The organism is Pseudomonas zeae (assembly GCF_014268485.2).
Taxonomy (GTDB): Bacteria; Pseudomonadota; Gammaproteobacteria; order Pseudomonadales; family Pseudomonadaceae; genus Aquipseudomonas; species Aquipseudomonas neuropathica.
In genome coordinates, this window is the sequence record NZ_CP077090.1 from 6,172,501 (window position 1) to 6,230,171 (window position 57,671).

52 protein-coding genes (2 of these 52 only partly in view) are annotated in these 57,671 nt (G+C 59.0%); 27 read left to right on the forward strand and 25 right to left on the reverse strand.

The features are described from left to right. Nucleotides 1–21: the 5' end (the start) of a tyrosine--tRNA ligase gene (gene tyrS, locus HU754_RS27255; RefSeq protein ID WP_186619848.1), read on the reverse strand. Its footprint begins 1,179 nt before the window's first position; only the first 21 of its 1,200 coding nucleotides appear in the window; it begins with the start codon at nucleotides 19–21; the stop codon falls past the left edge of the window. 212 nt (nucleotides 22–233) lie between these two features. Between tyrS and HU754_RS27260 the strand changes: the two genes are divergently transcribed. After that, nucleotides 234–1,652 (forward strand): peptidoglycan DD-metalloendopeptidase family protein, encoded by a 1,419-nt coding sequence (locus tag HU754_RS27260; protein WP_116254397.1) that lies wholly within the window; start codon nucleotides 234–236, stop codon nucleotides 1,650–1,652. 3 nt (nucleotides 1,653–1,655) lie between these two features. Further along, nucleotides 1,656–2,747, forward strand: coding sequence for an anhydro-N-acetylmuramic acid kinase (locus tag HU754_RS27265; protein ID WP_186619850.1), 1,092 nt, complete (start codon nucleotides 1,656–1,658; stop codon nucleotides 2,745–2,747). Nucleotides 2,748–2,818: 71 nt separating this feature from the next. On the opposite strand, the gene erpA is transcribed toward HU754_RS27265, so the two are convergent. Continuing rightward, nucleotides 2,819–3,169 carry an iron-sulfur cluster insertion protein ErpA gene (gene erpA / locus HU754_RS27270; RefSeq protein ID WP_008077999.1) on the reverse strand — a complete coding sequence of 117 codons (351 nt, stop codon included), beginning with the start codon at nucleotides 3,167–3,169 and terminating at the stop codon, nucleotides 2,819–2,821. Between the two features lie 168 nt (nucleotides 3,170–3,337). Then, nucleotides 3,338–4,372, reverse strand: a complete 1,035-nt coding sequence (gene argC, locus HU754_RS27275; RefSeq protein WP_034155112.1) for an N-acetyl-gamma-glutamyl-phosphate reductase — start codon at nucleotides 4,370–4,372, stop codon at nucleotides 3,338–3,340. Nucleotides 4,373–4,505: 133 nt separating this feature from the next. Between argC and hemJ the strand changes: the two genes are divergently transcribed. The 6 genes from hemJ (at nucleotide 4,506) to coq7 (ending at nucleotide 9,055) form a co-directional block, all read left to right on the forward strand. Then, the gene (gene hemJ / locus HU754_RS27280; RefSeq protein ID WP_034155111.1) at nucleotides 4,506–4,934 is read left to right on the forward strand and encodes a protoporphyrinogen oxidase HemJ; all 429 of its coding nucleotides are present in this window, start codon (nucleotides 4,506–4,508) and stop codon (nucleotides 4,932–4,934) included. 33 nt (nucleotides 4,935–4,967) lie between these two features. Beyond that, nucleotides 4,968–5,939, forward strand: coding sequence for an NAD(P)H-dependent flavin oxidoreductase (locus HU754_RS27285; protein ID WP_099757314.1), 972 nt, complete (start codon nucleotides 4,968–4,970; stop codon nucleotides 5,937–5,939). Nucleotides 5,940–6,014: 75 nt separating this feature from the next. After that, nucleotides 6,015–6,965 (forward strand): DUF805 domain-containing protein, encoded by a 951-nt coding sequence (locus HU754_RS27290; protein WP_093441849.1) that lies wholly within the window; start codon nucleotides 6,015–6,017, stop codon nucleotides 6,963–6,965. Nucleotides 6,966–7,026: 61 nt separating this feature from the next. After that, complete coding sequence (locus HU754_RS27295) at nucleotides 7,027–7,815, forward strand: SDR family NAD(P)-dependent oxidoreductase (RefSeq protein WP_186619851.1); 789 nt, start codon at nucleotides 7,027–7,029, stop codon at nucleotides 7,813–7,815. A 57-nt stretch (nucleotides 7,816–7,872) separates the two neighbouring features. Continuing rightward, entirely contained in the window at nucleotides 7,873–8,211 is a 339-nt protein-coding gene (locus HU754_RS27300) for a histidine triad nucleotide-binding protein (protein WP_003228789.1), read from the forward strand. 196 nt (nucleotides 8,212–8,407) lie between these two features. Then, nucleotides 8,408–9,055 carry a 2-polyprenyl-3-methyl-6-methoxy-1,4-benzoquinone monooxygenase gene (coq7, locus tag HU754_RS27305; protein ID WP_186619853.1) on the forward strand — a complete coding sequence of 216 codons (648 nt, stop codon included), beginning with the start codon at nucleotides 8,408–8,410 and terminating at the stop codon, nucleotides 9,053–9,055. Nucleotides 9,056–9,173: 118 nt separating this feature from the next. Here coq7 and speD read toward each other — a convergent pair whose 3' ends face one another. Further along, a complete protein-coding gene (gene speD / locus HU754_RS27310) occupies nucleotides 9,174–9,968 on the reverse strand; it encodes an adenosylmethionine decarboxylase (protein ID WP_093441859.1) in 795 nt (264 codons plus the stop codon). Nucleotides 9,969–10,205: 237 nt separating this feature from the next. Continuing rightward, the gene (locus HU754_RS27315) at nucleotides 10,206–10,628 is read right to left on the reverse strand and encodes an OsmC family protein (protein WP_016772921.1); all 423 of its coding nucleotides are present in this window, start codon (nucleotides 10,626–10,628) and stop codon (nucleotides 10,206–10,208) included. Nucleotides 10,629–10,866: 238 nt separating this feature from the next. Between HU754_RS27315 and crp the strand changes: the two genes are divergently transcribed. Next, the gene (gene crp / locus HU754_RS27320) at nucleotides 10,867–11,511 is read left to right on the forward strand and encodes a cAMP-activated global transcriptional regulator CRP (RefSeq protein ID WP_093441863.1); all 645 of its coding nucleotides are present in this window, start codon (nucleotides 10,867–10,869) and stop codon (nucleotides 11,509–11,511) included. 9 nt (nucleotides 11,512–11,520) lie between these two features. Here the strand turns inward: crp and HU754_RS27325 are convergent, their stop codons facing one another. From HU754_RS27325 to HU754_RS27340, 4 genes are all read right to left on the reverse strand, one after another. Then, nucleotides 11,521–12,222: a lipoate--protein ligase family protein gene (locus HU754_RS27325; protein WP_186619854.1), complete on the reverse strand. Its 702-nt coding sequence runs from the start codon at nucleotides 12,220–12,222 to the stop codon at nucleotides 11,521–11,523. 135 nt (nucleotides 12,223–12,357) lie between these two features. Next, nucleotides 12,358–13,194, reverse strand: coding sequence for an indole-3-glycerol phosphate synthase TrpC (trpC, locus tag HU754_RS27330; RefSeq protein ID WP_186619855.1), 837 nt, complete (start codon nucleotides 13,192–13,194; stop codon nucleotides 12,358–12,360). Next, nucleotides 13,191–14,240, reverse strand: a complete 1,050-nt coding sequence (gene trpD / locus HU754_RS27335; RefSeq protein ID WP_095050325.1) for an anthranilate phosphoribosyltransferase — start codon at nucleotides 14,238–14,240, stop codon at nucleotides 13,191–13,193. The genes trpC and trpD overlap by 4 nt, the downstream gene beginning before the upstream one ends. Nucleotides 14,241–14,249: 9 nt before the next feature. Next, on the reverse strand, nucleotides 14,250–14,843 hold the full coding sequence (locus HU754_RS27340) for an aminodeoxychorismate/anthranilate synthase component II (RefSeq protein WP_186619856.1): 594 nt from the start codon (nucleotides 14,841–14,843) through the stop codon (nucleotides 14,250–14,252). Nucleotides 14,844–15,251: 408 nt separating this feature from the next. Between HU754_RS27340 and estP the strand changes: the two genes are divergently transcribed. Continuing rightward, nucleotides 15,252–17,159 (forward strand): esterase EstP, encoded by a 1,908-nt coding sequence (estP, locus tag HU754_RS27345; RefSeq protein WP_186619858.1) that lies wholly within the window; start codon nucleotides 15,252–15,254, stop codon nucleotides 17,157–17,159. A 173-nt stretch (nucleotides 17,160–17,332) separates the two neighbouring features. On the opposite strand, the gene trpE is transcribed toward estP, so the two are convergent. The 10 genes from trpE to HU754_RS27395 form a co-directional block, all read right to left on the reverse strand. After that, a complete protein-coding gene (gene trpE, locus HU754_RS27350) occupies nucleotides 17,333–18,814 on the reverse strand; it encodes an anthranilate synthase component I (RefSeq protein ID WP_186619861.1) in 1,482 nt (493 codons plus the stop codon). A gap of 71 nt (nucleotides 18,815–18,885) precedes the next feature. Further along, a complete protein-coding gene (locus HU754_RS27355) occupies nucleotides 18,886–19,704 on the reverse strand; it encodes a phosphoglycolate phosphatase (protein WP_186619862.1) in 819 nt (272 codons plus the stop codon). After that, nucleotides 19,701–20,375 (reverse strand): ribulose-phosphate 3-epimerase, encoded by a 675-nt coding sequence (rpe, locus tag HU754_RS27360; protein ID WP_007918813.1) that lies wholly within the window; start codon nucleotides 20,373–20,375, stop codon nucleotides 19,701–19,703. The genes HU754_RS27355 and rpe overlap by 4 nt, the downstream gene beginning before the upstream one ends. A gap of 114 nt (nucleotides 20,376–20,489) precedes the next feature. Beyond that, entirely contained in the window at nucleotides 20,490–21,638 is a 1,149-nt protein-coding gene (locus HU754_RS27365) for an iron-containing alcohol dehydrogenase (RefSeq protein WP_186619863.1), read from the reverse strand. Between the two features lie 173 nt (nucleotides 21,639–21,811). Continuing rightward, nucleotides 21,812–22,636: an ABC transporter permease gene (locus HU754_RS27370; RefSeq protein WP_008084123.1), complete on the reverse strand. Its 825-nt coding sequence runs from the start codon at nucleotides 22,634–22,636 to the stop codon at nucleotides 21,812–21,814. 12 nt (nucleotides 22,637–22,648) lie between these two features. Continuing rightward, complete coding sequence (locus tag HU754_RS27375) at nucleotides 22,649–23,896, reverse strand: ABC transporter permease (protein WP_116254388.1); 1,248 nt, start codon at nucleotides 23,894–23,896, stop codon at nucleotides 22,649–22,651. Nucleotides 23,897–24,090: 194 nt separating this feature from the next. Continuing rightward, the gene (locus HU754_RS27380) at nucleotides 24,091–25,134 is read right to left on the reverse strand and encodes an ABC transporter substrate-binding protein (RefSeq protein ID WP_008085222.1); all 1,044 of its coding nucleotides are present in this window, start codon (nucleotides 25,132–25,134) and stop codon (nucleotides 24,091–24,093) included. A gap of 48 nt (nucleotides 25,135–25,182) precedes the next feature. After that, nucleotides 25,183–26,307, reverse strand: a complete 1,125-nt coding sequence (locus HU754_RS27385) for an ABC transporter ATP-binding protein (protein ID WP_016983608.1) — start codon at nucleotides 26,305–26,307, stop codon at nucleotides 25,183–25,185. A 348-nt stretch (nucleotides 26,308–26,655) separates the two neighbouring features. Next, entirely contained in the window at nucleotides 26,656–27,285 is a 630-nt protein-coding gene (locus HU754_RS27390; protein ID WP_093441901.1) for a response regulator, read from the reverse strand. 85 nt (nucleotides 27,286–27,370) lie between these two features. Then, nucleotides 27,371–29,767: a PAS domain-containing sensor histidine kinase gene (locus HU754_RS27395; protein ID WP_186619864.1), complete on the reverse strand. Its 2,397-nt coding sequence runs from the start codon at nucleotides 29,765–29,767 to the stop codon at nucleotides 27,371–27,373. Between the two features lie 73 nt (nucleotides 29,768–29,840). On the opposite strand from HU754_RS27395, the gene HU754_RS27400 reads away from it, so the two are divergent. Then, nucleotides 29,841–30,824 (forward strand): alpha/beta hydrolase family protein, encoded by a 984-nt coding sequence (locus HU754_RS27400; RefSeq protein WP_186619865.1) that lies wholly within the window; start codon nucleotides 29,841–29,843, stop codon nucleotides 30,822–30,824. Between the two features lie 123 nt (nucleotides 30,825–30,947). On the opposite strand, the gene HU754_RS27405 is transcribed toward HU754_RS27400, so the two are convergent. From HU754_RS27405 to HU754_RS27415, 3 genes are read right to left on the reverse strand one after another with little or no spacing between them, the layout of a single operon-like run. Continuing rightward, nucleotides 30,948–31,715: a TerB family tellurite resistance protein gene (locus HU754_RS27405; protein WP_186619869.1), complete on the reverse strand. Its 768-nt coding sequence runs from the start codon at nucleotides 31,713–31,715 to the stop codon at nucleotides 30,948–30,950. Between the two features lies 1 nt (nucleotide 31,716). After that, on the reverse strand, nucleotides 31,717–32,388 hold the full coding sequence (murU, locus tag HU754_RS27410) for an N-acetylmuramate alpha-1-phosphate uridylyltransferase MurU (RefSeq protein WP_186619870.1): 672 nt from the start codon (nucleotides 32,386–32,388) through the stop codon (nucleotides 31,717–31,719). After that, nucleotides 32,385–33,404 carry an aminoglycoside phosphotransferase family protein gene (locus HU754_RS27415; RefSeq protein WP_186619874.1) on the reverse strand — a complete coding sequence of 340 codons (1,020 nt, stop codon included), beginning with the start codon at nucleotides 33,402–33,404 and terminating at the stop codon, nucleotides 32,385–32,387. The genes murU and HU754_RS27415 overlap by 4 nt, the downstream gene beginning before the upstream one ends. Nucleotides 33,405–33,534: 130 nt before the next feature. Here HU754_RS27415 and HU754_RS27420 point away from each other — a divergent pair, with 130 nt between their 5' ends. From HU754_RS27420 to HU754_RS27470, 11 genes are all read left to right on the forward strand, one after another. Further along, nucleotides 33,535–36,351: an LPS-assembly protein LptD gene (locus HU754_RS27420; protein ID WP_186619875.1), complete on the forward strand. Its 2,817-nt coding sequence runs from the start codon at nucleotides 33,535–33,537 to the stop codon at nucleotides 36,349–36,351. Next, nucleotides 36,326–37,648, forward strand: coding sequence for a peptidylprolyl isomerase SurA (surA, locus tag HU754_RS27425; protein WP_186619877.1), 1,323 nt, complete (start codon nucleotides 36,326–36,328; stop codon nucleotides 37,646–37,648). The genes HU754_RS27420 and surA overlap by 26 nt, the downstream gene beginning before the upstream one ends. Continuing rightward, nucleotides 37,645–38,634, forward strand: a complete 990-nt coding sequence (gene pdxA, locus HU754_RS27430; RefSeq protein ID WP_093441935.1) for a 4-hydroxythreonine-4-phosphate dehydrogenase PdxA — start codon at nucleotides 37,645–37,647, stop codon at nucleotides 38,632–38,634. Before surA ends, pdxA begins: the two co-directional genes overlap by 4 nt. Then, nucleotides 38,631–39,449 (forward strand): 16S rRNA (adenine(1518)-N(6)/adenine(1519)-N(6))-dimethyltransferase RsmA, encoded by an 819-nt coding sequence (gene rsmA / locus HU754_RS27435; protein ID WP_093441939.1) that lies wholly within the window; start codon nucleotides 38,631–38,633, stop codon nucleotides 39,447–39,449. Before pdxA ends, rsmA begins: the two co-directional genes overlap by 4 nt. 113 nt (nucleotides 39,450–39,562) lie before the next feature. Continuing rightward, nucleotides 39,563–39,943, forward strand: coding sequence for a Co2+/Mg2+ efflux facilitator ApaG/CorD (apaG, locus tag HU754_RS27440; protein ID WP_186619883.1), 381 nt, complete (start codon nucleotides 39,563–39,565; stop codon nucleotides 39,941–39,943). Beyond that, the gene (locus HU754_RS27445) at nucleotides 39,943–40,824 is read left to right on the forward strand and encodes a symmetrical bis(5'-nucleosyl)-tetraphosphatase (protein WP_186619884.1); all 882 of its coding nucleotides are present in this window, start codon (nucleotides 39,943–39,945) and stop codon (nucleotides 40,822–40,824) included. Before apaG ends, HU754_RS27445 begins: the two co-directional genes overlap by 1 nt. A gap of 33 nt (nucleotides 40,825–40,857) precedes the next feature. Then, nucleotides 40,858–41,187, forward strand: coding sequence for a thiosulfate sulfurtransferase GlpE (glpE, locus tag HU754_RS27450; RefSeq protein WP_150793318.1), 330 nt, complete (start codon nucleotides 40,858–40,860; stop codon nucleotides 41,185–41,187). 297 nt (nucleotides 41,188–41,484) lie between these two features. Next, nucleotides 41,485–43,407: a PrkA family serine protein kinase gene (locus HU754_RS27455; protein ID WP_007910115.1), complete on the forward strand. Its 1,923-nt coding sequence runs from the start codon at nucleotides 41,485–41,487 to the stop codon at nucleotides 43,405–43,407. Nucleotides 43,408–43,528: 121 nt separating this feature from the next. Further along, a complete protein-coding gene (locus tag HU754_RS27460; RefSeq protein ID WP_007910114.1) occupies nucleotides 43,529–44,800 on the forward strand; it encodes a YeaH/YhbH family protein in 1,272 nt (423 codons plus the stop codon). After that, nucleotides 44,797–46,359: a SpoVR family protein gene (locus tag HU754_RS27465; RefSeq protein ID WP_093441957.1), complete on the forward strand. Its 1,563-nt coding sequence runs from the start codon at nucleotides 44,797–44,799 to the stop codon at nucleotides 46,357–46,359. Before HU754_RS27460 ends, HU754_RS27465 begins: the two co-directional genes overlap by 4 nt. A 63-nt stretch (nucleotides 46,360–46,422) precedes the next feature. After that, entirely contained in the window at nucleotides 46,423–47,652 is a 1,230-nt protein-coding gene (locus HU754_RS27470; protein ID WP_186619889.1) for a multifunctional CCA addition/repair protein, read from the forward strand. Between the two features lie 98 nt (nucleotides 47,653–47,750). Here HU754_RS27470 and folK read toward each other — a convergent pair whose 3' ends face one another. Further along, a complete protein-coding gene (gene folK, locus HU754_RS27475) occupies nucleotides 47,751–48,269 on the reverse strand; it encodes a 2-amino-4-hydroxy-6-hydroxymethyldihydropteridine diphosphokinase (RefSeq protein ID WP_186619891.1) in 519 nt (172 codons plus the stop codon). After that, the gene (folB, locus tag HU754_RS27480; protein WP_064390789.1) at nucleotides 48,260–48,616 is read right to left on the reverse strand and encodes a dihydroneopterin aldolase; all 357 of its coding nucleotides are present in this window, start codon (nucleotides 48,614–48,616) and stop codon (nucleotides 48,260–48,262) included. The genes folK and folB overlap by 10 nt, the downstream gene beginning before the upstream one ends. A 74-nt stretch (nucleotides 48,617–48,690) precedes the next feature. On the opposite strand from folB, the gene plsY reads away from it, so the two are divergent. Then, nucleotides 48,691–49,260, forward strand: coding sequence for a glycerol-3-phosphate 1-O-acyltransferase PlsY (plsY, locus tag HU754_RS27485; RefSeq protein ID WP_093441972.1), 570 nt, complete (start codon nucleotides 48,691–48,693; stop codon nucleotides 49,258–49,260). 23 nt (nucleotides 49,261–49,283) lie between these two features. On the opposite strand, the gene tsaD is transcribed toward plsY, so the two are convergent. Beyond that, complete coding sequence (gene tsaD, locus HU754_RS27490) at nucleotides 49,284–50,309, reverse strand: tRNA (adenosine(37)-N6)-threonylcarbamoyltransferase complex transferase subunit TsaD (protein WP_186619899.1); 1,026 nt, start codon at nucleotides 50,307–50,309, stop codon at nucleotides 49,284–49,286. 199 nt (nucleotides 50,310–50,508) lie between these two features. Between tsaD and rpsU the strand changes: the two genes are divergently transcribed. From rpsU to HU754_RS27510, 4 genes are all read left to right on the forward strand, one after another. Continuing rightward, nucleotides 50,509–50,724, forward strand: a complete 216-nt coding sequence (gene rpsU / locus HU754_RS27495; RefSeq protein WP_002551877.1) for a 30S ribosomal protein S21 — start codon at nucleotides 50,509–50,511, stop codon at nucleotides 50,722–50,724. 485 nt (nucleotides 50,725–51,209) lie between these two features. Further along, entirely contained in the window at nucleotides 51,210–53,174 is a 1,965-nt protein-coding gene (gene dnaG / locus HU754_RS27500; RefSeq protein WP_093441982.1) for a DNA primase, read from the forward strand. Nucleotides 53,175–53,241: 67 nt separating this feature from the next. Beyond that, on the forward strand, nucleotides 53,242–55,086 hold the full coding sequence (gene rpoD, locus HU754_RS27505) for an RNA polymerase sigma factor RpoD (RefSeq protein ID WP_093441990.1): 1,845 nt from the start codon (nucleotides 53,242–53,244) through the stop codon (nucleotides 55,084–55,086). A gap of 126 nt (nucleotides 55,087–55,212) precedes the next feature. Continuing rightward, a protein-coding gene (locus tag HU754_RS27510) for a bifunctional diguanylate cyclase/phosphodiesterase (protein ID WP_186619906.1) crosses the window boundary here: on the forward strand, nucleotides 55,213–57,671 show its 5' portion. 1,288 nt of this gene lie beyond the right edge of the window; 2,459 of the gene's 3,747 nt are visible here — the first part of the coding sequence; its start codon is at nucleotides 55,213–55,215; the stop codon falls past the right edge of the window.

A 57,671-nucleotide genomic window follows, 5' to 3' on the forward strand; every position in this document is an offset into this window, starting at 1 on the left:
CTGCTCTTCAACCGACTTCATAACAGACCCGCAAGGCTCAGATTCAAAGGGAACCAACCATACAAGATCGTGCACCAATTACAAGTTTTGCCCGGCGCACGGACACCAATCCACAAACGCGGCGTCTGCAGACTTGCTTCAGAGATGATTTGGTTATATTTTATACAGTTATTTCATCTTCATCATGTCATTCATCTTTTCCAATTCATCTTTTTTTAAAGTCAAAATTACTTATGACCACAGAACCGTCTAAAGCGCCTCCGCTTTACCCGAAGACCCACCTGCTCGCCGCAAGTGGAATCGCCGCCCTTCTCAGCCTGGCACTCCTGGTATTCCCTTCCAGTGATGTTGAAGCCAAAAAGACGACCCTGAGCCTTGAACTGGAAAGTCCTGCTGAACAACTGACACAAGATCAAGACGCCGCTGACGCTGCTCAAGCCACAAATGAGCCAGTAGCTTCACCATTTGCTCAAATCGAAAACAGTAGCGAAAACACCCCGAAAACCGCAGAGGCTGCACCTGCGCCAGCCGCCGAAAAGCCAAAAGCGCCTGGCCATCGCGAGGTCATTGTTGCCAAGGGCGATACCCTGTCGACCCTGTTCGAAAAGGTCGGCCTGCCTGCCGCCTCCGTTCACGAAGTCCTGGCCAGCGACAAACAAGCCAAACAGTTCAGCCAACTCAAGCATGGCCAGAAGCTCGAATTCGAATTGACCCCTGACGGCCAACTGACCAGTTTGCACAGCAAGGTCAGTGACGTCGAAACCATTACCCTGACCAAGAATGACAAGGGTTATGCCTTCAACCGGGTTACCGCAAAACCAACCGTTCGAACTGCTTACGTCCATGGCGTAATCAATAGCTCGCTCTCACAATCAGCAGCCCGCGCCGGTCTCTCCCATAGTCTGACCATGGATATGGCCAGCGTCTTTGGCTACGACGTCGATTTCGCTCAAGACATCCGCCAGGGTGACGAATTCGATGTGATCTACGAGCAGAAAGTGGTCAACGGCAAAGCCGTCGGCACCGGACCCATCCTGTCCGCTCGCTTCACTAACCGCGGCAAGACCTACACCGCCGTGCGTTACACCAACAAGCAAGGCAACAGCAGCTACTACACCGCTGACGGCAACAGCATGCGCAAGGCGTTCATCCGTACTCCGGTGGATTTCGCCCGCATCAGCTCGAAGTTCTCAATGGGCCGCAAACACCCGATTCTCAACAAGATCCGCGCCCACAAAGGCGTGGATTATGCTGCGCCACGCGGTACGCCAATCAAGGCTGCGGGTGACGGTAAAGTCTTGCTGGCCGGACGTCGTGGTGGCTACGGCAACACGGTGATCATCCAGCACGGCAACACTTACCGCACGCTGTACGGCCACATGCAAGGCTTCGCCAAAGGCGTGAAGACTGGCGGTTCCGTTAAGCAAGGCCAAGTCATCGGCTACATCGGCACCACCGGCCTCTCGACCGGCCCGCACTTGCACTATGAGTTCCAGGTCAATGGTGTCCACGTCGATCCGCTGGGCCAGAAACTGCCGATGGCTGATCCTATTGCCAAAGCCGAGCGCGCTCGCTTCCTCGCTCAGAGCCAGCCGCTGATGGCGCGCATGGATCAAGAGAAAGCCACCATGCTGGCTTCGAGCAAGCGCTAAGTCATGGCCCTGTATATCGGCGTGATGTCCGGAACCAGCCTCGACGGTCTGGACATTGCCCTGATCGAACAGACCTCGGCGATCAAACTGGTCGCCACCCACTACATCCCCATGCCTGAATCCCTGCGCGCCGAGCTGCTTGGCTTGTGCGCCAGCGGTCCTGACGAAATCGCCCGCTCGGCGATTGCCCAGCAGAACTGGGTGACACTCGCGGCGCAGGGCATTCATACCCTCCTCGATCAGCAGCGACTCAAACCGCAAGACATTCGGGCGATAGGCAGCCACGGCCAGACCATTCGCCATGAGCCTGCACGCGGTTTCACCGTGCAGATCGGCAACCCCGCTCTGCTGACCGAACTGACCGGTATCACCGTAGTCAGCGATTTCCGCAGTCGCGATGTGGCGGCCGGAGGCCAAGGCGCTCCGCTGGTACCTGCCTTTCATGAAGCGTTATTTGAGGAGCGTACCGGTAACCAGGCCGTCTTGAATGTCGGCGGCTTCAGTAATCTGAGTCTGATTGAGCCGACCAAACCTGTAGCCGGTTTCGACTGCGGCCCCGGGAATGTGCTGATGGACGCCTGGATTCACCAGCAGCGCGGCGAAAACTATGATCGCAATGGCGACTGGGCTAAAACAGGTACAGTCGAGCCGACACTGCTAAACGCACTCCTCAGCGATCCGTTCTTCGTCACCAAGGGGCCGAAAAGTACCGGCCGCGAAGTGTTCAACCTGCCCTGGCTGGAACAACATCTCTCGCACCTGCCAACCTTTGCTGCCGAGAACGTGCAAGCGACGTTGCTTGAGCTGACCGCGTTGACGATCGTTGAATCTTTGCAAAACGCTCAAACCGATACTCAGGAACTGTTGGTCTGTGGCGGCGGGGCGCACAACGCCACGCTGATGAAGCGTCTGGCCGAGCTGCTGCCGACCACCAAAGTCGCCAGCACTGCCACTCACGGCGTTGATCCCGACTGGGTAGAAGCCATGGCCTTCGCCTGGCTGGCCCATTGCTGCCTAGAAGGCATCGCCGCCAACCGCCCAAGCGTCACCGGCGCACGCGGGCTGCGGATTCTTGGCGCTATCTACCCCGCTTAAAGATTAAGCACAGCAAAACGCCGCAGAACCGTGAGGCTCTGCGGCGTTTTGTTATCTGGAGCGAGGAGCGATCAGATCGAGAACGAAGACCCGCAACCACACGTCGTGGTGGCGTTCGGGTTCTTGATCACGAAACGCGAACCTTCCAGACCTTCCTGGTAGTCCACTTCAGCACCGGCCAGGTACTGGAAGCTCATCGGATCCACCACCAGACTCACGCCCTCGCGCTCGACGATGGTGTCGTCCTCGGCCACATCTTCATCGAAGGTGAAACCGTACTGAAACCCTGAACAACCGCCGCCCGTAACGAATACGCGCAGCTTCAAGCGATCATTCCCCTCTTCATCGACCAGGCTCTTCACCTTGTGCGCGGCACCGTGGGTGAATTGCAAAGCCGTGGGGGTGAAGGATTCGACGCTCATGCTGACTATCTCCCGGCGTTACGCCGCCATAATGCGTGATGACGCGCATTATCCGCTTGTCCGAGAAAATCGGTCAACTATTGTTACGGTATATCAATAAACCCGACGAGCTGTTCAGAATGCAAAAAGGCCCGCTGAACGGGCCTTTTTGCTGTGCTGCTTAAAGTGTTACGGCAGCATACCGGCGTGGGACAGACCGAAACGCTCGTCCAGCCCGAACAGGATGTTCATGTTCTGCACTGCCTGACCCGACGCACCTTTGACCAGGTTGTCGATCACCGACAGCACCACCACCAGATCGCCATCCTGCGGACGATGAACGGCGATACGGCAAACGTTGGCACCGCGCACGCTACGGGTTTCCGGATGGCTGCCGGCCGGCATCACATCGACGAACGGTTCGTTGGCATAGCGCTTTTCAAACAGCGCCTGCAGATCCACTGAGCGATCAACCACGGTCGCGTAGAGCGTCGAGTGAATGCCACGGATCATCGGAGTCAGGTGCGGAACGAAGGTCAGACCGACATCCTTGCCCGCTGCGCGACGCAGGCCCTGGCGAATTTCCGGCAGGTGACGGTGACCTTTCACCGCATAGGCCTTCATGCTTTCTGACGTTTCGGAGTACAGCGAGCCGACAGCCGCACCGCGACCGGCACCACTGACACCGGATTTGCAGTCAGCGATCAATCGCGAAGTATCCGCCAGACCAGCCTCGAGCAATGGCAGGAAACCCAGCTGCGTAGCGGTTGGGTAGCAACCCGGTACCGCGATCAGGCGAGCCTTCTTGATTTGCTCGCGATTGACTTCCGGCAGACCGTAAACCGCTTCATCCAGCAACTCCGGTGCGCCGTGCGGCTGACCGTACCACTTGGCCCACTCTTCAGCGTCTTGTAGACGGAAGTCGGCCGACAGGTCGATCACCTTGGTGCCCGCCGCGAGCAATTCACCGGCCAATGCGTGAGCCACACCGTGCGGTGTAGCGAAGAACACTACGTCGCAAGCGCCGAGGGTCTTGATGTCTGGGACGCTGAAGGCCAGGCCGTCGTAGTGTCCGCGCAGGTTCGGGTACATGTCAGCCACGGCCAGACCGGCCTCGGATCGGGAAGTGATCACTACCACTTCTGCCTGCGGATGCTGCGCCAACAGACGCAGCAGTTCGACACCGGTGTAACCCGTGCCGCCGACGATACCGACCTTGACCATAACCTGCCCTCAAAGAACCCACTGGAAAGCCGTCGATAATAGGGGCCGCGCGGCCCTGCGACAACCGTCAAGGTGACGTGCGGACGCTCAAGCCTCTACTATCCGGCTTACCGTGAACCTGGAATAACTAAAAATGCTCTATCTATGGATCAAAGCTTTTCACATTGTCAGCATCGTTTGCTGGTTTGCCGGGCTGTTCTACTTGCCGCGTCTGTTCGTGTATCACGCGCAAAGCGAAGACACGATCAGCAAAGAGCGCTTCAGTGTCATGGAGCGCAAGCTGTATCGCGGCATCATGGGTCCGGCGATGATTGCGACGCTGATCTTCGGCGGCTGGCTGATTTACCTCAACCCGAGCATCTTCAGCATGGGCGGCTGGATTCACGCCAAACTGACCCTGGTCGTCTTGCTGATCGGCTACCACCACATGTGCGGCGCGCAGGTAAAACGTTTTGCCCGTGGCGAAAACACCCGCAGCCATGTCTTTTATCGCTGGTTCAATGAAGTGCCGGTTCTGATATTGCTGGCTATCGTAATTCTGGTCGTGGTCAAGCCGTTCTAACTTCAACAAGTACAGATCCTTGGGGTGTTCATAATGTCGCTGCCCGCTTTGCTCGAACAACGTCTGCGTCTGCCTGTAGTGGCGGCGCCGATGTTTCTGATTTCCAACCCTGAGCTGGTGCTCGCCTGCTGCCGTAATGGCGTGGTCGGCAGTTTTCCTGCGCTGAACCAACGCGAAAGCAGCGGATTCAAAGCCTGGCTGGAACAGATCGAAGCGGGCCTGGCGACACTGGACAACCCGGCGCCGTACGCGGTGAACCTGATCGTGCACAACAGCAACCCGCGCTTGCAGGCAGACCTGAACATCTGCGTCGAACACAAAGTACCGATCGTCATCACCAGCCTCGGCGCGGTGAAGGAGTTGGTCGACGCGGTACACAGTTATGGCGGCCTGGTCTTCCATGACGTCACCACTCGCCGACATGCCGAGAAAGCGGCCGAGGCGGGTGTCGACGGTTTGATCGCCGTGGCGGCCGGCGCCGGGGGGCATGCCGGGACCTGGAGTCCGTTTGCGCTGATTGCCGAGATCCGTCAGTTCTTCGATAAAACCCTTCTGCTTGCAGGATGTCTTAACCACGGGCATGAGATTCTCGCCGCACAGCTGCTCGGCGCGGATCTGGCCTACTTCGGTACGCGATTTATCGGCACCACGGAAAGTCATGCGCCCGACGCCTACAAGGAGATGCTGCTGACAGCCAAGGCGTCCGACATCATCCATACTCCAGCGGTCTCGGGAGTGCCGGCGAGCTTTATGCGGCAGAGCCTGGAAGCGGCCGGTTTCGACATGGCCGCTCTGCAAGGCAAAGGCGAGGTCAATTTCGGTGACAAGCTCAAGCCGATCAACGATGAAGCCAAAGCCTGGAAGACTGTGTGGTCGGCCGGACAAGGCGTCGGACAGATCGATGACCTGCCGAGCGTAGATCAATTGATCGCACGGCTGGACGCTGAATACCGGAAAGCCCAGGAACACGCAGCACAATTGCCAAAACGCTGGCCGCGCGAATAAAACCGGGCCAGTCGACTCAAGACTGGCCTTACACTGACGACCTTTCAAACCATTCGCGACAAGGATGCCTCGGCCATGAGCGAACCCCGTTACAAGATCGTATTCGACGGTGCTTTGCAGCCCGGTGTCGATATCACTACCGCCAAGCTCAATCTGGCTGATCTTTTCAAAAGTGAAGTGGCCGCCATCGAACGCCTGTTCAATGGCCGCGCCGTAGCACTCAAACGCGACCTGTCCCACAACGATGCACAGGCTTATCTACAAGCTCTGAGCAAAACCGGGATTGATGCACGCATTGAAGCAGAGACGGCAATCGAACTGAATCTATCGGACGTCCAGGAACACTCCACTGTGGTGGCAGAACCGGACTCCCCGTATGCACCGCCTCGCGCCAATGTGGGGGAAAATCTTCCGGCGTTCGCCACGCTCAAGCCGTTCAGCGTCGAAGGGCGAATCGGCCGCCTGCGTTTTCTGGCATGGACGATGGTCCTGAGTCTGGTGACCCTGCCCATTGTCGGCGTGTTCGCCCTGCTGGCTCTGGGTCTGGTCAGCGGCGACTCCACCACCGGCCTGATCATCGGCGGAATTTTCGCGTTCTTCCTGTTTATCGCCTTCCTGATTGTCAGCATTCTGTTCAGCGTCCAGCGTCTGCACGACATTGGCTGGTCCGGCTGGCTCTGGCTGCTGAACCTGGTACCGTTCGTGGGCAGCTTCTTCCCGCTGGTGATCATGGTCGTACCGGGCAACACCGGCGCCAATCGCTACGGCCCTCCCCCGCCGCCAAACAGCACCGCCGTGAAAGTGCTGTGCTCCCTGTGGATCGTGTTCTTCGCACTGATTTTTGTCGGTGGAATGCTCGGCGGCATCTCAGCCATCCAGCAGGAATATGAAAGCAATCTGGAAAGCAGCTACGAAAGTGGCTCGGTGACCACTGACGAAGTCGAAGTAGAGGTCGAAACGCCTGCGGATTCCGCCGACGAGGCAGCCGAAGCGGCGCAGGCCCCTGTAGACTCTGCGAAAGAATGAACAGCGCTCCCCGCCGTGACACCCGCGTCGCCGGCGCGGAGCTGTTGCGATGGAGAATTGCATGACCCGTTACGCACTGATCACCGGCGCCTCCAGCGGCATCGGCCTGGCCATGGCCGAAGCTCTGGCCCGGCGTGGCCGCAGCCTGATTCTGGTGGCCCGACAGCGTGATCAGCTCGAAAGCATTGCGATCGAATTGACCCAGCGTTTTGGCGTCGAGGTACTGTTCCGCGCCTGCGATCTGGGCGAGCCATTGCGTCTGTCCGGCTTCCTGCTGGAACTGGAAGAAGGTGACCGACAGATCGACTTGCTGGTCAATTGCGCCGGCATCGGCACCTGCGGCCCGTTTCTCGCACAGGACTGGATGACCGAGCAGGATCTGATCGAAGTGAACATCCTCGCCCTCACCCGTCTCTGCCATGCGATCGGCAACAGCATGGCGCTCCAGGGCGGCGGGCAGATTCTCAATGTCGCCTCGGTGGCCGCCTTCAATCCCGGCCCATGGATGAGCACTTACTACGCCAGCAAGGCGTATGTGCTGCACTTCTCCGAAGCCTTGCGGGTTGAACTGAAACAAAGTGCGGTGAAGGTCTCGGTACTCTGCCCCGGCCCGACACGCACGGCATTTTTCCGCACGGCGCAGTTGAACAGCGACAAACTCAAAGACAGCAAGTTAATGATGAGCCCGGAGGAAGTCGCGCTATACACCGTACGCGCCCTCGACAAGAACCGCGCAATCATCATTCCCGGACGACGCAACCGCTGGTTCGCGTTCTTGCCGCGACTGGGCTCGCGCTGGCTCATTCGCACCATCGTCGGTATGGTCAATAAAGCTTACTGCCCGCGCTGAAGAAACCGGATTCAACGCGGTACACTCGATTCAGCCCAAACAGCGGAGAAAACAGCAGTGGATACTCTGTTCACCAAGATCATCAACCGGGAAATCCCGGCCAAGATCATTTACGAAGACGACCAGGTTCTGGCCTTCCATGACATCGCCCCTCAGGCACCGGTGCATTTCCTGGTGATCCCGAAAAAACCGGTGCGCACCCTCAATGACCTGACCGAAGATGACAAGGCACTGGCCGGGCACATCCTGTTCACTGCGCAGCGTCTGGCGCTGGAACTGGGTTGCGAAGAAGGTTTCCGCGTGGTGATGAACTGCAATGAGAAAGGTGGGCAGACCGTCTACCACATTCATATGCACGTACTCGGTCAACGTCAGATGAACTGGCCACCGGGCTGATTCACGACAAAAACTGTGGGAGCGAGCTTGCTCGCGAAGGCGTCGGCAGATTCAAAACCTCCATTGCTTGACACTCCGCTTTCGCGAGCAAGCTCACTCCCACAAAAAAGCATGACCGCGCAGCAAATGACCCAGCGCAAACCTTCCCCGGCCGATTCGGTTAAACTGGCCGTCGAGATTCTTCCCGGAGGTCAGCATGACTACCCAACGTCACTACTCGCCAATTGACCGTCTTCTGCTGCAAGCCGATGCTGCAATGCGTACTCTGCTGCCCTTCAGTGGCCAGCCGTACCGTCCGTCGCCGGCGATTTTGCAGCCGGACACGCAGCTGAGCGACGAAGACACCCGCCACGTCGCCGGCCTGATGCGTATCAACCATACCGGTGAAGTCTGCGCCCAAGCGCTGTATCAGGGGCAGGCGTTGACCGCCAAGCTGCCTCAGGTGCGCGAGGCCATGGAGCACGCCGCCGAAGAAGAGATCGATCATCTGGTCTGGTGCGAACAGCGTATTCATCAGTTGGGTAGCCATACCAGCGTTTTGAATCCACTGTTTTACGGGATGTCGTTCGGGATCGGCGCAGTGGCCGGATTGATCAGCGACAAGGTCAGCCTTGGATTCGTCGCGGCGACCGAGCATCAGGTGTGCAAGCACTTGAATGAACACCTGGAGCAATTGCCGGCCGAGGACGAAAAGTCCCGGGCGATTCTGGAGCAGATGCGCATAGATGAAGAACATCATGCGGAAAGTGCGCTGGAGGCTGGGGGTTTTCGGTTTCCAGCGCCGGTGAAGTTCGGGATGAGTATTCTGGCCAAGGTGATGACCAAGAGTACTTATCGGATCTGAGATCTGTGTAGGTGCCGAAGGCCTTATCGCGAGCAGGCTCGCCCCCCTAGGGTGCTTTGTTCCAGCAATAAAAAAGGCGACTGTCCTGAAACAGTCGCCTTTTTTGTGCCCGGGAATCTTAGGTCGGCATGTTGCGTGCGTAGAAGATTTCGAGCATTTCGTGTTTCACACGGTCGGTCACCTGAACGCGCTGCTCGGAGGACAGATTGCTGGTGGCGTCGCCGAACAGGTAGTTGTCCAATTCGAAGTTCTTCAGCAGCATTTTGGTGTGGAACAGGTTTTCCTGGTACACGTTCACGTCAGTCATCTGGTACGCGTCGCGGGTGTCTTCAGAGAGGTAGTTCTGGATCGAATTGATCTCGTGGTCGATGAAGTGCTTGTTGCCTTCAACGTCACGGGTGAAGCCGCGCACACGGTAATCTACAGTCACGATGTCCGAATCGAACTGGTGAATGAGGAAATTGAGCGCTTTGAGCGGTGAAATGACACCACAAGTCGACACATCGATGTCCACACGGAAAGTTGCAATACCGTCGTCCGGATGGATTTCCGGGTAGGTGTGCACCGTAATGTGACTCTTGTCGAGGTGGGCCAGGATAATTTCGGGCAACGGACCCGGCGACTCTTCGATCTGGCTTTCAGTCGGGGTTACCGGCTCTTCAGAAATCAGAATCGTGACGCTGGCGCCCTGGGGTTCATAGTCCTGACTGGCAATGTTCAGGATGTTGGCACCAATGATCTCGACAACTTCTGTGAGAATCTGCGTCAGGCGTTTCGCGTTGTACTCTTGATTGATGTACTCGACGTAAGCCTGCTGGTCTTGCGGGGTTTGCGCGTAGCAGATGTCATAGATGTTGAAGCTCAAGGTCTTTGTCAGGTTATTGAACCCGTGGAGCTTGAGTTTGCTTTTCACCGTTAAAAACTCTCTATGTATGCGGCCCGGCCGCGTGATCAAGCATGCCCGTCAAGTGCGAACGACGCACCTGCGTAGGACGGTTAACACCTCTTCGCTATGGCGATTTTGGTTATCTGTTCAAGCGGCTGATCCGTCGGCTGACCGATCACTGCCCTGAAAAAAGTGGCGCATTATGCAGACGTCAACGAGTGATCGTCAGAGTCTGCACTGCGTTTATGATAGTTGAATGTCGGTTCAACCGAGTTCGACGATTTCGTAGTCGTGGGTGATCGCCACGCCTGCCGCGCCAAGCATGATCGAAGCGGAGCAGTATTTCTCGGCGGACAGTTCAATGGCGCGCTTGACCTGAGCTTCTTTCAAGCCACGGCCCTTGACCACGAAATGCATGTGGATCTTGGTGAACACCTTCGGATCTTCGGTCGCGCGCTCGGCGTCGAGAAAGGCCTCGCAGCTTTCAACGGCCTGACGGGATTTCTTCAGGATGCTGACCACGTCGAAGTTGCTGCAACCGCCGACACCCAGCAGAAGCATTTCCATCGGACGAACACCCAGATTACGACCACCGGCGTCCGGCGGACCGTCCATCACCACGACATGACCGCTACCGGATTCGCCGAGGAACATGGCTTCGCCAGCCCATTGGATGCGTGCCTTCATCGCCCAGACTCCACTGTAAAAAAAAGGGTCGCCAGCTTAGCACAGGGCTTTGCCCGGACAGCGAGCAACGTTCCTAGGACACGATGCCTCAGCGCTGTAGGTAATTTCTCGAATTTGCGACGAAGTGTCTGTTAAGCTGGCGCCAATTCGCTGGCGCCCATGCCAGCCCGTGTAGCGACCGCCTTCAGCGCCTCATAAAAAATCAAACATCACCGTGCAGTCTTTTCGGGATACAACCATGGTTGCTATTACCCCCACATCCAAAATCAAGAATCTCGACAAGCTGTTGATGCATTGCCAGCGCCGTCGCCATGCGGCCAAGAGCAACATCATCTGTGCGGGCGATCGCTCGGACACGCTGTACTTCATCATCAAGGGTTCTGTGACGATCCTGATCGAGGATGACGACGGTCGGGAGATGATCATCGCTTACCTCAACGCCGGGGATTTCTTTGGCGAACTGGGCCTGTTCGAGCAAGCGGGACAGGAACAGCAACGCAGCGCCTGGGTGCGGGCCAAGGTCGAATGCGAAACAGCGGAAATCAGCTACGCCAAGTTCCGCGAATTGTCGCAGCAGGATCCGGACATTCTTTACGTACTCAGCGGACAAATCGCACAACGTCTGCGCAACACCACGCGCAAGGTCGGCGATCTGGCGTTCTTCGACGTGACCGGCCGAGTGGCGCGCTGCCTGCTGGAGTTGTGCAAGCAGCCGGACGCAATGACACACCCGGATGGCATGCAGATCAAGGTGACCCGTCAGGAAATCGGCCGGATTGTCGGTTGTTCGCGGGAGATGGTCGGTCGCGTGCTCAAGGATCTTGAGGAACGCAACCTGGTCGATGTGAAAGGCAAGACCATGGTGGTCTTCGGTACGCGCTAAGCCCGAAAGTCAGGCGTTGTAGATCTGCGCCAGCATCAAACGAAACAGTTCATCGAGACGCGCCAAAGCCCCGGGCGCGTTGAACTTTTCATGCAGGCCAATGTGGCTCTCCGCCCGCACCCGCTGCTCCAGGCCGCACGCTTCATTGAAACGATTGACCGCCGCGACCATCGAGTCGCGCTCGTTATCCATCAGCATCGCACCGTGCACCAGGCCCACCGGACGTTGCCCGCCCTGACTCTGGCGCCAGCGCTGGGCCGTGCCGACCATTTTGCGACCGTCCAGATTGACGTTGAAGCGACCGTCGCAGAATGCACCGTCGATTTCACCAAGTGATGACGTGCCGCCCAACTCCTCCAGCAACTGACAGATCGGATCGCAGAGACGGTGGTAGCCGGTTTCGATGCGGTTCAGGTCGCCTTCGCTGCGTGGTGGTGCATAGACCAGGGCGATGTTGATCGTCGCCGCTGATTGCGGGACGGGTTCGCCACCGGTTTCGCGTAGCAGGACGGGCCAGCCAGCGGCGGCTGAGACTTCGCAGGCGTGGTCGAACGCGGCGAGGCGATTGAGGCGGCGAGGCATGACCAAGGCGCGATCGCTGGGTTGCCAGAACAGCAGGCCGAATTCAGAGTCGCCGGCGCAGACCGAGGCCAGCAAATCCTGTTCGGCTTGCAGGCCGGCTTCGATGGTCAAGGGGGTTGGCAGCGACATGGAAGGCTCCGGCAGATCTGGAATCTTTGGGGATTTCTAGTACCTCATCGCGAGCAGGCTCACTCCTACAATTGGAACGCATTCCCCTGTAGGAGTGAGCCTGCTCGCGATGGCGTCGACTCAGTCTGGAGCGAATCAGTCGAGGGTCGAACCGCTGATGGAAATCCCGCGCTCCGGGAAGAACAGGCGCTGCAATTCAGTGCCAGGATTCTCGGCGCGCATGAACGCTTCACCCACCAGGAACGAATACACTTCGCTGATTTCCATCAACTCGACATCGGCACGATTGAGAATACCGCTCTCAGTGATGACCAGACGATCGCGCGGAATGCGCGGCAGCAGGTCGAGGGTGGTTTCCAGGCTGACGTCGAAGGTGTGCAGGTTACGGTTGTTGACCCCGACCAGCGGCGTGTCGAGGGTTTTCAATGCACGTTCCAGCTCATCGCCGTCGTGCACTTCGACCAACACATCGAGACCGACGCCTTTGGCGACAGCGGCCAGCTCGGCCATTTTCACGTCATCCAGTGCGGAGACGATCAGCAGCACACAGTCAGCACCCAGCGCGCGGGCTTCGACGATCTGGTAAGGATCGATCATGAAGTCCTTGCGAATCACCGGCAGTTTGCACGCGGCTCGGGCCTGTTGCAGATAAGCATCGGCGCCCTGGAAGTAATCGATGTCGGTCAGCACGGACAGACAGGTCGCCCCGCCCTTCTCGTAGCTTTTGGCGATGTCGGCCGGAATGAAGTTCTCGCGGATTACACCTTTGCTCGGCGAGGCCTTTTTGATTTCGGCAATGACTGCAGGCTGCTTCTTCTTGGCTTGCGCCAGCAACGCTTGGGCAAAACCACGGGGTGCATCGGCCGCCTTGGCCAGACTTTCCAGCTCACTCAGGCTCACACGGGCGCTACGCTCGGCGACTTCCTGAACCTTGCGGGCCAGAATGTTTTCCAGAACCGTCGGTACACTCATCCCTCATTCTCCACTTTGAATACCGCGGTAAAGGCACCCAGCTCCTCGAGTTTTTCTCGAGCGAGGCCGGTGTGCAGGGCGTCGTGCGCAAGCTCCACACCCTGTTTCAAACTACTCGCCACGTCAGCGGCATACAGCGCCGCACCGGCATTGAGCACAATCATTTCGGCGGCTTTCTGGCCGTTTTCGGTCTTGCGCTTGCCGAGAGCATCACGGATCAGCGCCAGCGACGCCTCCGGGCCTTCGACCGACAGACCGTGCAGGCTCTGGCTCTTCATGCCGAGATCTTCCGGCTCGACCCAATACTCGGTGATTTCGTTGTTCTTCAACTCGGCAACAAAAGTCGGCGCGGCAAGACTGAACTCGTCCAGGCCGTCCTTCGAATGCACCACCAGTACATGCTTGCTGCCCAGGCGCTGCAAGACTTCGGCCAATGGCCGGCACAATGCCTGAGTGAACACGCCCACCACCTGATGTTTCACACCGGCCGGATTCGTAAGCGGGCCGAGCATGTTGAACAGCGTACGCAAGCCAAGATCGCGGCGCGGGCCGGCGGCGTACTTCATCGCTTTGTGGTGGGTCTGGGCAAACATGAAACCGATGCCGACGTTGTCGATGCAACGCGCGACTTGCACCGGCGTCAGGTTCAGATAGATGCCGGCGGCTTCCAGCAAGTCGGCGCTGCCGCTCTTGCCCGATACCGCGCGGTTGCCGTGCTTGGCCACGGTGCAACCGGCTGCCGCTACGACAAACGAAGAGGCGGTGGATACGTTGAAGATGTTCGCGCCGTCACCGCCGGTGCCGACCACATCGACCACGCCGTCGAGGGTCTTCAGTTCTACCTGATCGGCCAGCTCACGCATCACCGACACGGCGCCGACGATTTCGTCGATGCTCTCGCTCTTCATGCGCATGGCCATCATGAACGCGCCGATCTGCGCGTCGGTGCATTGGCCAGTCATGATTTCGCGCATCACGTCGCGCATTTCATCGGTGCTGAGGTCGAGGTGATCGACGATACGGCTCAGGGCTGTCTTGATATTCATGGGAAGTCCTTAGCGCGTGCCGCCGGTTTGTTTGAGGAAGTTGGCAAACAGCTCATGGCCCTGCTCGGTCAGGATCGACTCGGGGTGAAACTGTACGCCCTCAATGTTCAGGGTCTTGTGACGCAGGCCCATGATTTCGTCGACGCTGCCGTCATCGTGTTGCGTCCATGCGGTCAGCTCCAGGCAATCGGGCAACGTCGCATGCTTGACGATCAGCGAGTGGTAACGGGTGACGGTCAGCGGATGGTTCAGGCCAGCGAAAACGCCCTTGTCCTCGTGGAATACCGGACTAGTCTTACCGTGCATCACCTGCCGCGCACGCACTACGTCGCCGCCAAAGGCCTGACCGATGGACTGGTGACCGAGGCAGACGCCGAGGATCGGCAGCTTGCCGGCAAAGTGCTTGATCGCTTCGATGGAGATGCCGGCTTCGGTTGGCGTGCACGGGCCGGGGGAAACCACGATGCGCTCAGGCTTGAGTGCTTCGATTTCGGCGATGGTCAGCTCGTCGTTGCGCACCACTTTGACTTCGGCACCCAGCTCGCCGAGGTATTGCACAACGTTGTAAGTAAAGGAGTCGTAGTTGTCGATCATCAGCAACATGGCGTGTCGAACCTCTTGAATTCTGATTTGAAAACAGCCTTCAGATCACTTGCCCGCAGGGCGCTGCACGATGTCGGACGCAGAAAGATGCGTCGGCACAGCGGCATTTCAAACAGGCAAGGAAGGCAAAGCGATACAGATCCGGCGGGGCCGGCAGAAAAGATTCAGGCGCGCCAACGCCAGCGGGCGTGTGCCTTGATGACTTGATCCAGAAGTTTGCTGGTGATCAACACGGGGAAGGTCTCGTTCATACGTTCCGGCACAGTAACTTAGCTGGGCGGAGCGTGCAATATGGCCGGGGCTGCGGCAGATAAAACCGGGGGAGGATTCGCGACCGATGGCAAAACGCCGGGAGTTTTTGGTACTGTCGTTTCGTTCACCCACAATAATAAATAAACGGACTTGCTCATGATCAAACAGACGTTGTTTGTACCGCTGGCTGGCTGCCTGCTTGCACTGGCTTGTGCTCAGGCCAATGCTGCACCCAATCCCTATTCGAATTTCATAGTTTTCGGCGACAGTCTGAATGACGCCGGAACCTTCACCGACACTGGCGGACCGGCCGGCTCCACCGAGCGTTACACCAACCGGACCGGGCCGGTGTATCAGGATGGCAGCGGTGAACTGTATTCATTGAATTCCACGCAGTTGCTCGGCGGACGCCTTGGCTTTTCGCCAGACCAGACAGCCTCCTCCAGCTCCGCCGTGCGCGCCGAAAACGGCCAGCCGGACGGTAACAACTGGGCGGTCGGCGGTTATCGCACCGACCAGATCCTCGACTCGATCACCACGCAATCCGCTACTGGCGAACGCACCCGCGCCGGTTACCTGCCATCGAACGGCTTCCGCGCCGACCCGAATGCGCTGTATTACATTTCCGGCGGCGGTAACGACTTCCTGCAAGGTCGCATTCTCAGCCTGCCGCAAGCCAACGCCGCCGCCGATCGACTGGCCGACAGCGTGCAGACCCTGCAAACCGCCGGCGCCAAGTACGTGATGGTCTGGCTGTTGCCTGACGTTGGCCTGACCCCGGCCATCAACGGTACACCGCTGCAAGCCTTCAGCAGCCAGCTCGCCACGCAGTTCAACAGCCAGTTGGTCACTCGCCTGCAAGGCATCAACGCTGAAATCATTCCGCTGAACATTCCGGTCCTGTTGTCGGAAGTGTTTGCCGATCCAGGACGTTTTGGCCTCGCAACCGATCAGAACCTCACTGCGACCTGCTTCAGTGGCAATAGCTGCACCGAAAACGCCCGTTACGGCATCAACAGCGCGACACCCGATCCGAGCAAGCTGATCTACAACGACGGCGTGCACCCGACCGAGGCCGGGCAAAAGCTGATCTCCGATTACGCCTATTCCCTGCTCGCCGCGCCGTGGGAGCTGACGCTGCTACCGGAAATGGCCCACGCCACCGTGCGTGCGCATCAGGATGAGCTGCGCAATCAATGGCAGGCGGACTGGGAGAACTGGCAAGCGGTAGGTCAATGGCGCGCCATTGTTTCGGCAGGCGGCCAACATCTTGATGTCGACAGCCAAAGCAGCGGCGCCAGCGCCGATGGCAGCGGTTACAACCTCAACGTCGGCGGCAGCTACCGCTTGAATGAAGCTTGGCGCGTCGGTGTGGCAGGCGGTTTCTACCGGCAGAATCTGGAGGCTGGGCATAACGACTCCGACTACAAACTCAACAGCTACATGGCCACGGCATTTGCCCAATATCAGCAAAATCGCTGGTGGGCTGACGCAGCGTTGACCGGCGGCAAGCTCGACTACGACAACCTCAAGCGCAAATTTGATCTGGGCGTCAGCGAAGGTGCAGAAAAAGGCGACACCGACGGTAGCCTCTGGGCCTTCAGCGCCCGCGTCGGTTACGACATTGCCCAGCCGGGCAGCGAGTGGCATCTGTCGCCATTCGTCAGCGCCGACTACGCCAGCGTCGATGTCGACGGCTACTCAGAGAAAAGCAACCGCGCCACGGCGCTGACCTTCGATGATCAGACTCGTGACTCGAAACGCCTGGGGCTGGGCTTGCAGGGCAAGTACAACATCACCCCGCAAACCCAAGTATTCGGCGAGTACGCTCACGAGCGTGAGTACGAAGACGACGTGCAGAAGGTCAACATCGCACTCAACACCTTGCCGGCCAACGACTTCAAACTTGAGGGCTACACGCCGCAGAGTCATTTGAACCGTTTGAGCCTGGGCGTCAGCCACAAACTCACGGCGGATCTGGCGCTGCGCGGCGGCTACTCGCTGCGCAAGGATGATGACTTTACCCTGCAGGGTGTGAATGTCGGGGTTGTGCTCGACTTCTAAATCCCACGCATAAAAAAGCGGCGCCTTCACAGGCGCCGCTTTTTTATGGCTGAACACAGATCAAAATGTAGGAGTGAGCCTGCTCGCGATTACGGTGGTTCAGACAACATATCCGTTGAATGTTAATCCGCTATCGCGAGCAGGCTCACTCCTACAGGGGGTTTTGCGTGAGTTCAGGCTTCCGGGGTTTGCTCGGCCAGGGCCACGGCGCGGAACATCGCGCGGCGCTTGTTCAGAGTTTCTTCCCATTCCAGTGCCGGCACCGAGTCGGCAACGATGCCGCCACCGGCCTGCACGTGCAGCTCGCCGTTTTTTATCACCGCCGTGCGAATCGCAATCGCGGTGTCCATGTTGCCGTTCCAGGCGAAGTAACCCACCGCGCCGCCATACACTCCACGCTTGACCGGCTCCAGTTCGTCGATGATTTCCATCGCGCGAATCTTCGGCGCGCCCGACAAGGTGCCCGCCGGCAGAATCGCTCGCAGCGCGTCCATTGCTGTCAGCCCGGCTTTCAACTGGCCGGTGACGTTGGAGACGATGTGCATCACGTTGGAATAGCGCTCGATGACCATTTTCTCGGTGAGCTTCACCGAGCCGATTTCCGAAACGCGGCCGGTGTCGTTGCGACCGAGATCGATCAGCATCAAGTGCTCGGCGATCTCTTTGTCATCCGACAGCAGATCTTCTTCCAGCGCCACGTCCGCCTCTTCGGTCGCGCCACGAGGGCGAGTACCGGCAATCGGGCGCACGGTGATCAGGTTGTCTTCGACCCGCACCAGCACTTCCGGCGAACTGCCAACGACGTGGAAGTCGCCGAAGTTGAAAAAGTACATGTACGGCGTCGGGTTGAAGCAACGCAAAGCGCGGTACAGATCGATCGGCGCAGCCTTGAAGTCGATCGACATGCGCTGCGACGGCACGACCTGCATGCAGTCGCCGGCAAGGATGTATTCCTTGATGGTGTCGACGGCTTTTTCGTAATCGTTCTGGGTGAAACTGGAGCGGAACACCGGATCAGCCGCTTGCTGCTTGCTGAAGTCCAGACCCCGACGCGGGGTGATCGGCTGGCGCAGTTGCTCCAGCAGTTCCTGCAAACGTGCCTGACCTTGTTCGAAGGCATCGGCCTCGGAAGGATCGGCGAGCACGATCGCGTGCATCTTGCCGGCGAGGTTGTCGAACACCACGACGGCGTCGGAGACCATCAGCAGAATATCCGGCACGCCCAGTGGATCGGGGTTCGGGCACTTGCCCAAGCGCTTCTCGACATAACGCACGCAGTCGTAACCGAAGTAACCGACCAGACCACCATTGAAACGTGGCAGACCGGCGATGGTCGGCACGTTGTAGCGCGCTTTGAAGGTTTCGACGAAGTCCAGCGGGTCTTCAATGTCGTGGCTTTCGGTCTCGATGCCATCAACTGTGATGCTGACGTGATGGTCGTGAACGCGCATGACCGTGCGGCACGGCAGGCCGATGATCGAGTAACGGCCCCATTTCTCGCCGCCCTGCACCGATTCGAGCAGGTAGGAGTTGGGCTGGTCAGCCAGTTTCAGGTAGATCGACAGCGGTGTGTCGAAGTCGGCCAGGGTTTCGCAGGCCAACGGAATGCGGTTGTAGCCGTCAGCGGCCAAGCGCAGGAATTCTTCGCGGATCATAAGGTGCCTCGTGGTGTGAGGGGCAATTCAGTCAGGTATGCAAACGCGCCGGCAGGCCGGCCAGGAACAAGTCAGGCGCGCCAACGCCAGCGGGCCAGGGCCTTGATGACTTTCATCCAGAGTTTGCGAGTGACCACCACGATGGCGTTTCCAGAACGGGATTGAGCAGCGTCGGGCAACGTTATCTCAGCGGCCGAACCGAGGCAACCGGGAATTAACTTGCGCAGATCGTCGATCACCAGCGCCGGGGATTCCTCGGCGATCGGCCTGCCGTGGTTGTAGCCATAACTCAGCGCCACGCATTTGACCCCCGCCGCTTTCGCCGCCAGCACGTCGCTGCGCGAGTCGCCGACGAACAACGATTGCGAGGCCGGGATGTTGGCCATTTTCATCACGAAAAACAGCGCGGCCGGATCAGGCTTTTTCTGCGGCAGGGTATCGCCACCGATGATCCACTTGAAGTAGCGACCGATCTTCATCTGATCCAGCAGCGGCGCGACGAAGCGCTCCGGTTTGTTGGTAATCAGCGCCATGGCCACGCCTTGCTTGTGCAGCCACTTGAGGGTGTCGCGCACGCCGGGATAGACCACGGTCAGCTCATGGCTGGCGCCGTAGGCGTCCATGAATACTTCCAGCGCGTGCTCGGCTTCGACGTCATCCACCGCCGAATGATCGATACCACCGGCCAACGCACGGCGCACCAGTACTGGCGCGCCGTTGCCCACCCACTCGCGCACCGAATCGATGCCCGCCGGTTGCCGGCCGAGAGAGAGCAGCATGGTGTCCACCGCGGCTGCCAGGTCCGGAACCGAGTCGATCAGTGTGCCATCCAGATCGAACATCACCAGCCGTGGCAGTTTCCCCGGGAACAGCTGCTCAAACCCGCTCATGGGCGAGCCAGCGCCAGTTCGGAACGCATCTTGTCGATGACTTCCTGATAGTTCGGCGCATTGAAGATTGCCGAGCCGGCAACAAAGGTGTCAGCGCCAGCAGCGGCGATTTCGCGGATGTTGTTGACGTTGACGCCGCCATCGATTTCCAGGCGGATGTCACGGCCCGAGGCATCGATGATCGCCCGCGCTTCGCGCAGTTTATCGAGGGTGCCAGGAATGAATTTCTGCCCGCCGAAGCCCGGGTTGACGCTCATCAGCAAGACCATGTCGACCTTGTCGATCACATACTTGAGCACGTCCAGCGGGGTCGCCGGGTTGAACACCAGACCGGATTTGCAGCCACCTTCACGGATCAGCTGCAGCGAGCGATCGACGTGCAGCGTGGCTTCCGGGTGGAAGGTGATGTAGGTGGCGCCGGCTTCGATGAAGTCGCCGACAATGCGATCCACCGGGCTGACCATCAGGTGCGCGTCGATCGGCGCGGTAACGCCGTACTTGCGCAATGCCGCGCAGACCATCGGACCGATGGTCAGGTTTGGCACGTAGTGGTTGTCCATGACGTCAAAGTGGACGAAGTCGGCGCCAGCGGCGAGAACGTTGTCTACTTCCTCGCCCAGGCGGGCGAAGTCGGCGGAGAGAATCGACGGAGCAATTACGAAGGGCTGCATGACGCACCTTTTCTGAGCTAAATCACGATGGCGCGCATTGTATACCTCAAGTTTCCAAGCGCGCACCGTGACCGCGATGATTGGGTTATGCCATGACGGATGACCGGCGCTGACTCAATACGCCGCGCGGTAGATCTTCTCGATATCGACAGCACTGAGTTTGCGCGGGTTATTGCGCATCAGCCGCTCAATGCCCGCGGCTTCCACGGCCATCGCCGGGATCGCCTCTTCCGGCACGCCGAAACTACGCAGCCCGGCCGGGATTTCCACGGCCGCGCACAAGTCGGTCATGGCCTGCACGGCTTTGTCCGCTGCTTCGGCTGCACTGAGTTGAGCGGTCTTCACCCCCATGGCTTCGGCAATATCCTGCATGCGTTCAACGCAAGCCATCTTGTTCCAGGTCATGACATACGGCAGCAGCAACGCATTGCTCACGCCATGAGCGATGTTGAAGCGCCCGCCCAGCGGATACGCCAGCGCATGCACCGCGCCGACCCCGGCGTTGCCGAACGCCATGCCGGCCATCAGGCTGGCGGTGGCCATGTCTTCGCGGGCCTGCAGGTTGGCGCCGTTGGCATAGGCCTTGGGCAGCGCTTTGGCGATCAGCTTGATGGCGCCGATGGCCAGCGAATCGGTGATCGGCGAGGCATTCACCGACAGATAGGATTCGATCGCGTGCACCAGCGCGTCGATGCCACTGGCGGCGGTGACACTGCGTGGGCAAGTCAGGGTCATTTGCGGGCTGACCAGCGCTACGTCCGGTAATAGAAAGTCGCTGACGATGCCTTTCTTCAACTGCGCGACTTTGTCCGAGAGGATCGCAACATTGGTCACTTCAGAGCCAGTGCCGGCGGTGGTCGGGATGGCGATCAGCGGCGGGCCTTTGCGTGGCACCTGATCGACGCCGAACAGATCTTCCAGCGCGCCGTGGTAACCGGCGTAGGCGGCGACGCTTTTGGCGATGTCGATGGCACTGCCGCCACCGAGGCCGATCAAGCCGTCATGCCCGCCCTCGCGGTAAACGCGCATGCAGTCTTCGACGATGGCGATTTCCGGATCGGGCAGCACGCGGTCGAAAATCTCGTAGTCGCGCCCACCGAGTTGCACCAGCGCCAGCTCGACGGTGCCGGATTTGACCAGCGCGGCGTCGGTGACGATCAGTGGATTGTCGATGTCCAGGCGCGTGAGTTCGGCGGCCAGTTGTTCGATGGCGGCGGCGCCGGTGATCAGTTTGTGAGCGATTTTGAACTGGGACAGACTCATCGTGCGCAGCCTCTTATAGATGTGGGAGCTGGGCACAAGATTAGCTGGGGATTTGGGGTTGTCTGCTATTCAGGTGGTGAATGGTTGATCGGTTAGAAGATCAAGAGCCCCTCACCCTAGCCCCCCCCTGGGGGAGAGGGCTGGGGTGAGGGGGTAAGCTTTTGATCTGACCCTTAAACCTGAGCCGTACGCAGTTTTTCGCTACGCCCGCGCAGCCATTCCAGGGTCAGCAGCAAAATGACGGAGAAGGCGATCAGCAACGTGGCAGCAGCGGCAATCGTCGGACTCAGGTTCTCGCGAATCCCGCTGAACATCTGCCGTGGCAACGTCGCCTGCTCAGGCCCGGCAAGAAACAACGTCACCACCACCTCATCAAACGAAGTCGCAAACGCAAACAGCGCCCCCGAAATCACCCCCGGCGCAATCAGCGGCAAGGTCACCCGACGGAACGCCGTCAGTGGCGATGCACCGAGACTCGCCGCCGCCCGCACCAGGTTGTGGTTAAACCCCTGCAATGTTGCCGACACGGTGATGATCACAAACGGCACACCCAACACCGCATGCACGACGATCAGCGAGAAGAAGCTGTTGCCCAAACCCAACGGCGCGAAGAACAGATAACTCGCCACACCGATGATCACCACCGGCACCACCATCGGCGAAATCACCAGCGCCATCACCAGCGCTTTGCCGGGGAAGTCACCGCGAGTCAGACCAATCGCCGCCAGCGTACCGAATATCATCGCCAGCACCGTCGCCGCTGGGGCAACAATGATGCTGTTCTTCAGTGCCCGCATCCATTCCGCCGAGGCGAAGAAGTCGTGGTACCACTGCAGCGAGAAACCCTGCAGCGGATAGACCAGAAAACTCCCCGAGTTGAATGACAGCGGAATAATCACCAGCACCGGCAGAATCAGGAACAACAGAATCAGGCCGCAGAGGATCCGCAGGCTGTAGAACCACACCCGTTCAATGGGCGACATGTAAGGACTCAGCATTTCGAATTCCCCTTAGCTCAGGCGCAGGCGACTGGCGCCGACCAGCCAGCTGTAAATCAGATAAAGCACCACGGTCGCCAGCAGCAACAGCCCGCCCAGCGCGGTGGCCATGCCCCAGTTGATGCTGGTGTTGGTGTAGAAAGCGACGAAGTAGCTGACCATTTGATCGTTCGGGCTGCCGAGCAGCGCCGGGGTGATGTAGTAGCCGATAGCGAGGATGAACACCAACAGGCAACCGGCGCCAACACCGGCGTAGGTCTGCGGGAAGTACACCCGCCAGAAACTGGCGAACGGGTGGCAGCCGAGGGAAATCGCCGCGCGCATGTAGGTCGGCGAGATGCCTTTCATAACGCTGTAGATCGGCAGGATCATGAACGGCAGCAGAATGTGCACCATCGAGATGTACACGCCGGTGCGGTTGAACACCAGTTCCAGCGGTTTATCGATGATGCCCATGGCCATCAGCCCACTGTTGATCAGACCGCCCGATTGCAGCAGTACGATCCACGCGGCGACGCGCACCAGGATCGATGTCCAGAACGGCAGCAGCACGAGGATCATCAGTAGGTTGCTTTGCCGCGACGGCAGATTGGCCAGCAGGTACGCCAGCGGATAAGCCAGCAGCAGGCAGATCACGGTGATGACCAGGCCCATCCAGAAGGTGCGGGCGAAGATGTCGAGGTAGATCGCCTGATCCGGGGTGGCCGGGGCGATTTCGCCGAGGTCGTCGATACGGTGATCGACCGCTGCCAGCAAGTAGTAAGGCGTGATACTGCTGGTGTTGCGTTTGACCGCTTGCCAGTAGGCCGGGTCGCCCCAACGTTCGTCGAGACCTTCCAGTGCATCTTTATAGGAGGCCGGTTCGCTGGCAAACGGCAGCGCCCGGGCGGTTTTGGTCAACAGGCTGCGATAGCCGGCCAACTCCATGTTCAAGCGCTTGGACAGATCGCCCAGCGTCTGGTTTTTGCGCGCTTCGGCAAGGTCTTCGCCGGCAGCTTTGTAGACCGGTTCAGCGGGCAGGCCACGGCCGTCCCAACTGGCGATGGCCGCCACGGTGCGCGGCATGCCGCCGACCACTTCGGGGTTGCCGACGCTTTTGTAGAGCAGCGCCACGATCGGCACCAGAAACACCAGCAACAGAAACAGCACCAGCGGCGCAATCAGCGCTTGAGCCTTCCAGCGGTTGACCCGCTCGGCGCGCTTGAGCTTCTGCTTCAAGGTGGGGCTGGTGCCCTCGTTCAGGGGAACGGCGATGGCCATGACGTACTCCGCAAATCTTTGATCGTTACAGAGGTGGTGAACCACCGCTGTTGTGTTGAAACACAGCTACCTGTGGGAGCGAGCCTGCTTGCGAAGAGGCCAGCACATTCAACATCTATGCTGGCTGATCTACCGCTTTCGCGAGCAGGCTCGCTCCCACAGGGGTGGGCAAGCCCACCATCACCAGGTTGAAGTTACTTCGCAGCCCAGGAGTTGAAACGCTGCTCGAGTTGCTCGCCGTTGTCAGCCCAGAAGCTGACGTCGATCTGCACCTGGTTGGCGATGTTTTCCGGGGTGGTCGGCATGTCTTTCAGAACATCCTTGGCCAGCAGCGGTACGGCTTGGGTATTGGCCGGGCCGTAGGCGATGTTTTCCGAGTAGGTCTTCTGCTGCTGCGGCTGCACCGAGTAGGCGATGAATTTCTTCGCCGCTTCGGCGCGTTTGGCGTCCAGACCTTTCGGGATGGCCCAGGCGTCGAAGTCGTAGATGCCGCCGTTCCACACCACTTTCAGGTTGGATTCTTTCTGCACGGCCGCGATGCGACCGTTGTAGGCCGAGCTCATCACTACGTCACCGGAAGCGAGATATTGCGGCGGTTGCGCGCCGGCTTCCCACCACTGAATGCTTGGCTTCAGCTCATCAAGCTTCTTGAACGCACGATCCTGGCCACCCTTGCTCGCCAGCTCTTTGTAGACGTCTTTCGGCGCCACACCGTCGGCCATCAGCGCGAATTCGAGGGTGTACTTGGCGCCTTTGCGCAGGCCACGCTTGCCCGGGAATTTCTTGGTGTCCCAGAAATCGGCCCAACTGGTCGGCGCGGTTTTCAGCTTGTCGGCGTTGTAAGCGAGTACGGTCGACCACACGAAGAAGCCCACGCCGCACGGCTGAATCGCGCCTTTGACGTAGTCTTCAGTCTTGCCGAACAGTGCCGGGTCGAGTTGTTCGAACATGTCTTCGTCGCAGCCACGGGACAGCTCTGGCGATTCAACTTCCACCAGATCCCACGACACGCTCTTGGTGTCGACCATGGCTTTGACCTTGGCCATTTCGCCGTTGTATTCGCCGGCGACGATCTTGCCGTTGCCCGCTGCTTCCCACGGTGCATAGAAGGCTTTGACTTGCGCCGCCTTGTTCGCCCCGCCAAACGACACCACGGTCAAATCCGGGCCGGCGGCCATCGCGCTGGCCGCACCCATCAGGCCCAGGGTCAGGGCGGTGAACTTCAGGGATCTCAACATTTATTGTTCTCTCCACGTGCAGGGTTGGTGTTGGTATTGCCGGGGCGATCAGTTCGCCTCTAAAAGCGGATCAAGCGCGCGTACGTGCTCGACCTGCCAGCCAAGCGGTACCACGTCACCGACGGCGAGCGCAGGATCGAGCTCGGCAATCGGTTGTTTCACGAAGAAGTCGGTCTTGCCGCAGACTTCCAGGCGCACCCGGACGTGGTCGCCCAGATAGATGAATTCCGCCACCCTCCCTGAGAAGCGGTTAACGCATTGATCGCTCGAACCGTTGAGGCTGACGCGCTCCGGACGGATCGACAGGGTCACCGGTTCGCCGGTCTGGCCGACGTTGACCGCCAGCGCCTCGACCTTTTCGCCACGGCCCAACTCGACCACACAACGCTCACCGGTCTGGCTGAGCAGGCGGCCGTTGAGGCGGTTGTTCTCGCCGATGAAGTTGGCGACGAAGGTGTTTTTTGGCTCTTCGTAAAGGGTGCGGGGCGGGGCGATCTGCTGGATTTCGCCTTGATGGAATACCGCCACGCGGTCGGACATGGTCAGCGCTTCACCCTGATCGTGGGTCACATAGACCACGGTCACACCGAGGCGCTGGTGCAGGTGTTTGATTTCCATCTGCATGTGTTCACGCAGTTGCTTGTCGAGGGCGCCAAGAGGCTCGTCCATCAGCACCAGTTGCGGTTCGAACACCAGCGCACGGGCCAATGCCACACGTTGTTGCTGACCGCCGGACAGTTGCGCCGGATAACGCGAGGCGAACGCGTCGAGCTGAACCATGCTGAGGACTTTTTTCACGCGGTCGCTGACGTCGCTTTTGTTCAGGCCACGGACGGTCAGTGGAAACGCGAGGTTTTCCGCCACGGTCATGTGCGGGAACAGCGCGTAGTTCTGGAACACCATGCCGATGTCGCGCTTGTGCGGCGGCACGTTGTTGATCGAGCGCCCGGCCAGCAGAATTTCGCCGGCGGTCGGTGTTTCGAAACCGGCGAGCATCATCAGGCTAGTGGTCTTGCCGGAACCGGATGGCCCTAGCAGGGTGAGAAATTCGCCTTTGCGGATGTCCAGGTTGAGGTCTTTGACGATCAGGTTCTCGCCGTCGTAGCTCTTCTGCACTCCACGAAAGCTGACCAGCACATCACTGGCCCCTGCGTTTGTATCGACCTGGCTCATACCCACACCTTTGTTGTTGATGACTGCTTGTGGATTAAGCCTAGTGGTTGCTGACAGGCACGCAAATCGGGGCGCAGGAGAGAATCGCCTCAGCCGGATGGAAGGTTGGGGGTAGGGATTGCCCTACAAGGATGGCGCTAACGGATAAGGCAGTGACAAGCGACAAGCTGCGAGCCACAAGCAATGGCAAAAACGCGTGTCGCTTAGGGATATGCGCACAATCCGGATCCAAAGCAGATCCCCTGTGGGAGCGAGCCTGCTCGCGAAAGCGGTGTAACAGTCACTGAATAAGCTAAATGACCCACCGCATTCGCGAGCAGGCTCGCTCCCACAGGGGAACAGTGCTGATCAGAGGAGTTTGTGTTCCATCGCGTACTTGACCAGTTCGGCCAGCGAGGTGATGTTGAGTTTCTGCATCAAACGCGCCTTGTGGGTGCTGATGGTTTTGCTGCTCAGCGCCAGTTGCTGGGCGATGTCATTGACGTTGGCGCCTTGGGCCAAGCGTTCGAACACCGAGAACTCGCGTTCGGACAACAAAGAATGCAGCGGCCGCGCATCGGTCAGGCCGACTTCGAAGACCATGCGATCCGCCAGATCCGGATCAATGTAACGCCCACCGGCCGCGACCTTGCGAATGGCGGTGAGCAACAACGCCGGATCACTGTCCTTGGTCGCATACCCGGCCGCGCCCACCTTCAGCGCGCGTGCGGCCATTTGCGCTTCGTCGTGCATCGACAGCACCAGAATCGCTGGCGGATTGTTCAGAGCACGGATGCGCGGGATCGCTTCGAGGCCATTGACCCCGGGCATGGAGATGTCGAGCAGCACCACTTCGCACGGCACATTGCGCAGGGTTTCGAGCAGTTGCTCACCATTGCTCGCCTCGCCCACCACTTGCAGATCCTTGGCCAGGCCAATCAATTGCTTGATGCCTTCGCGGACAATGGTGTGGTCTTCGGCTACCAGTACACGGATCAAATCTTTTCTCCAGATTTCAGGTACACACCAATCCCTGTGGGAGCGAGCCTGCTCGCGATAGCGTCAGCCCAAACACCACAAACCTTCAAACCTCACTCACCGGCACCCGCACCACCAGACTGGTGCCCTCCCCCGGCTCACTCTCCAGCGTCAACCGCCCGCCCATGATCAGCACCCGTTCGCGCATGCCCACCAGACCAAACGAAGTCGGCCGACCGGCAGCGGCGACGAATCCTACGCCATCATCGGCGACCGTCAGACACAATTCGTCGCCTTCCAGCGCCAGCGTCAGTTCCACAGTATGCGCCTGGGCATGGCGCATCACATTGGTCAGCGCCTCCTGCAGGATCCGGAACAGGCCAATCGCCTTGGCATCACTGAGCGCCGGCAGATTGTCTGGCACCTGCACCAGGCATGGAATCTGCGTACGCGCCTCGAAGCGCCGCGCCTGCCACTCGATTGCCGACGCAATCCCGGCATCGAGAATCGGTGGGCGCAGCGCCGTCGCCACATCGCGCACCAATTGAAATAACTGCGCGATCAGGCGCTTCATGCTGTTCAACCGTTCGTTCAGACCGGGATCGAGTTGCGCGTAGGCCAGTTCGCACATCGATGTTTCCAGTTTCAGCACCGTCAACATCTGCCCCAACTCATCGTGAACCTCGCGGGCAATTCGCGCCTTCTCTTCTTCACGCACGCTTTCAAGGTGCGCCGACAGTTCGCGCAGTTGCTCGCGGGAGGCCGCCAGTTCCAGCTCGATACGCTTGCTCTCGCTGATGTCCCAGACGATGCCGTCCCACACGTACGCGCCGTCCTCCAGTTGGCGAGTGATCGCTTTGATCTCGGCCCAGCGCTGCTCGCCCTGACGCGTGAGGATCCGGCCTTGCCATGACCAGTCACTGTCGGTGTCCAGCGCCTGATCCTGAGTGCGGTGATAACTCGCCTTATCGTCGGGATGCACTAGGCTGCGCAGGCCCATGTCGCGATGGGCAATGGCGGCCGGGGCATAGCCGACCAGACTTTCGCTGCCCTCGCTGATATAGGCAAAGTCGATCTGCCCGGTCACCGGCGCCCGCTCCAGACGGAACACCAGCCCCGGCACATTCGCCGCAATGCCTTGCAGACGCGCCTCGCTTTCCTGCAACGCCGCCAGTGCCCGGCGGCGCTCGGTGACATCGGTGAGGTAAACCACCAGGTATTCGCTGTCGCGAAAGCGCAGGAAACTCAGCGACACGTCCGCGGGCAAAACACTGCCGTCGGCGCGCACGCAACTGGTTTCGAAACTCAGCGGCCCTTCTTCGCTGGCACGCGCGCGCTTCCACAGATTGAGCCAGCGATCCATGTGCAGTCCCGGCTCGAAGTCGATCAGGGGACGCTCGATCAACCCGCCTGAGGGGTAACCGAGCATGTTTTCCGCCGAACGATTGGCGTAGCGCACATGGCTGTCCCAGTTGACCCAGAGGATGCCGACGGTGCTTTGATCGATGGAGAACTGCGTCAACCGCAGCGCTTCTTCGCTGGCCGCGCGCAAGGCGATGTCTTCCCGGGCGGCCAGCAATCGCTGCTCCAGGCTGTGCTGTTGGCGGCGCTGCCAGAACACGATCGCGACACAACTGAGCAGCATCACCGCAAACAGCAGACTGAGGTTCTGCCAGAAGCCGGGCGACTCCGACAGTCGCGGGTATTTCGGTTGCAGCCATTGGTTGTGCAGTTGCTCCAGATCTTTGGCCGGGATCGCGCGCAAAGCACTTTGCACAATACCGGCCAGCTCCGGCCAATCGCGGCGCGAGCCGACTCGCAGCAGTTGCGGCAGGCCGATATCGCCGACCACCACCAGTTCGGCGAACTCCGGCTCTACCGACAACCGCCCGAGTTGTGCCTCGTCGACCACGGCGTAGGCAGCCTGCTGCGTCAACAACAACTGCAAGGCTTGACGCTCTAGCGGCACGCCTTGCAGGTTCAGGTGTGGATAGTTGCTGCGCAGATAGTCCGCGGTGCTGCCGGGCATGCGCACGGCGACGCGGACCTGGCTGTCGAGTTTCTCCAGATCGATCACGCCACTGGCCTTCTGATCACTGACCACCAGTTGCGGCACGCGCATGTAGGGATCGGAGAACTGCCACAGACGCAACGCACTCGGGGTTTGACTCAGGCCCGGAGCGATATCGATCTCGCCCTCGCGCACGGCGGTTTCCAGTTGTGCGAGATCCTGAAAGTTACGCCAGCTCAGTTCGACATTGAGCGTCTTGGCCAACAACTTCATCAGTTCGACATTGGCCCCGGACAGCCGCTGCAAACGCCGGTCGTATTGCGCATACGGTGCTTGCAGGACCAGACCGACGCGCAGTTCATTGTGCTGCGCCAGCCATTGCTGCTGGCCCGCCGACAATTGCGCAACGTGGGCCGGGGGCGCAGGCGCCGCCCAGCCCATCAAGGGAAACCACAAACAGCCGATAACCCACAGGCAGCAAAATCGCTTCATTGAAGTCTCATACACTGACAAATTCTGACCAACCCATTAGGCTGCCGGGATACTTTCTGGCCTGGAATAACCGATGCCCTCTGTTTACCGCCTGGCAATGCCAGCATTGTGCCTGTCGCTGATCCTGCCCTGTGCGTTTTCCGTCAACGCCGCCGACCCCACTCCTGCGGCGGAAAAACCGGCAGAAGAAAAACCGGCCGAACGCCAGCCACTGCTAGAGCGTAGTCAGGAAGAGGCCGCCGCACTGGAACGTAAAGTCCCGGCGCAAGAACAGCAACAATTGCAGGCCGGCAGCGACAGCTTCCTCGCCCTGTGGAAACCGGCCAACACCGCCGAGCCCAAAGGCGCGGTGATCATCATCCCTGGCGCCGGCGAAACCGCTGACTGGCCGCAGGCAATCGGCCCATTGCGGCGCAAACTACCGGATGCAAAATGGAGCAGCCTGAGTATCACCCTGCCCGACCTGCAAAGCGACGTCATCGCACCGCGCGTGGTTGAAGCGCCGGTTGCGCCGAAAGCACCGGAGTCGGGTAGCAAGGACTCCACTACCGCGCAGCCAATTGAACAAGCCGCTGGCGGTGAAGCCGAAGTGGCGGATCAAGTGGTCGCCGAAACCACTGAAGAACAATCCAAGGCTGACGCCGAACGGATCTTCGCGCGCATCGACGCCGCGATTGCCTACGCCGAACAGCAGAGCGCACGCAGCATTGTCGTGCTCGGACACGGCACTGGCGCCTATTGGGCCGCGCGATACCTGGGCGAGAAACAAACCGCGCAGGTAGAGAAGTTCGTCATGGTCGATGCGCAGATGCCAGCCAAGGCCAAACCGCCACTGGCCGAGCTGACGCCAACGCTGAAGCTGCCGACCGCAGATATTTTCTACATGGACAAGCCGCTGGATCGCAACGCCGCGCTGGAGCGCATGCAGGCGAGCAAGCGTTTGAAGACTTCGGCGTTCAGCCAAGTGGCGCTCAGAGCCTTGCCAGACAGCAAGGCTGAGCAGGAACAGTTGTTCCGTCGGGTGCGTGGCTGGCTGAATCCGCAGAACACTGATTGACCGACAAACCGCGTCGCCCCCTTCGCGAGCAGGCTCGCTCCCACATTGGATCTGCGTACACAATCCATTGTGGGAGCGAGCCTGCTCGCGAAGAGGCCAGCGCAGACGATACACATCTAACGTTTAGCGAAAATCCCGCCGCTCACGAATCAACGTGTAGGCATTGTGCAGCTCCCGGGTTCTATCAGTCGCTTCACGCACCTGCGCTGGCGTCGCCCCCGTTCCGGCAATCTTGTCCGGATGATGACGACTGAGCAGGCGCCGATAGGCCCGTTTGATCTGCGCCGGTTCACTGGACGCCGACACGCCCAATAAACGCATCGCCTCCTGATAGCTCACTGCAGCACTGACGATCGGACGCTTGCCCGGTTCGTAATCACTGGCCAGCGCCTGCACCTGATGCGCTGTCCAGCCCAGCCATTTGCCCCACTGCGCCAACAATTCACGCTCGCTGACGCCAGCACGACCATCGGCCCAGACCATCCGCCAGCACGCACGCAAGACACCCTCGGCCGCATGGGGCTGCGCGCTCAAGCGTCGCAGATAACCGCGCAGATTGTCATTTTCAGACTTGCCACGGTTGAATGCCGCGATGGCGCGGCGCGTTGCCGGCTCACTCATCTCCAGCGCACGCATCTCGTTGCGCGCCTGCTGGATATGCCCGTCGGTAACCCGACCATCACTCTTGGCCAGACGCCCGAGCAACACAAACAACAGTTCGTCGTTGCGCAGCATCGGCCGACCGCCGAGTTTTTCCCGCAAGTGTCCCCAGCTCTGCAAGTGCAGACGCCGATCCAGCGCCTGCCCCAACAATGCCCCAAGCATGGCCCCCGGAATGCTGGCGATTGCAAATCCCGCTCCGGCTCCAATCAGAGTCCCTGGCCACAACATGTCAGCGACTCGCTTCTATCAATGTTTCAGCTTCAGCCAGACGCTCATGCGTACCGACATCGACCCAGTGCCCTTTCAGGCGTTCGCCACTCACTTCGCCAGCCGCCATGGCTTTGCGCAGCAGCGGTGCCAGCTTGAACGCGCCGTCGGCGCAGCCATCGAACAGTTGCGGATGCAGCACAGCGATGCCGCTGTAGGTCAGGGTTGCAGCATCAGGCTGGCCATCGATCACCTGGCCGTCGGCCAACGTGAAATCACCGTTCGGGTGATGCGTCGGGTTGTCCGCAAGGACCAGATGCGCGAGTCCGTTGATCGGCTGGTGCAGGACGCTGAAGTCATAATCGGTCCAGATATCACCGTTGACCACCAGGAACGCATCATCGCCAAGCATCGGCAGCGCCCGGAAAATCCCGCCGCCGGTTTCCAGTGGCTCGCCTTCGGGCGAGTACTGAATGCTCACACCAAATCGCGAGCCGTCACCCAGATAATCCTCGATCTGCTGACCGAGCCAGGCGTGGTTGATCACGATCTCGTTGAATCCTGCGGCCGCGAGAGCGCGCAGGTGATATTCGATCAACGGAACACCGCCGGCACGCACCAGTGGTTTCGGCGTGGTCAGGGTCAGCGGACGCATGCGCTCGCCTTTGCCTGCCGCCAGAATCATTGCCTTCATGCTGTTGCTCCACCCCGCAGGCTGGTGAACAGCGCTTGCAGTTCGGCCAATTCAGGACGACGCGCAATCACCGCTTCTATATAGGAGAAGAAACGTGGCACGTCGGCCAGGTAACGCGGCTTGCCATCACGATGACAAATGCGCGCGAAGATGCCGATAACTTTCAAATGACGCTGCACGCCCATCAGATCGCTGGCGCGCAGGAAGTCTTCGAAGTCCGGCTGCACTGGAATGTTCAGCGCCGATGCTTGCTGCCAGTAATTTTCCAGCCAGCCGCGCACGCGCTCTTCAGGCCAACTGAGGAAGGCGTCCTTGAACAGGCAGGTCACGTCGTAGGTCACCGGGCCATAAACCGCATCCTGGAAATCCAGCACGCCGGGATTCGGTTCGCTGAGCATCAGGTTGCGTGGCATGTAGTCGCGGTGTACCAGCACTTTGGGTTGAGCGAGTGCGCTGTCGATCAGCAGATCACTAACCTGCTGCCACTGCTGTTGCTGAGTCGAATCAAATTCGACACCGAGTTCACGCTTCACATACCACTCGGGGAACAGTTCCAGCTCACGGCGCAGCAAGGCAACGTCGTAGCTCGGCAACGGTGCAACCATCGGCAACTGCTGAAAAGCCAGCAGCGCTTGCAGGGCATCACTGAATAATGCGTCGGCATTTTCGCCATCGATCACGTCGAGATAGGTCTGGTTGCCCAGGTCATTGAGCAAAAGAAATCCGCGCTCGAGGTCCTCGGCATAAATTTTCGGCACATTTATTTCGGATTTCGCCAGCAAAAAAGCGATATCCACGAACGGTTTGCAGTTTTCCTGGGGCGGTGGCGCGTCCATCACGACGAAGCTGCGCCCCTCGCCTTCCCAGCGGAAGTAACGGCGGAAACTCGCGTCGCTGCTGGCCGCAGTCAACGTGGCCGGGGGCACGGAGCCCCAGCCCTGATCTGCAAACAGGATTGCCAACTGCTCATCGAGCCAAACTTTCAGGTGTTGCAAGCGTACATCTTGGTCAGGCATTGCAAGGGTCTCCGACGGCGCTAGCCGTCAAGCGGGTCATGCTTTATTATCCAGCATCTTTTTCAGACCATCGAGAGGCGTGCGGCCCACACCGCGGGCAGATGGCACGCAGGAAGCCCGGACTAATAAGATGGCATTGAAATCCCCCGCGTTTCGTAAAAAATTTCCGTTGTTGGTAACCGGCAGTCTGCTGGCTATGCAACCTCTGGCCAGTCAATTCGTTGTTGCCGCCGAGCAGTATGACTGCTCCGTCTCGGCTTCGGGTGGTTGGGCCTGTGCGCCCAAATCAACCGCTGCTGCGTTGCCGCCGCGTCCGGTGCATGACGGCAGTGCCGTCAGTGCTACGGGCGAAGCGGCGACCGAGAACGGTTCGGCTGCCGACACAGCGCCTAAAACGGCGCTGGTCACCGAAGCCAAGGGCCGCGGTTTGAAATCCCGTAGCGAAGACTTCAGTCACCTCGACTGGGTTCCGCGCGAGAAGCTCACCGCCGCTCAATTGGCCGAGACCGGGCCTTACTGCTCTGGTGCCTACATCGAACCGATTCGTCCTGGCATGAATGACAAGACGAACAAAAGCGATGCTCCGACCTTTATCGGCGCAAAAGCCTCGCGCTATAACACCGATGATCAAGTCGGTACGCTGGCCGGTGATGTTGTCCTGCGTCAGGGCAGCATGCAGGTCGAATCCGACGAGGCCAGCCTGTATCAGGCCGAGAGCCGCGCCGAACTCAATGGCGATGTACGTATCCGCGACAACGGCGCGCTGATCGTCGGCGACCACGCCGATGTGCAGCTCGACACCGGTGAAGCCAAGGTCGACAACGCCGAATACGTGATGCACAAATCGCGTATCCGCGGTAACGCGCTGTACGCCAAGCGTGCCGAAAACGCGATCATCCGCTTGAAGGACGGCACGTACACCACGTGCGAACCGAACAGCAACGCCTGGCAGCTCAAGGGCAACAACATCACCTTGAACCCGGCCACCGGTTTCGGTACCGCGACCAACGTGACGTTGCGTGTAAAAGACATTCCGATTCTGTACACGCCGTACATCTACTTCCCGATCGACGACCGTCGTCAGTCGGGCTTCCTGCCGCCGACCATCGGCAGCGGCAGCGATACCGGCTTCATGCTGGTCACCCCGTACTACTTCAACCTGGCGCCGAACTACGACGCCACGTTGTACCCGCGCTACATGAGCAAGCGTGGCATGTTGGTGGAAGGCGAATTCCGTTACCTGACCAAGTCGAGTGAAGGTCAGTTCGGTGCGGCGTATCTGAACGATGACGATACCGAGCGCAGCAAGCAGACCGACTACGAAAAAACCCGTTACATGTACAACTGGCAGCACAAGGGCGGTCTTGACTCCCGCGTGCTCACTGAAGTCGACTACACCAAGATCAGCGATCCTTATTACTTCCAGGATCTGCAGACCGATCAGATTGGCGTGAAATCCAGCGACTTCGTGAATCAGCAGGGCGCGGTTACTTATCGTGGCGACAGCTATACCGCTCGCTTGAATGCTCAGCAGTACCAATTGGCTACTGTTTCGAACATCACTCCGTATGGTCGTCTGCCGCAGATCACCTTCAATGGTCAACTGCCGTATCACCCGGAAGGTTTGAATTTCGATTACGAGACGGAGCTTGTCCGGTTTGATCGTGATCTGAAAACCGGCACTTTCACTCAGGAAGACGGTATTACGACTGAGCCTAGACTGGACAACAACGTTCAAGGCCTTGCACGCGCTAACGGCGACCGTCTGAACCTGAAGCCTGGTGTCAGTCTGCCAATGAACTGGACTTATGGCTTCCTGAAGCCGTCGCTCAAGTACCAGTACACCCAGTATCAATTGGATCTGGACGGTACCGGCAAATCCCAAATCGTTGATCAGCAAAATGCCGCAGCTGCGGCAGGTACTGATTACGTAGGCGGCAAGTTCGGCAGTAACCAGAACCGTGGCGTACCAATTGCCAGCATCGACAGCGGTCTGTACTTCGACCGTAATACGTCTTTCTTCGGCAAGAACTACCGTCAGACACTGGAACCGCGACTGTTCTACCTCTATGTACCTGAGGAGAATCAGGAAGATATTCCAGTATTCGACACCAGCGAATACACCTTCAACTACGCCTCGCTATTCCGCGACAACCGTTTCTCCGGCTCCGACCGTGTCGGCGACGAGAACAAGCTGTCGCTGGGCGTGACCAGCCGCTGGATCGAAGACGACGGTTTCGAACGTCAACGCATCAGTGTCGGCCAGGCTCTGTACTTCAAGGATCGCGAAGTTCAACTCCCAGGCATCGACGCCAAAACCCGTGACGATGCGAAGTCCAACGTTTCGCCATATGCACTGGAATACGAATACCGCTGGAACCGCGACTGGCGCACCACGGCCGACTACAACTGGGATCCGGACAGCCGCAGCCCGCGTTCCGGCAGCGCGATGTTCCACTACCAGCCTGAAGACAACCCGAACAAGGTTATCAACGCCGGCTATCGCTATCGCAACGACCAGGTTCGTTACGACCAGAACACCGGTAAATGGTCGGTGGGCGGTGGTGACTACGGCACCCCTGGCCAGCCTGGCTACGTGAAGGACTACTACAAGATCAAGCAGCATGATTTCTCGGTTATCTGGCCGATCGTTCCACAGTGGAACGCGATCAGCCGCTGGCAGTATGACTACAACCGTAACCGGACCCTGGAAGCCTTCGGTGGTTTCGAGTACGACAACTGCTGCTGGAAACTGCGTCTGATCAACCGTTACTGGGTTTCCTATGACGAGTTCAGCCAGGAAGCTCCACAAAACGAAAAAGGCGACCATGGCGTCTTCCTCCAAATTGTTCTGAAGGGACTCGGCGGCCTCACTGGCGCCAAGGTAGAGAGCTTCCTCGACAAAGGCATTCAAGGTTATCGTGAACGTGAAGACCAAGCTTTCTGATTGTCTGCGCCCGCTGATGCTGGGCGCGCTGTTCCTGGGTACTGCGGCGAACGCCGCAGTTCAATCCATCGACAAAGTGGTAGCGATCGTCGACAACGATGTGGTCATGCAGAGCCAACTGGACCAGCGCGTCCACGAAGTGCAGCAGACCATCGCCAAGCGTGGTGGCGGCCTGCCGCCTCCTGGCGTACTGGATCAACAGGTGCTTGAGCGCCTGATCGTCGAAAACCTGCAACTGCAGATCGGCGAACGCTCGGGCATCCGCATCACCGATGAAGAACTGAACCAGGCGGTCGGCACCATTGCCCAGCGCAATAACATGTCGGTTGAGCAGTTCCGTGCTGCTCTGGCTCGCGACGGCCTGAACTATGACGACGCCCGCGATCAGATCAAACGCGAAATGATCATCAGCCGCGTGCGTCAGCGTCGCGTGGCAGAACGCATTCAGGTCTCCGAGCAGGAAGTGAAGAACTTCCTCGCCTCCGACCTGGGCAAGATGCAACTGTCCGAAGAGCTGCACCTGGCCAACATCCTGATCCCGACGCCGGAAAGCGCCAACTCTGAAGCGATTCAGAACGCTGCCCGTCAGGCCATGGAGGTTTACCAGCAACTCAAGCAAGGCGCTGACTTCGGCCAGATGGCCGTTGCCAAGTCCGGCAGCGACAACGCACTGGAAGGCGGCGACATGGGCTGGCGTAAAGCCGCGCAACTGCCTCCGCCGTTCGACCGCGAGTTGAGCAGCATGGCTGTTGGCGACATCACGCAACCTGCACGCACGCCGGGTGGTTTCATCATCCTCAAGCTGCTGGCAAAACGTGGTGGCGAAGCGCAGATGCGCGACGAAGTGCATGTACGTCACATTCTGGTTAAGCCGAGCCCGATTCGCGATGAAGCGAAGACCAAGGCACTGGTTCAATCCTTGTACGAGCGCATTCTGGCCGGTGAAGATTTTGCCACTCTGGCGAAAAGCTATTCCGAAGACCCGGGTTCGGCGCTCAACGGCGGCGACCTGAACTGGATCGACCCGAACGCACTGGTACCGGAATTCCGCGAAGTGATGGCCAAGACCCCACAAGGTCAGCTGTCCAAGCCATTCCAGACTCAATATGGCTGGCACGTTCTGGAAGTCCTTGGCCGTCGCGCCACTGACAGCACTGAACAGGCCCGCGAGCAGCAAGCCATGACCGTACTGCGTAACCGCAAATACGACGAAGAGCTGCAAACCTGGCTGCGTCAGATCCGTGACGAAGCGTACGTAGAGATCAAACTCCCTGGTGCAGACCAGGCAGCGCAGTGAAACCCAAGCGTTTCGCGCTGACACCCGGCGAACCAGCCGGCATCGGTCCCGACCTGTGCCTGCTGCTCGCCTCGCAAGCCCAGCCACATCCCCTGATTGCCATCACCAGCCGCGACTTGCTCCTTGAGCGGGCCGCGCAGCTGGGGCTGGCCGTCACTTTGCTGGATGTTGCGCCTGATCACTGGCCGGACGCTCCGGCGCCCGCAGGCAGCCTGTATGTCTGGGATACGCCGCTCAGCGCCCCCGTGGTTGCCGGGCAACTGGACAAAGCCAACGCCGCATTCGTCCTCGAGACCTTGACCCGCGCCGGCAATGGCTGCCTGAACGGTGATTTCGCCGGAATGATCACCGCGCCTGTGCACAAAGGCGTGATCAACGAGTCCGGCATCGCCTTTTCCGGGCACACAGAATTCCTCGCCGACCTGACTCATACCGCCCAAGTGGTGATGATGCTCGCCACGCGTGGTTTGCGCGTGGCACTGGTCACCACTCACCTGCCCCTGCGCGAGATTGCCGACGCAATCACACCAGAACGGCTGGAGCGCGTGACGCGGATTCTGCACAGCGACCTGCAACACAAATTCGGCATCGCCCAGCCACGCATCCTGGTCTGCGGACTCAACCCGCACGCCGGTGAAGGCGGCCACCTGGGCCATGAAGAAATCGACATCATTGAACCGACATTAGAGCGCCTGCGCGGCGAGGGCATGGACCTTCGTGGCCCGCTGCCTGCCGACACTCTGTTTACCCCCAAATATCTGGAGCACTGCGACGCAGTGCTGGCGATGTACCACGACCAGGGTTTGCCTGTGCTTAAGTACAAAGGCTTCGGCGCTGCCGTCAACGTGACCCTTGGTCTGCCGATCATCCGCACGTCGGTCGATCACGGCACCGCCCTCGATCTGGCCGGCAGCGGCAAGATCGACACCGGCAGCCTGCAAGTCGCCCTGGAAACCGCCTACCAGATGGCCGAGACCCGTTTATGACCGAGCAATACCAACACAAGGCGCGCAAACGCTTTGGCCAGAACTTCCTGCACGATGCCGGCGTTATCGACCGCATCCTGCGCTCCATCAGCGCCAAGTCTGAAGACCGCCTGCTGGAAATCGGACCGGGCCAGGGCGCACTGACCGCCGGCCTGCTGTCCTCCGGCGCACAACTCGACGTGGTGGAACTGGACAAGGATCTGATCCCGATCCTCAACCAGCAGTTTGCCGGCAAGGACAACTTCAACCTGCATCAGGGCGATGCACTGAAGTTCGACTTCAACACGCTCAACGCCGCGCCAAACAGCCTGCGTGTGGTTGGCAACCTGCCGTACAACATCTCCACGCCGCTGATTTTTCACCTGCTGAACAATGCCGGCATCATTCGCGACATGCACTTCATGCTGCAAAAAGAAGTGGTCGAGCGTCTGGCCGCAGGCCCTGGCGGTGGTGACTGGGGTCGCCTGTCGATCATGGTTCAGTACCATTGCCGTGTGGAACACCTGTTCAACGTTGGCCCGGGCGCGTTCAACCCGCCGCCGAAGGTCGACTCGGCCATCGTCCGCTTGGTGCCGCACGCCGTACTGCCGCACCCGGCCAAGGATCACAAGCTGCTGGAGCGCGTGGTGCGCGAAGCGTTCAACCAACGCCGCAAGACCTTGCGCAATACTCTCAAGCAACTGCTCAGCAATGCCGAGATTGAAGCCGCCGGCGTCGATGGCAGCTTGCGTCCGGAGCAACTGGATCTGGCCGCGTTCGTACGTCTGGCCGACCAGCTCGCGGTACAAGTCCCGGCCTCCCCCGCCGCCGACTGATAAACGATGAACGCTATCGGGCAGGACGCCACTCTGGTTTACTGCCCGATACTTGCCTAGACTGAATCCCCATCAGCTACGCCCCGCGTTCCGCTTCGTTTAAGGCCTCTTGCATGTCCGATTCCCGTTACCAGGTCGATGTCAGCGTCGTCACCCGCTATCTGGCAGACCAATCGCAACCCGAGCACGACCGCTTCGCCTTCGCCTACACCATCACTGTGCAGAACAATGGCGAGCTACCGGCTCGACTGATGTCGCGGCATTGGGTGATCACTGACGGTGACGGGCATGAAGAGCAAGTCCGCGGCGCCGGCGTCGTTGGCCAGCAACCGTTGATTGACGTTGGCCAAAGCCACACCTACAGCAGCGGCACAGTGATGACCACCAAGGTCGGCACCATGCAGGGCACCTACGAAATGGTCGCCGATGATGGCAAACATTTCGACGCCATCATCAAGCCGTTCCGCCTCGCCGTGCCCGGGTCTTTGCACTGATGGCGACGTATGCCGTCGGCGACCTGCAGGGCTGCCTTGAACCGCTGAAATGCCTGCTCAAGCAAGTGGCGTTCGACCCAAAGCTTGATCGACTGTGGCTGGTCGGCGATCTGGTCAACCGTGGCCCGCAATCACTGGAAACCCTGCGTTTTCTGTATGGCATGCGTGAATCGCTGGTCTGCGTGCTCGGTAACCACGACCTGCATTTGCTGGCAGCGGCTAAAAATATCGAGCGTTTGAAAAAGTCCGACACCCTGCGCGAGATTCTCGATGCCCCAGACAGCGCGGAACTGCTGGAGTGGGTACGCCAACAAAAGCTCATGCACTACGACGAGCAGCGCGATGTCGCCATGGTTCACGCTGGCATACCACCACAATGGTCGCTGAGCCGCGCACTGAAGTGCGCCGCCGAAGTCGAAACGGCCCTGCGAGATGACAACATGCTGCTCGCCTACCTCGACGGCATGTACGGCAACGATCCTGCGAAATGGGACAACGATCTCAAAGGCGTGACTCGCTTGCGCGTCATCACCAACTACTTCACCCGCATGCGCTTCTGCACCGCCGAAGGCAAACTCGACCTCAAGAGCAAGGAAGGCCTCGACACAGCACCCGCCGGATATAAACCGTGGTTTCAGCACAAGGCTCGCAAGACCAAAGGCCTGCGCATCATCTTCGGCCACTGGGCGGCACTCGAAGGCAATATCCATGAGCCAGGTATCTCGGCGCTCGACACCGGTTGTGTCTGGGGCGGCAGCCTGACCCTGATGAATGTCGACAGTGGCGAACGGCTGTCGTGCAAATGCGACGAACACGGCGGACTCGCGCCAACTGTCGCACCACTTATCCCCGAAACTTCGCCAGTCAGCGCACCGCGTTAGACTGCGCTTTCAGCCGAGCAACAGGAACCCGCCATGAGCGAATTCAAACGAATCCCCCCGGAACAGGCCCAGGCCCTGCGTGAACAAGGTGCTGTCGTCGTCGACGTGCGCGACCCGGCGACTTTCGCCGCCCTGCACATCAGCGGCTCGAAGCATCTGGACAACCATTCCCTGCACGCTTTCATTCAAGGCGCTGACCTTGATGCGCCGACCGTCGTCGTCTGCTATCACGGCAACTCCAGCCAGGGTGCTGCGGCCTACCTGATCAGCCAAGGCTTCTCCGACGTCTACAGCATGGACGGCGGCTTCGAGCTGTGGCGTACGACTTATCCTGCGGAAACCGCGCAAGGCAACACCGAATAATTTTTTTGTCACGCGCAGGCCCCGGCTGCCGTGGGCCCGCGCTGGCAGACGAACGGTCTTGCCACAACTAATTACGTATCTCGCCTTTACCTCCCGAATTCCCAACTATCCTTAAGCCCAGGCCATCCAAAACAGGGGAGAGCCGGTACACCGGCGCACGGGTCATCGGGAGTGACTTTCACGATTGTCGATCGTGAAAGTGTTCTGGGGGGTAAACAAACAGCTGCCTAAACGGTTGTTTGCCAGCATCGACTGAGTGATCCGGCGTCGGCTCCACGTATCGAGCGAGGTGACGTCATGAGTATCTTTAGCCACTTCCAACAACGCTTCGAGTCCACACGCCAGGAAGAACTCTCGCTGCAAGAGTACCTGGAGCTGTGCAAAAAAGACCGGAGCGCCTACGTTTCTGCCGCCGAGCGTCTATTACTGGCCATCGGTGAACCGGAACTGCTCGACACCTCGACCAATTCGAGGCTGTCACGCATCTTCTCCAACAAGGTGATCCGTCGCTATCCGGCCTTTGAAGACTTCCACGGGATGGAAGAATGCATCGACCAGATCGTTTCGTATTTCCGCCATGCCGCCCAAGGCCTGGAAGAGAAGAAACAGATCCTTTATCTGCTCGGTCCCGTCGGTGGCGGTAAATCGTCCCTGGCCGAAAAGCTGAAACAGCTGATTGAAAAAGTGCCCTTCTACGCCATCAAGGGCTCGCCGGTATTCGAATCGCCTCTGGGTCTGTTCAACGCCACCGAAGATGGCGCGATCCTCGAGGAAGACTTCGGCATTCCACGGCGCTACCTGAACACCATCATGTCGCCTTGGGCGACCAAGCGCTTGGCCGAATTCGGCGGCGACATCAGCCAGTTCCGCGTGGTCAAACTGTACCCGTCGATCCTCAACCAGATCGCCGTAGCCAAGACCGAACCGGGGGACGAGAACAACCAGGACATCTCCGCACTGGTCGGTAAAGTCGACATCCGCAAACTCGAGGAATACCCACAGAACGACGCCGACGCCTACAGCTACTCCGGTGCGCTGTGCCGTGCCAACCAGGGCCTGATGGAATTCGTCGAAATGTTCAAGGCACCGATCAAGGTGCTGCACCCATTGCTGACCGCGACGCAGGAAGGCAACTACAACAGTACCGAAGGCCTCGGCGCGATTCCGTTCACCGGGATCCTGCTCGCTCACTCCAACGAATCGGAATGGCACACCTTCCGCAACAACAAGAACAACGAAGCGTTCATCGACCGGATCTATATCGTCAAAGTGCCGTACTGCCTGCGCGTCAGTGACGAAGTGAAGATCTACGACAAACTGCTGTTCAACAGCTCCCTGGCCAAAGCGCATTGCGCGCCGGACACCTTGAAGATGCTCGCACAGTTCACTGTGCTGTCGCGCCTCAAGGAGCCGGAAAACTCCAACATCTATTCGAAGATGCGCGTCTACGACGGCGAAAACCTCAAGGACACCGATCCAAAGGCCAAGTCGATCCAGGAATACCGCGACTCGGCAGGCGTCGACGAAGGCATGAACGGTCTGTCGACCCGGTTTGCCTTCAAGATCCTGTCCAAGGTCTTCAACTTCGATCCGCATGAAATCGCTGCCAACCCGGTACACCTGCTCTACGTGCTGGAACAGCAGATCGAACAGGAACAATTCCAGGCCGAAACCCGCGAGCGCTACCTGCGCTACCTGAAGGAATACCTGGCGCCGCGTTATATCGAATTCATCGGCAAGGAGATCCAGACCGCCTATCTCGAGTCTTACAGCGAGTACGGCCAGAACATTTTCGACCGCTACGTGCTGTACGCGGACTTCTGGATTCAGGATCAGGAATACCGCGATCCGGAAACCGGCGAGATTCTCAACCGCGTCGCACTGAACGAAGAACTGGAGAAAATCGAAAAACCGGCCGGCATCAGCAATCCGAAGGATTTCCGCAACGAGATCGTCAACTTCGTACTGCGCGCACGGGCCAACAACAACGGCAAGAACCCGACCTGGCTCAGCTACGAGAAACTGCGGGTGGTCATCGAGAAGAAAATGTTCTCGAACACCGAGGACCTGCTGCCAGTCATCAGCTTCAATGCCAAGGCCAGCAAGGAGGATCAGCAAAAGCACAACGACTTCGTCACTCGAATGGTCGAACGCGGCTACACCGACAAACAGGTACGGCTTCTTTCCGAATGGTACCTACGGGTACGGAAGTCGCAGTGAAGCAGCTGCAAGCTTCTAGCTACGAGCTGCAAGAACAAAGCGCGTAACCCACTGATGCCCGGGAACCCGCTTTTACTTGCAGCTTGAAGCTCACAACTTGAAGCTGCCCGGAGGGCTTCCTATGAGTTATGTGATCGACCGACGTCTCAATGGCAAGAACAAGAGCACGGTGAACCGTCAGCGCTTCCTGCGGCGTTACCGTGACCACATCAAGAAGGCTGTCGAAGAGGCGGTCAGCCGGCGCTCCATTACCGATATGGAGCACGGCGAACAGATCAGTATTCCCGGTCGCGACATCGACGAACCGGTGCTTCACCATGGCCGCGGCGGCAAGCAGACCGTGGTGCATCCGGGCAACAAGGAGTTCACCGCCGGCGAACACATCGCCCGCCCGCCGGGAGGCGGTGGCGGACGCGGCCCGGGCAAGGCCGGCAACTCCGGCGAGGGCATGGACGAATTCGTCTTCCAGATCACTCAGGAAGAATTCCTCGAATTCATGTTCGAAGACCTCGAACTGCCGAACCTGGTCAAACGCAACCTGAGCGGCACCGACACTTTCAAAACCGTGCGCGCCGGGATCAGCAACGAAGGCAACCCGTCGCGCATCAATATCATCCGCACCCTGCGTTCGGCTCATGCGCGACGCATTGCCCTTTCCGGTAGCAGTCGAGCGAAACTGCGTGAAGTGAAAGAAGAACTTGAGCGTCTGAGACGCGAAGAGCCGGACAACTTCGGCGATATTCAGGAACTCGAGGCGGAAATCGAAAAACTCAGCGCACGCATCCATCGCGTGCCGTTCCTCGATACCTTCGACTTGAAGTACAACCTGCTGATCAAACAGCCCAACCCCAGTTCGAAAGCCGTGATGTTCTGCCTGATGGACGTCTCCGGCTCGATGACCCAGGCGACCAAAGACATCGCTAAACGCTTTTTCATCCTGTTGTACCTGTTCCTGAAACGGAACTACGACAAGATCGACGTCGTGTTCATCCGCCACCACACCAGTGCCCGGGAAGTCGACGAAGAAGAGTTTTTCTATTCACGGGAAACCGGCGGCACCATCGTTTCCAGTGCCCTGAAACTGATGCAGGAGATCATGGCCGAGCGTTACCCGAGCAACGAGTGGAATATCTACGCGGCGCAGGCTTCCGACGGCGACAACTGGAATGATGACTCGCCAATCTGCCGCGACATCCTGATCAACCAGATCATGCCGTTTGTGCAGTACTACACTTATGTGGAGATTACCCCGCGCGAACATCAGGCCTTGTGGTACGAGTACGAACGCATCGCCGAAGCCTTCTCTGACACTTTTGCCCAGCAGCAACTGGTCTCGGCCGGGGATATCTATCCGGTCTTCCGTGAACTCTTCCAGCGCAGGTTAGTGACATGACCGCCAAAGAGCAGAAGCGCCAACCCATTTCCACCGGCTCCGAATGGACGTTCGAGCTGATCCAGACCTATGACCGCGAAATAGCCCGGATCGCGGCCCGCTATGCGCTGGATACCTACCCCAACCAGATTGAAGTGATCACCGCCGAGCAGATGATGGATGCGTATGCCTCGGTGGGCATGCCACTGGGCTACCACCACTGGTCCTACGGCAAACACTTCCTCAGCACGGAAAAGTCGTACAGCCGTGGGCAGATGGGCCTCGCCTACGAAATCGTGATCAACTCTGACCCGTGCATTGCCTATCTGATGGAGGAAAACACCATCTGCATGCAGGCGCTGGTAGTTGCGCATGCCTGTTACGGGCATAACAGTTTCTTCAAGGGCAATTACCTGTTCCGCACCTGGACCGACGCCAGCTCGATCATCGATTACCTGGTGTTTGCCAAGCAGTACATCATGCAGTGCGAGGAGCGTCACGGCATCGATGCAGTAGAAGACCTGCTCGACTCCTGCCATGCGTTGATGAACTACGGCGTCGACCGCTACAAACGTCCTTACCCGATTTCCGCCGAAGAAGAACGGCGTCGGCAGAAGGATCGTGAAGAGCACATGCAAAAGCAGATCAACGATTTGTGGCGCACCATTCCCAAAGGCGCGGATAAATACAGCGACAAGGACAACGCACGCTTCCCGGCCGAGCCGCAGGAAAACATCCTGTACTTCATCGAAAAACACGCGCCGTTACTGGAACCGTGGCAGCGCGAGATCGTGCGGATCGTGCGCAAGATCGCCCAGTACTTCTACCCGCAACGCCAGACCCAAGTGATGAACGAGGGCTGGGCAACATTCTGGCACTACACGCTGATGAACGACCTGTATGACGAAGGGCTGGTTACCGACGGCTTCATGATGGAATTTCTCACCTCGCACACCAGCGTGGTGTTTCAGCCAGGTTTCGATAGCCCTTACTACAACGGCATCAACCCCTACGCGCTGGGTTTCGCCATGTATCGCGACATCCGGCGCATGTGTGAAGAACCTACCGAAGAGGATCGTCACTGGTTCCCGGAAATTGCCGGGAGCGACTGGCTGTCGACCATCAAATTCGCCATGAGCAGCTTCAAGGATGAGAGTTTCATCCTGCAGTATCTATCGCCGAAAGTGATCCGTGACCTGAAACTGTTCAGCATCATGGATGACGATCAGAAGGACGACTTGTTGGTGCCTGCGATTCATGACGAACCCGGCTACCGGATCATCCGCGAAACACTGGCCGCGCAATACAACCTCGGCAATCGTGAACCGAACGTGCAGATCTACAGCATCGATCGGCGCGGCGACCGCTCACTGACCTTGCGTCACCAACAGCACGATCGCAAACCGCTGGGAGACTCCACTGACGAAGTGCTTAAACATCTGCATCGCCTGTGGGGCTTCGATATCCATCTGGAAACCCTGCAAGGCGACCAGATCATGAAAACCCACCACGTACCGCCACGCAGTGAACACAGCGAAGGAGATTACGGTCGACTTGACCTTGCCGTCATTCATCTTTGATCCGTTTTCGGCCTCCGAAAGTCTGACGCAAGGGTTATTCTGTCGGGCTAACGGAGGTTTTTTATGCAGATTTTCAAGGTTGGCGGTGCCGTACGTGATCGCTTGCTGGGCAAACCAGTCACCGACATCGATTGGGTCGTGGTCGGTGCCAGCACGGAAGAAATGCTCGCCCAGGGTTATCGCCCGGTTGGCGCGGATTTCCCCGTATTTCTTCATCCCAAAAGCGGCGAGGAGTACGCCCTCGCCCGCACCGAACGCAAGAGCGGGCGCGGTTATGGCGGTTTCACTTTTCACGCCAGCCCCGAAGTGACGCTTGAAGAAGACCTGATTCGTCGCGACCTGACCATCAACGCCATGGCCGAGGACAACGAGCATAATCTGACCGATCCCTACCATGGCCAGCGCGATCTTGAAGCCCGGATTCTGCGCCACGTTTCTCCGGCGTTCGCCGAAGATCCCCTCCGTGTATTGCGCGTTGCCCGCTTCGCAGCGCGCTATGCCGGGCTGGGTTTTACTGTCGCACCGGAGACGCTGGAATTGATGCGTCAGCTCAGCGAGTCCGGTGAGCTGGAGGCGTTGACCGCTGAACGTAGCTGGAAAGAAATCTCCCGGGCACTGATGGAAGATCAGCCGCAAGTGTTCATTCAGGTGCTGCGCGACTGCGGCGCACTGAAAGTACTGATGCCGGAAGTCGACGCGCTTTTCGGTGTGCCACAACCGGAAGCGCATCACCCGGAAATCGATACCGGCCTGCACACCCTCAGCGTCTTGGAGCAATCAGCGCTGCACAAACAACCGCTGACGGTACGCTGGGCTTGCCTGCTGCACGATCTCGGCAAAGGTCTGACCCCAGAGGAAGAGTGGCCGCGACACATCGCCCATGAGCACACGGGGTTGAAGCTGATCAAAGCGGTCAACGAACGCTTTAAGGCACCAAAAGATTGTCAGGAGTTGGCCTTGTTGGTCGGCAAGTACCACACCCACAGCCACCGGGCGCTGGAGTTGAAGGCCTCGACGCTGCTTGAGCTGTTGCAGAGCTTTGATGTGTATCGCCGACCGCAGCGGTTTGAGGAGTTTATCGCCGCATGCGAAATGGACGCCCGAGGCCGTAAAGGGCTAGAGCAGAGAAGTTATCCACAGGCGGATTATTTGCGCGGTGCGGCAAAGGCTGCGCGAGAGGTTGCGGTGCAGCCGTTACTGGAGAAGGGATTCAAGGGCCCGGAACTGGGCGAAGCGCTGAAACGTGAGCGACTGAAGGTTTTGAAGATCTACAAAGACGCGGCGTCAGCCTGAAAAGCTTCGTCGAATCGCCGCCCGGATCCGGCTCGCTCCCACAGGGAAATGCATTCCAAAATGTGGGAGCGAGCCTGCTCGCGAAGACGTCAGTCGATTCAACACAAGTCTAAAGGCGTAAGCTGCTGCCCGCGCCACTCAAACCCAACCGGCGCCAGCACCTGATCAATCTGCGCTTCAGCCCACAAAGTCGCGAAGCTCTTTCCCACCCCCGGATGCACGCGATCCGGCGCAATCAGCGACAGCGGCCACAGCACAAAAGCATTTTTCAGAATCTCCGCACGCGGCAGAACCAGTCCGTCGAAATTCCCCGCCAGATCACCATACAACAGCACGTCGATATCCAGCGGCAAGCCCTTGCGATCAGGCGCATAGCGACCGTTATCCGCCTCGATGAATTTCAAGCGTCGGTCCAGCTCCATCAACGGCAGATCGGTATACGCCGACACCACGAAGTTGAAGAACGGCCCGCTTTTGATCCCCACCGGTTGGCTCTCGAACACCGCCGAACAGCGGATATCCACCAGAAACGTCGCCAAAGCTTCAAGCCCTGCGCGCAAATGGGTATCGCGCTCGATATTACTACCGAGCCCGAGGTAGACCTGAGTCAGCGACATCCGCGCTCGATCTCCACACCCACGCCGCCCTTGGCAGCCGGAACGGCGCCGGGTTTGGTCAGCTTCAGGCGCACCCAAGTGATCTTGAATTCGCTCATCAGCACTTCAACCAGACGTTCGGCGAAGGTCTCGACCAGTTGAAACTGCGCTTGCTCGGCAAACGCCTGAATTCGCGTGGACACGCTGGCGTAGTCGAGCGCCAGAGTCAGGTCATCACCGGCGGCGGCCGGGCGATTGTCCCAGGCGAAGCTCAGATCAAGGCGCAGGCACTGGCGGATGCCGCGCTCCCAGTCGTAGGCACCAATCACGGTGTCGACTTCCAGGCCTTCGATAAACACTCTGTCCAAGCACTTCTCTCCGCTGCACGACAAGGGCGCAATGCGCCGTTAGAATCAGGGCGTCCTCGCCCGGAATAGTTAGCATGTTTTGGTTACTGGCGACTCTCGCCTACCTGCTCGGCTCGCTGTCCTTCGCCATTTTGCTCAGCCGCCTGACCGGAAACCCGGATCCGCGAATGAGTGGCTCGGGTAATGCCGGTGCCACCAACATGCTGCGCCTGGCCGGTCGCAAACTGGCGATCCTGACCCTGCTGGGTGATCTGTGCAAAGGCCTGGTGCCGGTGCTGATCGCTTCGACTGCCGGCCTTTCGCTGCAGGATCAGGCGTGGATCGGCGTGTGCGCCGTGATCGGTCACCTGTTCCCGCTGTACTTTCGCTTTCGTGGCGGCAAGGGTGTCGCCACCGCTGCCGGCATGCTGCTGGGCCTGTATCCGCCCGCCGCGCTGCTGGCAGTATGCGCCTGGTTACTGACGTTTTACCTGACCCGCACCAGCTCGCTCGCAGCACTGATCGCAACCCCCTTGACCCTGCCTTTGCTGGCCTGGCAGGAACCGGAAGCGCTGCTGCCGATGAGCGCGCTGACACTGCTGATCGTCTGGCGCCACCGCGGCAATCTACGCGACCTGTTTGCCGGGCGCGAACGGCATTTTTAAATACCGGCCATGAGCGCCACTCATCACAACGCCGACAATTGCTCCATCGGCCAGCGCGCCTGCACGCTGATCGCCAGACTTTCCTGCTGACCGGCCTGCAAACGCTGGCAACCGGCAAAGGCGATCATCGCGCCATTGTCGGTACAGAACTCCGGGCGTGCATAAAACACATCGCCCTTCATGTCGCCGAGCATCTTTTCCAGCGAAACACGCAACGCCTTATTGGCGCTGACGCCGCCCGCAATCACCAGACGCTTCATGCCGGCCTGCTTCAGGGCCCGCTTGCACTTGATGGTCAAAGTCTCCACCACGGCCTGCTGGAACGCCAGAGCGATGTCGCAACGGGCTTGCTCGCTGTCGTCCCCGGCGTTGACGCCCTGCTGCCAGGCGTTGAGCGCAGAGGTTTTCAGACCACTGAAGCTGAATTGCAGACCCGGGCGATCACACATCGGACGCGGGAAGGTAAAACGTCCTGCGACGCCCTTCTCGGCCAGCTTGGCGATTTCCGGCCCACCCGGATAATTGAGACCCATCATCTTCGCGGTTTTGTCGAATGCCTCACCGGCGGCATCATCCAGCGTCTCGCCGAGCAGACTGTATTGGCCGATGCCATCGACCTGAACCAGCTGCGTATGACCGCCGGAGACCAACAAAGCGACGAACGGGAATTCGGGCGGTTTCGGCTCCAGCATCGGCGCCAGCAAGTGGCCTTCCATGTGGTGCACGCCGAGCGCCGGAATGCCCCAGGCAAACGCCAGTGCCTGAGCGCAGGAAGCGCCGACCAGCAATGCGCCAACCAGGCCAGGACCCGCGGTATAGGCGATTGCATCGATCTCGGTCGGTACGCAGTCAGCCTCGGCCAACACCTGACGGATCAAGGGCAGCATGCGTTTGACGTGGTCACGCGAGGCCAGCTCCGGCACCACGCCGCCATAAGCGCGGTGCAGGTCGATCTGGCTGAACAGTGCGTCGGCCAGCAGGCCGCGTTCGCTGTCATATAATGCGACGCCGGTTTCGTCGCAGGAGGTTTCTAATCCCAGTACTAGCATGGGTTTGCGCCTTGTTTAGGCTGAATTCGAAGGCGCGCATAATAGTCGCCGCGTGATGCCCCGACCAGCGGTTTTCGATCAGAGGCTTTGCATTCCGAGCGATGAGGGGTTAACATCCGCAACCCTTAAAAACCGACGTCTTCAAGTGCTCTTTTGCCGCGAGGATGTTGACCCCGGTAATGAATGAAGGTAGCTCTGGATGCCAGCCGTCAAAGTTAAAGAGAACGAACCCTTCGACGTAGCTCTGCGTCGTTTCAAGCGCTCCTGCGAAAAAGCCGGTGTACTGGCTGAAGTTCGTAGCCGCGAATTTTACGAGAAGCCAACTTCTGAGCGTAAGCGCAAAGCAGCAGCCGCTGTTAAGCGTCACGCCAAGAAAGTTCAGCGCGAACAGCGCCGCGCCGTTCGTCTGTACTAATACACAGACGTTCGTAGCAAGCTTCTTGCCTAAGCCCGGCTCTCAGCCGGGCTAATGGCATTTGCGTAAAACGCTTGATGCTTCACCGTCGAAGCCGCACACGCGACCAAGACGAATCTGCTTCACACGTCAGACCTGGCTCTTTTGCCAGCGGTGCACGTCTTTTCTGACGAGCCTTTCAAGGCTACTGACGAGCACACCCACTGATTCCTCTTACGACGATCAGCCCAAGGCACCTGCATGCGTGCCCGCTTTATTGAGCGATCCGAGGCCCTGAACCGGCCGTCAGCGGATTCAGCGCAACACTTTCAAATAGTCGACGACTGATGAGTACTAACGTCAGTGGATTTTCGGCAGATACACTTCCCGACAGCGATTACGCAGACGACACCGGTCGAGCCGCACATTTTGCGTGCTTCAAACAATGACCCGCGTCCGGCAGCCTTTCGCATCGGACTTATTACAGCGCAGACGACGAGAACGCCATGGCCGGGCTGATTCCCCAGAGCTTCATTGACGACCTGCTGAACCGCACCGACATCGTCGATGTGGTCAGTTCGCGCGTGCAATTGAAGAAGGCCGGCAAGAACTACACCGCCTGTTGCCCGTTTCACAAAGAGAAAACGCCGTCTTTCAGCGTCAGCCCCGACAAGCAGTTCTATTACTGTTTCGGCTGTGGCGCCGGCGGCAATGCCCTCGGCTTTCTCATGGATCACGACAACCTGGATTTCCCCCAGGCTGTCGAAGATCTGGCCAAAGCCGCCGGCATGGAAATCCCCCGCGAAGAAAGCGGCCGCGAGCGCAAGCCACGGCAGCCGACCGATTCGCCGCTGTATCCACTGCTCACCGCCGCCGCCGACTTTTACCGGCAGGCGCTCAAGAGCCATCCGGCACGCAAAGCTGCAGTGGATTACCTCAAGGGACGCGGCCTGACTGGCGAGATCGCCCGGGATTTCGGCCTCGGTTTCGCGCCGCCGGGCTGGGACAATCTGTTCAAGCACTTGAGCAGCGATACATTGCAGCAGAAGGCCATGATCGACGCAGGCCTGCTGATCGAGAACGCCGAAACCGGCAAACGCTATGACCGCTTCCGCGATCGCGTAATGTTCCCGATCCGCGACACCCGCGGGCGGATCATCGCTTTCGGCGGCCGCGTACTCGGCGACGACAAGCCGAAATACCTGAACTCACCGGAAACCCCGGTATTCCATAAAGGCCAGGAACTCTATGGCCTCTATGAAGCACGCAAGAACAACCGCAACCTCGACGAAATCATCGTCGTCGAAGGTTACATGGACGTCATCGCCCTCGCACAGCAGGGGCTGAAGAATGCCGTCGCGACGCTGGGCACCGCGACCAGCGAAGAACATTTGAAGCGCCTGTTCCGCGTCGTACCGAACGTGTTGTTCTGTTTCGACGGCGACCAGGCCGGCCGCAACGCCGCGTGGCGCGCCCTGGAAGCAACGCTTTCGAGCCTGCAAGACGGCCGCCGGGCGCGCTTTTTGTTTCTGCCCGAAGGCGAAGACCCGGATACCCTGGTGCGCGCCGAAGGCACTGACGCCTTCAAGGCCCGGATCAATCAGCACGCTCAGCCACTGGCGGATTATTTCTTCCAGCAATTGACCGAAGAAGCCGATCCGCGCTCGCTCGAAGGCAAGGCCCACATGGCCACCCTCGCCGCACCGCTGATCGACAAAGTGCCGGGCGCCAACCTGCGTATTCTGATGCGTCAGCGCCTGACCGAAATCACCGGCCTGAGCAGCGAAACCGTCAGTCAGCTGGCACAAAGCGCGCCACAGGAAGCGCCGCCCGCCTACGATCCGGGCATCGATTACGATGCGATGCCGGACTACAGCGACTACCATCAGCCGCAGGCACAGGACATGTATGTGCCGCAGCAGGAGTGGACGCCGAAAAAGCCCGGCGCTGGCGGAAAGAAGTGGGACAAAAAACCCTGGGACAAGAACGGCAAACGTGGCGGTGATCGCGATCAGCAGCGCCCGCGCACACCGATTGGCGTCGAGTCGCCAACCCTGACCGCCCTGCGCACACTGCTTCATCACCCACAATTGGCCAAGCGCGTCGAAGATGCCGGGCACATTGCGGACGAGAATCAGACCAACGCCCAGTTACTTGTGGCCCTGCTCGAAGCTGTACAGAAGAATCCCAAGCTAAACTCATTTCAGTTGATCGCGCGATGGCACGGCACTGAACAGGGACGCTTGCTCAAGGCTTTGGCAGAAAAGGAGTGGCTGATTGACGGCGATAACCTTGAACAACAGTTTTTCGACACCATTACTAGCTTGTCAGCCCGCCAACGCGAGCGAAATCTGGAACAGTTGCTCAGGAAAGCGCGTCAAAGCGAACTGAGCGTTGAAGAGAAAAACCAACTGCGCGACCTACTAAGTCGCAATGTTTCCGCATCAAACCCGACCTCAACTGGCGCGTGAGGTCATAGCTCAGGTATAATCCTCGGCTTGTTTTTTGCCCGCCAAGACCTTCAGTGGATAGGGTGTTATGTCCGGAAAAGCGCAACAGCAGTCTCGTATTATTGAGTTGATCAAACTGGGTCGTGAGCAGAAGTATCTGACTTACGCCGAGGTCAACGACCACCTGCCCGAGGATATTTCAGATCCTGAGCAGGTGGAAGACATCATCCGCATGATTAACGACATGGGGATCCCCGTACACGAGAGTGCTCCGGATGCGGACGCCCTTATGTTGGCCGACGCCGATACCGACGAGGCCGCTGCGGAAGAAGCAGCCGCTGCGTTGGCAGCGGTGGAGACCGATATCGGTCGCACCACTGACCCTGTGCGCATGTACATGCGTGAAATGGGTACGGTCGAGCTTCTGACTCGTGAAGGCGAAATCGAAATCGCCAAGCGTATCGAAGAGGGCATCCGTGAAGTGATGAGCGCAATCGCGCACTTCCCTGGCACGGTTGACCACATTCTCTCCGAGTACACCCGCGTCACCACCGAAGGTGGTCGCCTGTCCGACGTTCTGAGCGGTTATATCGACCCGGACGACGGCATTGCGCCGCCTGCCGAAGTGCCGCCGCCTGTCGAAGCTAAAGTGGCGAAAGCCGACGACGACACCGACGACGATGAAGCCGAATCTTCCGATGACGAAGAAGAAGCCGAAAGCGGTCCGGATCCGGTCATCGCTGCCCAGCGTTTCGGCGCCGTGGCTGACCAGATGGAAATCACCCGCAAGGCCCTGAAAAAGCACGGTCGCAACAACAAGGCAGCGATTGCCGAGTTGCTCGCACTGGCCGAGCTGTTCATGCCGATCAAACTGGTGCCGAAGCAATTCGAAGGCCTGGTCGAGCGAGTCCGCAGTGCCCTGGATCGTCTGCGTCAGCAAGAGCGCGCGATCATGCAACTGTGCGTACGTGATGCACGTATGCCACGCGCCGATTTCCTGCGTCAGTTCCCGAGCAACGAAGTCGACGAAAGCTGGTCCGACGCCCTGGCCAAAGGCAAGAGCAAATACGCCGAAGCCATTGGTCGCGTGCAACCGGACATCATTCGTTGCCAGCAGAAACTGATCGCGCTGGAAACCGAAACCGGTCTGACCATCGCAGAAATCAAGGACATCAACCGTCGCATGTCGATCGGTGAGGCCAAGGCCCGCCGCGCGAAGAAAGAGATGGTTGAAGCCAACTTGCGTCTGGTGATCTCGATCGCCAAGAAGTACACCAACCGTGGTCTGCAATTCCTCGATCTGATCCAGGAAGGCAACATCGGCTTGATGAAAGCGGTAGACAAGTTCGAATACCGTCGTGGTTACAAGTTCTCGACTTATGCCACCTGGTGGATCCGTCAAGCGATCACTCGCTCGATCGCCGACCAGGCCCGCACCATCCGTATTCCGGTGCACATGATCGAGACGATCAACAAGCTCAACCGTATTTCCCGGCAGATGCTGCAGGAAATGGGTCGCGAACCGACCCCGGAAGAGCTGGGCGAACGCATGGAAATGCCTGAGGACAAGATCCGCAAGGTATTGAAGATCGCTAAAGAGCCGATCTCCATGGAAACCCCGATCGGTGATGACGAAGACTCCCATCTGGGTGACTTCATCGAAGACTCGACCATGCAGTCGCCAATCGATGTCGCCACTGTTGAGAGCCTGAAAGAAGCGACTCGCGAAGTGCTGTCCGGCCTCACTGCCCGTGAAGCCAAAGTACTGCGCATGCGTTTCGGTATCGACATGAACACCGACCACACACTCGAAGAAGTGGGCAAACAGTTTGACGTAACGCGTGAGCGGATCCGTCAGATCGAAGCCAAGGCGCTGCGCAAGCTACGCCACCCGACGCGAAGCGAGCATCTGCGCTCCTTCCTCGACGAGTGATACCAGAACCCCCGGCCCAGGCCGGGGGTTTTGTTTATATGGCAGATTAAATCCTTCGCAACGCCCCTCCCCCGCGTACCCCGTCTACACTCGAAACAATCATCCCCGAGCCATAACGAGAGCGTTATGCCCAGATTGGCGTCCGTGCTTTTTTTGCTGTCACTGATGATCTGGACCGCAACGGCTGACGCGCTGACTCTGACCGATGAAGAACGTAGCTGGCTGGCGGCTCACCCGGACTTGCGCCTGGGTGTCGATGCGTCGTGGCCGCCCTTTGAGTTTCGCGACGATCAGAGCCGCTATCAGGGCCTGGCTGCCGACTATATCGACGTGATTCGCCAACGCTTGGCAATCAAATTGACGCCCATTGAACCGGTGAGCTGGACGGTGGTGCTCGAACAGGTCAAATCGGGCAAGATCGACCTCCTGCCCGGCATCATGTCCACCCCCGAGCGTCAGACCTACCTGTCGTTCACCCGCCCGTATCTTGATTTTCCGATCGTCATTCTCGCCCACATCGGCGGCGCGCAACCGCGCAAGCTCGACGACCTGTACGGTTTGAAGATCGCCGTGGTGGAAAACTACGCGCCCCACGAACTGCTGCGCACCCACCACCCCGATCTGAATCTGGTGGCCATGCCCAATGTCAGTTCGGCATTACAAGCGTTGGCGACCGACGAAGTGGACGCCGTCGTCGGCGACCTCGCGTCCAGCGTCTGGAGCCTGCGCCAGCTCAAGCTCGACGGTCTGTACGTCAGTGGCGAAACCCCATATCGCTACCAACTGGCGATGGCCGTGCCCCGCGATAACAAGATGCTGGTGGGGATTCTCGACAAAGTCCTTGCTGACATGAGCCCTGATGAAATCAGCAGCATTCAGGAGCACTGGGTCGGCAACGTCCTTGATCATCGGACATTCTGGTCGGACCTGCTGATCTACGGTTTACCGGGTCTGTTGCTGTTGGTGACGATTCTCGCCGTGGTGATCCGCATCAACCGCCGCCTGAGTTCGGAAATCGCCCGACGTATCGACCTCGAACAGGAACTGCGCAGCAGCGAATACCACTATCGTGGCCTGGTCGAGAGCCTGTCGGCCATCGCCTGGGAAGCGCGGATGAGCGACTTCACCTACAGCTATGTGTCGCCCCACGCCGAGGACCTGCTTGGCTATCCACAATCCCATTGGTTGATTCCCGGTTTCTGGCACAACATCATTCACCCGGCCGATCTGACCCGTACACAAAGTTACTGCAAAGAAGCGCTTCGCCAGGGTCGCGATCACATCGTCGACTATCGGGTGATAACCGCTGATGGCCGCTGCCTGTGGGTGCGCGACATCGTCAGCCTGATCGAGCATGGCCATGAGCCGGTGATGCGCGGCCTGATGATCGACATCAGCGAAATCAAGCGCACCGAAGAGGCGCTGCGACTCTCGGAGCAAAAGTTCGCCTCGGTGTTTCAGCAATGCCCGGACATTCTGGTGATTGCACGGCTGTCCGATGGCTGCCTGCTAGAGGTCAACGAAGCGTTTGAAGAACAGATCGGACTGAAAGCCGAAGAAGTGCTGGGCCAAACGGCGACCGAGCTGAATATCTGGGGGATTCCCGGCGTCGGTCCCGGACTGCTGCAGCGCCTGCAGGCAGGCAGCATTCGTAATCTGGAGATGCCGTTTCGCCGCAACAATGGCCAACTGTTTACCGGCCTGATTTCCGCCGAGCCGTTTGATCTGGACACTACACCCGCGCTTGTCGTCGTAGTACGAGACATTACCCAACTCAAGGAAACCCAACAGCAACTGCAAACCTCCGAAGAGAAATTTGCCAAAGCCTTCCATGCTTCGCCGGACGGTTTGCTGCTGTCACGCCAGAGCGACGGCCTGCTGCTGGAGGTCAACGAAGGATTCAGCCGTATCACCGGTTTCAATAGCGCCATGTCGGTGGATCGCTCGGCACTGGATCTGGGAATCTGGGTCAACCTCAACGAACGCAAACAGATGCTCGATCTGTTGCATCGCGACGGCTTCGTCCGTGACTTCACCTGCCATATCCGCCGCAGTGACGGGCAGATCCGCCTCTGTGAAGTATCTAGCCGTCCGCTGCCGATTGGCGAAGATGACTGCATGCTGACCATCGCCCGCGACATTACCGAGCGGCATCTGATGCAGGAAAAACTGCAGCAGGCCGCCACCGTGTTCGAAAGTACCGCTGAAGGCGTATTGATCACCGACACCCAACAACACATCAGTGCGGTCAATCGCGCTTTCACCGAAATCACCGGCTACAGCGAAAGCGAAGCGCTCGGGCATACACCGCGTCTGCTCGCCTCCGGCCTGCATGACAGCGCGTTCTACGCGGCAATGTGGCACCAGTTGACCGATGAAGGCCACTGGCAAGGCGAGATCTCCAACCGGCGCAAGAACGGCGAGCTGTACCCCAGCTGGCTGACCATCAGTGCTGTGCGCAATCGCGACAAGTTCATTACCCACTTTGTTGCGGTGTTTGCCGACATCTCCAGCCTCAAACATGCACAAGCCAAACTCGACTATCAGGCGCATCACGACCCGCTTACCGGCCTGCCGAACCGCAC

Excerpts from the sequence above, each read along its gene's own strand:
- HU754_RS27340 (WP_186619856.1), bottom strand. The coding sequence starts at position 14,843 with ATGTTGCTGATGATCGACAACTACGACTCCTTTACTTACAACGTTGTG.
- trpC (WP_186619855.1), bottom strand. The coding sequence starts at position 13,194 with ATGAGTGTACCGACGGTTCTGGAAAACATTCTGGCCCGCAAGGTTCAG.
- rsmA (WP_093441939.1), top strand. The coding sequence starts at position 38,631 with ATGACCGAGCAATACCAACACAAGGCGCGCAAACGCTTTGGCCAGAAC.
- HU754_RS27385 (WP_016983608.1), bottom strand. The coding sequence starts at position 26,307 with ATGAGCCAGGTCGATACAAACGCAGGGGCCAGTGATGTGCTGGTCAGC.
- HU754_RS27445 (WP_186619884.1), top strand. The coding sequence starts at position 39,943 with ATGGCGACGTATGCCGTCGGCGACCTGCAGGGCTGCCTTGAACCGCTG.
- HU754_RS27355 (WP_186619862.1), bottom strand. The coding sequence starts at position 19,704 with ATGAGCGGGTTTGAGCAGCTGTTCCCGGGGAAACTGCCACGGCTGGTG.
- coq7 (WP_186619853.1), top strand. The coding sequence starts at position 8,408 with ATGACTACCCAACGTCACTACTCGCCAATTGACCGTCTTCTGCTGCAA.
- dnaG (WP_093441982.1), top strand. The coding sequence starts at position 51,210 with ATGGCCGGGCTGATTCCCCAGAGCTTCATTGACGACCTGCTGAACCGC.
- trpE (WP_186619861.1), bottom strand. The coding sequence starts at position 18,814 with ATGATCCGCGAAGAATTCCTGCGCTTGGCCGCTGACGGCTACAACCGC.
- rpsU (WP_002551877.1), top strand. The coding sequence starts at position 50,509 with ATGCCAGCCGTCAAAGTTAAAGAGAACGAACCCTTCGACGTAGCTCTG.
- HU754_RS27460 (WP_007910114.1), top strand. The coding sequence starts at position 43,529 with ATGAGTTATGTGATCGACCGACGTCTCAATGGCAAGAACAAGAGCACG.
- apaG (WP_186619883.1), top strand. The coding sequence starts at position 39,563 with ATGTCCGATTCCCGTTACCAGGTCGATGTCAGCGTCGTCACCCGCTAT.
- HU754_RS27315 (WP_016772921.1), bottom strand. The coding sequence starts at position 10,628 with ATGAAGGCACGCATCCAATGGGCTGGCGAAGCCATGTTCCTCGGCGAA.
- HU754_RS27455 (WP_007910115.1), top strand. The coding sequence starts at position 41,485 with ATGAGTATCTTTAGCCACTTCCAACAACGCTTCGAGTCCACACGCCAG.
- HU754_RS27265 (WP_186619850.1), top strand. The coding sequence starts at position 1,656 with ATGGCCCTGTATATCGGCGTGATGTCCGGAACCAGCCTCGACGGTCTG.
- rpoD (WP_093441990.1), top strand. The coding sequence starts at position 53,242 with ATGTCCGGAAAAGCGCAACAGCAGTCTCGTATTATTGAGTTGATCAAA.
- folK (WP_186619891.1), bottom strand. The coding sequence starts at position 48,269 with ATGTCGCTGACTCAGGTCTACCTCGGGCTCGGTAGTAATATCGAGCGC.
- HU754_RS27395 (WP_186619864.1), bottom strand. The coding sequence starts at position 29,767 with ATGAAGCGATTTTGCTGCCTGTGGGTTATCGGCTGTTTGTGGTTTCCC.
- tsaD (WP_186619899.1), bottom strand. The coding sequence starts at position 50,309 with ATGCTAGTACTGGGATTAGAAACCTCCTGCGACGAAACCGGCGTCGCA.
- HU754_RS27420 (WP_186619875.1), top strand. The coding sequence starts at position 33,535 with ATGGCATTGAAATCCCCCGCGTTTCGTAAAAAATTTCCGTTGTTGGTA.
- HU754_RS27470 (WP_186619889.1), top strand. The coding sequence starts at position 46,423 with ATGCAGATTTTCAAGGTTGGCGGTGCCGTACGTGATCGCTTGCTGGGC.
- HU754_RS27370 (WP_008084123.1), bottom strand. The coding sequence starts at position 22,636 with ATGCTGAGTCCTTACATGTCGCCCATTGAACGGGTGTGGTTCTACAGC.
- crp (WP_093441863.1), top strand. The coding sequence starts at position 10,867 with ATGGTTGCTATTACCCCCACATCCAAAATCAAGAATCTCGACAAGCTG.
- HU754_RS27375 (WP_116254388.1), bottom strand. The coding sequence starts at position 23,896 with ATGGCCATCGCCGTTCCCCTGAACGAGGGCACCAGCCCCACCTTGAAG.
- murU (WP_186619870.1), bottom strand. The coding sequence starts at position 32,388 with ATGAAGGCAATGATTCTGGCGGCAGGCAAAGGCGAGCGCATGCGTCCG.
- estP (WP_186619858.1), top strand. The coding sequence starts at position 15,252 with ATGATCAAACAGACGTTGTTTGTACCGCTGGCTGGCTGCCTGCTTGCA.
- erpA (WP_008077999.1), bottom strand. The coding sequence starts at position 3,169 with ATGAGCGTCGAATCCTTCACCCCCACGGCTTTGCAATTCACCCACGGT.
- HU754_RS27285 (WP_099757314.1), top strand. The coding sequence starts at position 4,968 with ATGTCGCTGCCCGCTTTGCTCGAACAACGTCTGCGTCTGCCTGTAGTG.
- plsY (WP_093441972.1), top strand. The coding sequence starts at position 48,691 with ATGTTTTGGTTACTGGCGACTCTCGCCTACCTGCTCGGCTCGCTGTCC.
- HU754_RS27290 (WP_093441849.1), top strand. The coding sequence starts at position 6,015 with ATGAGCGAACCCCGTTACAAGATCGTATTCGACGGTGCTTTGCAGCCC.
- argC (WP_034155112.1), bottom strand. The coding sequence starts at position 4,372 with ATGGTCAAGGTCGGTATCGTCGGCGGCACGGGTTACACCGGTGTCGAA.
- HU754_RS27380 (WP_008085222.1), bottom strand. The coding sequence starts at position 25,134 with ATGTTGAGATCCCTGAAGTTCACCGCCCTGACCCTGGGCCTGATGGGT.
- HU754_RS27260 (WP_116254397.1), top strand. The coding sequence starts at position 234 with ATGACCACAGAACCGTCTAAAGCGCCTCCGCTTTACCCGAAGACCCAC.
- HU754_RS27405 (WP_186619869.1), bottom strand. The coding sequence starts at position 31,715 with ATGTTGTGGCCAGGGACTCTGATTGGAGCCGGAGCGGGATTTGCAATC.
- HU754_RS27325 (WP_186619854.1), bottom strand. The coding sequence starts at position 12,222 with ATGTCGCTGCCAACCCCCTTGACCATCGAAGCCGGCCTGCAAGCCGAA.
- HU754_RS27415 (WP_186619874.1), bottom strand. The coding sequence starts at position 33,404 with ATGCCTGACCAAGATGTACGCTTGCAACACCTGAAAGTTTGGCTCGAT.
- HU754_RS27400 (WP_186619865.1), top strand. The coding sequence starts at position 29,841 with ATGCCCTCTGTTTACCGCCTGGCAATGCCAGCATTGTGCCTGTCGCTG.
- HU754_RS27365 (WP_186619863.1), bottom strand. The coding sequence starts at position 21,638 with ATGAGTCTGTCCCAGTTCAAAATCGCTCACAAACTGATCACCGGCGCC.
- HU754_RS27465 (WP_093441957.1), top strand. The coding sequence starts at position 44,797 with ATGACCGCCAAAGAGCAGAAGCGCCAACCCATTTCCACCGGCTCCGAA.
- hemJ (WP_034155111.1), top strand. The coding sequence starts at position 4,506 with ATGCTCTATCTATGGATCAAAGCTTTTCACATTGTCAGCATCGTTTGC.
- rpe (WP_007918813.1), bottom strand. The coding sequence starts at position 20,375 with ATGCAGCCCTTCGTAATTGCTCCGTCGATTCTCTCCGCCGACTTCGCC.
- glpE (WP_150793318.1), top strand. The coding sequence starts at position 40,858 with ATGAGCGAATTCAAACGAATCCCCCCGGAACAGGCCCAGGCCCTGCGT.
- trpD (WP_095050325.1), bottom strand. The coding sequence starts at position 14,240 with ATGAATATCAAGACAGCCCTGAGCCGTATCGTCGATCACCTCGACCTC.
- HU754_RS27295 (WP_186619851.1), top strand. The coding sequence starts at position 7,027 with ATGACCCGTTACGCACTGATCACCGGCGCCTCCAGCGGCATCGGCCTG.